This window comes from Stenotrophomonas sp. FR024 (assembly GCF_047500745.2).
In the GTDB taxonomy this organism is placed as follows: Bacteria; Pseudomonadota; Gammaproteobacteria; order Xanthomonadales; family Xanthomonadaceae; genus Stenotrophomonas; species Stenotrophomonas maltophilia_A.
The window spans coordinates 1-55,767 of record NZ_JAXAXM020000013.1; the positions used below are offsets into that span (position 1 = coordinate 1).

54 protein-coding genes (1 of these 54 only partly in view) are annotated in these 55,767 nt (G+C 66.5%); 24 read left to right on the plus strand and 30 right to left on the minus strand.

The window, feature by feature from the left end:
• Window positions 1-109: 109 nt before the first annotated feature.
• Window positions 110-1,537 (minus strand): class II fumarate hydratase, encoded by a 1,428-nt coding sequence (locus tag ACMZ91_RS14605; protein WP_049462122.1) that lies wholly within the window; start codon window positions 1,535-1,537, stop codon window positions 110-112.
• Window positions 1,538-1,831: 294 nt separating this feature from the next.
• Between ACMZ91_RS14605 and purB the strand changes: the two genes are divergently transcribed.
• The 6 genes from purB (at window position 1,832) to lpdA (ending at window position 11,934) form a co-directional block, all read left to right on the plus strand.
• Window positions 1,832-3,199 carry an adenylosuccinate lyase gene (gene purB, locus ACMZ91_RS14610; protein ID WP_049462123.1) on the plus strand — a complete coding sequence of 456 codons (1,368 nt, stop codon included), beginning with the start codon at window positions 1,832-1,834 and terminating at the stop codon, window positions 3,197-3,199.
• A gap of 658 nt (window positions 3,200-3,857) precedes the next feature.
• Window positions 3,858-5,270: a ribosomal protein uL16 3-hydroxylase gene (locus ACMZ91_RS14615; protein WP_414578544.1), complete on the plus strand. Its 1,413-nt coding sequence runs from the start codon at window positions 3,858-3,860 to the stop codon at window positions 5,268-5,270.
• Between the two features lie 9 nt (window positions 5,271-5,279).
• Entirely contained in the window at window positions 5,280-6,176 is an 897-nt protein-coding gene (locus ACMZ91_RS14620; protein WP_049460543.1) for a GNAT family N-acetyltransferase, read from the plus strand.
• A 186-nt stretch (window positions 6,177-6,362) separates the two neighbouring features.
• Entirely contained in the window at window positions 6,363-9,194 is a 2,832-nt protein-coding gene (locus ACMZ91_RS14625; RefSeq protein WP_049460545.1) for a 2-oxoglutarate dehydrogenase E1 component, read from the plus strand.
• A 40-nt stretch (window positions 9,195-9,234) separates the two neighbouring features.
• Entirely contained in the window at window positions 9,235-10,434 is a 1,200-nt protein-coding gene (gene sucB / locus ACMZ91_RS14630) for a dihydrolipoyllysine-residue succinyltransferase (protein ID WP_414578547.1), read from the plus strand.
• A 63-nt stretch (window positions 10,435-10,497) separates the two neighbouring features.
• Window positions 10,498-11,934, plus strand: a complete 1,437-nt coding sequence (lpdA, locus tag ACMZ91_RS14635) for a dihydrolipoyl dehydrogenase (protein ID WP_008264626.1) — start codon at window positions 10,498-10,500, stop codon at window positions 11,932-11,934.
• Window positions 11,935-12,072: 138 nt separating this feature from the next.
• Here the strand turns inward: lpdA and ACMZ91_RS14640 are convergent, their stop codons facing one another.
• Both ACMZ91_RS14640 and ACMZ91_RS14645 read right to left on the minus strand, forming a co-directional pair.
• Complete coding sequence (locus tag ACMZ91_RS14640; RefSeq protein WP_414578549.1) at window positions 12,073-12,843, minus strand: LysR family transcriptional regulator; 771 nt, start codon at window positions 12,841-12,843, stop codon at window positions 12,073-12,075.
• Window positions 12,844-12,969 carry a LysR family transcriptional regulator gene (locus tag ACMZ91_RS14645; protein WP_414578551.1) on the minus strand — a complete coding sequence of 42 codons (126 nt, stop codon included), beginning with the start codon at window positions 12,967-12,969 and terminating at the stop codon, window positions 12,844-12,846.
• 123 nt (window positions 12,970-13,092) lie between these two features.
• Between ACMZ91_RS14645 and gstA the strand changes: the two genes are divergently transcribed.
• A complete protein-coding gene (gene gstA, locus ACMZ91_RS14650) occupies window positions 13,093-13,695 on the plus strand; it encodes a glutathione transferase GstA (protein ID WP_414578553.1) in 603 nt (200 codons plus the stop codon).
• Between the two features lie 25 nt (window positions 13,696-13,720).
• Here the strand turns inward: gstA and ACMZ91_RS14655 are convergent, their stop codons facing one another.
• From ACMZ91_RS14655 to ACMZ91_RS14705, 11 genes are all read right to left on the minus strand, one after another.
• Entirely contained in the window at window positions 13,721-13,969 is a 249-nt protein-coding gene (locus ACMZ91_RS14655; protein ID WP_049460552.1) for a hypothetical protein, read from the minus strand.
• Window positions 13,966-14,178, minus strand: coding sequence for a hypothetical protein (locus tag ACMZ91_RS14660; protein ID WP_010486834.1), 213 nt, complete (start codon window positions 14,176-14,178; stop codon window positions 13,966-13,968). The genes ACMZ91_RS14655 and ACMZ91_RS14660 overlap by 4 nt, the downstream gene beginning before the upstream one ends.
• Window positions 14,179-14,347: 169 nt before the next feature.
• Entirely contained in the window at window positions 14,348-15,937 is a 1,590-nt protein-coding gene (locus ACMZ91_RS14665; RefSeq protein WP_414578195.1) for an alkaline phosphatase D family protein, read from the minus strand.
• Window positions 15,937-18,180, minus strand: a complete 2,244-nt coding sequence (locus ACMZ91_RS14670) for a TonB-dependent receptor family protein (protein ID WP_414578197.1) — start codon at window positions 18,178-18,180, stop codon at window positions 15,937-15,939. Before ACMZ91_RS14670 ends, ACMZ91_RS14665 begins: the two co-directional genes overlap by 1 nt.
• Window positions 18,181-18,353: 173 nt before the next feature.
• A complete protein-coding gene (locus tag ACMZ91_RS14675; RefSeq protein WP_149909202.1) occupies window positions 18,354-19,796 on the minus strand; it encodes a replicative DNA helicase in 1,443 nt (480 codons plus the stop codon).
• Between the two features lie 212 nt (window positions 19,797-20,008).
• Window positions 20,009-20,569, minus strand: a complete 561-nt coding sequence (locus ACMZ91_RS14680; protein WP_149909201.1) for an NADPH-dependent FMN reductase — start codon at window positions 20,567-20,569, stop codon at window positions 20,009-20,011.
• A gap of 66 nt (window positions 20,570-20,635) precedes the next feature.
• Window positions 20,636-22,579, minus strand: coding sequence for an asparagine synthase (glutamine-hydrolyzing) (gene asnB, locus ACMZ91_RS14685; RefSeq protein ID WP_149909200.1), 1,944 nt, complete (start codon window positions 22,577-22,579; stop codon window positions 20,636-20,638).
• Between the two features lie 3 nt (window positions 22,580-22,582).
• Entirely contained in the window at window positions 22,583-24,862 is a 2,280-nt protein-coding gene (locus ACMZ91_RS14690; RefSeq protein ID WP_149909199.1) for a thiamine pyrophosphate-dependent enzyme, read from the minus strand.
• A 78-nt stretch (window positions 24,863-24,940) separates the two neighbouring features.
• A complete protein-coding gene (locus ACMZ91_RS14695; RefSeq protein WP_049460582.1) occupies window positions 24,941-25,597 on the minus strand; it encodes a glutathione S-transferase family protein in 657 nt (218 codons plus the stop codon).
• Between the two features lie 175 nt (window positions 25,598-25,772).
• A complete protein-coding gene (locus ACMZ91_RS14700; RefSeq protein WP_049460564.1) occupies window positions 25,773-26,315 on the minus strand; it encodes a GNAT family N-acetyltransferase in 543 nt (180 codons plus the stop codon).
• A gap of 126 nt (window positions 26,316-26,441) precedes the next feature.
• A complete protein-coding gene (locus tag ACMZ91_RS14705) occupies window positions 26,442-27,287 on the minus strand; it encodes a glycine zipper 2TM domain-containing protein (protein WP_049398785.1) in 846 nt (281 codons plus the stop codon).
• A 163-nt stretch (window positions 27,288-27,450) separates the two neighbouring features.
• Here ACMZ91_RS14705 and ACMZ91_RS14710 point away from each other — a divergent pair, with 163 nt between their 5' ends.
• A complete protein-coding gene (locus ACMZ91_RS14710; protein ID WP_049398753.1) occupies window positions 27,451-27,666 on the plus strand; it encodes a DUF6116 family protein in 216 nt (71 codons plus the stop codon).
• Window positions 27,663-28,442 (plus strand): TatD family hydrolase, encoded by a 780-nt coding sequence (locus tag ACMZ91_RS14715; protein ID WP_049460565.1) that lies wholly within the window; start codon window positions 27,663-27,665, stop codon window positions 28,440-28,442. The genes ACMZ91_RS14710 and ACMZ91_RS14715 overlap by 4 nt, the downstream gene beginning before the upstream one ends.
• Before the next feature lie 72 nt (window positions 28,443-28,514).
• On the opposite strand, the gene ACMZ91_RS14720 is transcribed toward ACMZ91_RS14715, so the two are convergent.
• Window positions 28,515-29,342 (minus strand): tRNA threonylcarbamoyladenosine dehydratase, encoded by an 828-nt coding sequence (locus ACMZ91_RS14720; RefSeq protein ID WP_049460567.1) that lies wholly within the window; start codon window positions 29,340-29,342, stop codon window positions 28,515-28,517.
• 80 nt (window positions 29,343-29,422) lie between these two features.
• On the opposite strand from ACMZ91_RS14720, the gene ACMZ91_RS14725 reads away from it, so the two are divergent.
• The gene (locus ACMZ91_RS14725) at window positions 29,423-29,857 is read left to right on the plus strand and encodes a cytochrome c (RefSeq protein WP_049420899.1); all 435 of its coding nucleotides are present in this window, start codon (window positions 29,423-29,425) and stop codon (window positions 29,855-29,857) included.
• A 136-nt stretch (window positions 29,858-29,993) separates the two neighbouring features.
• Window positions 29,994-30,488 carry a glycine zipper 2TM domain-containing protein gene (locus ACMZ91_RS14730; protein WP_010486804.1) on the plus strand — a complete coding sequence of 165 codons (495 nt, stop codon included), beginning with the start codon at window positions 29,994-29,996 and terminating at the stop codon, window positions 30,486-30,488.
• Window positions 30,489-30,559: 71 nt separating this feature from the next.
• Here ACMZ91_RS14730 and ACMZ91_RS14735 read toward each other — a convergent pair whose 3' ends face one another.
• Complete coding sequence (locus ACMZ91_RS14735) at window positions 30,560-30,769, minus strand: cold-shock protein (RefSeq protein ID WP_005410290.1); 210 nt, start codon at window positions 30,767-30,769, stop codon at window positions 30,560-30,562.
• A 236-nt stretch (window positions 30,770-31,005) separates the two neighbouring features.
• Between ACMZ91_RS14735 and ACMZ91_RS14740 the strand changes: the two genes are divergently transcribed.
• From ACMZ91_RS14740 to arsC, 3 genes are all read left to right on the plus strand, one after another.
• On the plus strand, window positions 31,006-31,491 hold the full coding sequence (locus ACMZ91_RS14740; RefSeq protein ID WP_049398758.1) for a DUF456 domain-containing protein: 486 nt from the start codon (window positions 31,006-31,008) through the stop codon (window positions 31,489-31,491).
• Window positions 31,492-31,610: 119 nt separating this feature from the next.
• Window positions 31,611-32,765 carry a phospholipase A gene (locus ACMZ91_RS14745; RefSeq protein ID WP_019337376.1) on the plus strand — a complete coding sequence of 385 codons (1,155 nt, stop codon included), beginning with the start codon at window positions 31,611-31,613 and terminating at the stop codon, window positions 32,763-32,765.
• On the plus strand, window positions 32,765-33,106 hold the full coding sequence (arsC, locus tag ACMZ91_RS14750) for an arsenate reductase (glutaredoxin) (protein WP_049460569.1): 342 nt from the start codon (window positions 32,765-32,767) through the stop codon (window positions 33,104-33,106). The genes ACMZ91_RS14745 and arsC overlap by 1 nt, the downstream gene beginning before the upstream one ends.
• A 71-nt stretch (window positions 33,107-33,177) precedes the next feature.
• On the opposite strand, the gene ACMZ91_RS14755 is transcribed toward arsC, so the two are convergent.
• The 4 genes from ACMZ91_RS14755 to ACMZ91_RS14770 all read right to left on the minus strand — a co-directional run bounded on the left by ACMZ91_RS14755 (window position 33,178) and on the right by ACMZ91_RS14770 (window position 36,320).
• Window positions 33,178-33,813, minus strand: a complete 636-nt coding sequence (locus tag ACMZ91_RS14755) for a glutathione S-transferase family protein (RefSeq protein WP_049398760.1) — start codon at window positions 33,811-33,813, stop codon at window positions 33,178-33,180.
• 58 nt (window positions 33,814-33,871) lie between these two features.
• The gene (locus tag ACMZ91_RS14760) at window positions 33,872-34,210 is read right to left on the minus strand and encodes a hypothetical protein (protein WP_049460571.1); all 339 of its coding nucleotides are present in this window, start codon (window positions 34,208-34,210) and stop codon (window positions 33,872-33,874) included.
• Window positions 34,211-34,287: 77 nt separating this feature from the next.
• Window positions 34,288-34,683, minus strand: a complete 396-nt coding sequence (locus tag ACMZ91_RS14765; protein WP_049421524.1) for a hypothetical protein — start codon at window positions 34,681-34,683, stop codon at window positions 34,288-34,290.
• A 119-nt stretch (window positions 34,684-34,802) separates the two neighbouring features.
• Window positions 34,803-36,320, minus strand: coding sequence for a fumarate hydratase (locus ACMZ91_RS14770; RefSeq protein ID WP_049460574.1), 1,518 nt, complete (start codon window positions 36,318-36,320; stop codon window positions 34,803-34,805).
• Window positions 36,321-36,467: 147 nt separating this feature from the next.
• On the opposite strand from ACMZ91_RS14770, the gene ACMZ91_RS14775 reads away from it, so the two are divergent.
• The 5 genes from ACMZ91_RS14775 to ACMZ91_RS14795 all read left to right on the plus strand — a co-directional run bounded on the left by ACMZ91_RS14775 (window position 36,468) and on the right by ACMZ91_RS14795 (window position 41,565).
• Window positions 36,468-37,364 carry an RNA polymerase sigma-70 factor gene (locus ACMZ91_RS14775; protein ID WP_049460576.1) on the plus strand — a complete coding sequence of 299 codons (897 nt, stop codon included), beginning with the start codon at window positions 36,468-36,470 and terminating at the stop codon, window positions 37,362-37,364.
• 36 nt (window positions 37,365-37,400) lie between these two features.
• Window positions 37,401-37,850, plus strand: a complete 450-nt coding sequence (locus tag ACMZ91_RS14780) for a carboxymuconolactone decarboxylase family protein (RefSeq protein ID WP_049460578.1) — start codon at window positions 37,401-37,403, stop codon at window positions 37,848-37,850.
• Window positions 37,851-37,916: 66 nt separating this feature from the next.
• A complete protein-coding gene (locus tag ACMZ91_RS14785) occupies window positions 37,917-38,738 on the plus strand; it encodes a hypothetical protein (protein ID WP_049460580.1) in 822 nt (273 codons plus the stop codon).
• 96 nt (window positions 38,739-38,834) lie between these two features.
• A complete protein-coding gene (locus ACMZ91_RS14790) occupies window positions 38,835-40,706 on the plus strand; it encodes an ABC transporter ATP-binding protein (RefSeq protein ID WP_049460581.1) in 1,872 nt (623 codons plus the stop codon).
• Window positions 40,707-40,785: 79 nt separating this feature from the next.
• Window positions 40,786-41,565: a ferredoxin--NADP reductase gene (locus ACMZ91_RS14795; protein WP_046984352.1), complete on the plus strand. Its 780-nt coding sequence runs from the start codon at window positions 40,786-40,788 to the stop codon at window positions 41,563-41,565.
• Window positions 41,566-41,642: 77 nt separating this feature from the next.
• Here ACMZ91_RS14795 and ACMZ91_RS14800 read toward each other — a convergent pair whose 3' ends face one another.
• Window positions 41,643-42,122, minus strand: a complete 480-nt coding sequence (locus ACMZ91_RS14800; protein WP_012511597.1) for a glutathione peroxidase — start codon at window positions 42,120-42,122, stop codon at window positions 41,643-41,645.
• Between the two features lie 130 nt (window positions 42,123-42,252).
• Here ACMZ91_RS14800 and ACMZ91_RS14805 point away from each other — a divergent pair, with 130 nt between their 5' ends.
• Window positions 42,253-44,421, plus strand: coding sequence for a M3 family metallopeptidase (locus ACMZ91_RS14805; RefSeq protein ID WP_414578528.1), 2,169 nt, complete (start codon window positions 42,253-42,255; stop codon window positions 44,419-44,421).
• 198 nt (window positions 44,422-44,619) lie between these two features.
• Here ACMZ91_RS14805 and ACMZ91_RS14810 read toward each other — a convergent pair whose 3' ends face one another.
• The 4 genes from ACMZ91_RS14810 to ACMZ91_RS14825 all read right to left on the minus strand — a co-directional run bounded on the left by ACMZ91_RS14810 (window position 44,620) and on the right by ACMZ91_RS14825 (window position 47,899).
• On the minus strand, window positions 44,620-45,381 hold the full coding sequence (locus tag ACMZ91_RS14810) for a hypothetical protein (protein WP_049462195.1): 762 nt from the start codon (window positions 45,379-45,381) through the stop codon (window positions 44,620-44,622).
• Between the two features lie 161 nt (window positions 45,382-45,542).
• Window positions 45,543-46,658, minus strand: coding sequence for a cyclopropane fatty acyl phospholipid synthase (gene cfa, locus ACMZ91_RS14815; RefSeq protein ID WP_049398775.1), 1,116 nt, complete (start codon window positions 46,656-46,658; stop codon window positions 45,543-45,545).
• A gap of 19 nt (window positions 46,659-46,677) precedes the next feature.
• The gene (locus ACMZ91_RS14820) at window positions 46,678-47,559 is read right to left on the minus strand and encodes a DUF3298 and DUF4163 domain-containing protein (RefSeq protein ID WP_049462196.1); all 882 of its coding nucleotides are present in this window, start codon (window positions 47,557-47,559) and stop codon (window positions 46,678-46,680) included.
• A 37-nt stretch (window positions 47,560-47,596) separates the two neighbouring features.
• Window positions 47,597-47,899 (minus strand): GNAT family N-acetyltransferase, encoded by a 303-nt coding sequence (locus tag ACMZ91_RS14825; protein ID WP_006455911.1) that lies wholly within the window; start codon window positions 47,897-47,899, stop codon window positions 47,597-47,599.
• Window positions 47,900-48,108: 209 nt separating this feature from the next.
• On the opposite strand from ACMZ91_RS14825, the gene ACMZ91_RS14830 reads away from it, so the two are divergent.
• On the plus strand, window positions 48,109-48,270 hold the full coding sequence (locus ACMZ91_RS14830) for a hypothetical protein (RefSeq protein ID WP_165929939.1): 162 nt from the start codon (window positions 48,109-48,111) through the stop codon (window positions 48,268-48,270).
• A gap of 43 nt (window positions 48,271-48,313) precedes the next feature.
• On the opposite strand, the gene ACMZ91_RS14835 is transcribed toward ACMZ91_RS14830, so the two are convergent.
• Both ACMZ91_RS14835 and ACMZ91_RS14840 read right to left on the minus strand, forming a co-directional pair.
• On the minus strand, window positions 48,314-48,940 hold the full coding sequence (locus tag ACMZ91_RS14835) for a rhomboid family intramembrane serine protease (RefSeq protein ID WP_010486760.1): 627 nt from the start codon (window positions 48,938-48,940) through the stop codon (window positions 48,314-48,316).
• Window positions 48,941-48,947: 7 nt separating this feature from the next.
• Window positions 48,948-50,513 (minus strand): POT-type proton-dependent oligopeptide transporter, encoded by a 1,566-nt coding sequence (locus ACMZ91_RS14840; protein WP_032129657.1) that lies wholly within the window; start codon window positions 50,511-50,513, stop codon window positions 48,948-48,950.
• 163 nt (window positions 50,514-50,676) lie between these two features.
• Between ACMZ91_RS14840 and ACMZ91_RS14845 the strand changes: the two genes are divergently transcribed.
• Entirely contained in the window at window positions 50,677-51,525 is an 849-nt protein-coding gene (locus ACMZ91_RS14845; RefSeq protein WP_414578531.1) for an endonuclease/exonuclease/phosphatase family protein, read from the plus strand.
• A 132-nt stretch (window positions 51,526-51,657) separates the two neighbouring features.
• Here the strand turns inward: ACMZ91_RS14845 and ACMZ91_RS14850 are convergent, their stop codons facing one another.
• On the minus strand, window positions 51,658-52,269 hold the full coding sequence (locus ACMZ91_RS14850; RefSeq protein WP_005410310.1) for a superoxide dismutase: 612 nt from the start codon (window positions 52,267-52,269) through the stop codon (window positions 51,658-51,660).
• A 218-nt stretch (window positions 52,270-52,487) separates the two neighbouring features.
• Here ACMZ91_RS14850 and ACMZ91_RS14855 point away from each other — a divergent pair, with 218 nt between their 5' ends.
• Complete coding sequence (locus ACMZ91_RS14855; RefSeq protein ID WP_414578533.1) at window positions 52,488-52,940, plus strand: guanyl-specific ribonuclease; 453 nt, start codon at window positions 52,488-52,490, stop codon at window positions 52,938-52,940.
• Window positions 52,940-53,353, plus strand: a complete 414-nt coding sequence (locus ACMZ91_RS14860) for a barstar family protein (protein WP_032129660.1) — start codon at window positions 52,940-52,942, stop codon at window positions 53,351-53,353. The genes ACMZ91_RS14855 and ACMZ91_RS14860 overlap by 1 nt, the downstream gene beginning before the upstream one ends.
• A gap of 558 nt (window positions 53,354-53,911) precedes the next feature.
• On the opposite strand, the gene ACMZ91_RS14865 is transcribed toward ACMZ91_RS14860, so the two are convergent.
• On the minus strand, window positions 53,912-55,678 hold the full coding sequence (locus tag ACMZ91_RS14865) for a hypothetical protein (RefSeq protein ID WP_414578569.1): 1,767 nt from the start codon (window positions 55,676-55,678) through the stop codon (window positions 53,912-53,914).
• A gap of 10 nt (window positions 55,679-55,688) precedes the next feature.
• Window positions 55,689-55,767 carry the 3' portion of an NfuA family Fe-S biogenesis protein gene (locus ACMZ91_RS14870; protein WP_032129662.1) on the minus strand. It continues 521 nt past the right edge of the window, so only the last 79 of its 600 coding nucleotides appear in the window; the start codon falls outside the window, past its right edge — the gene reads right to left on this strand; the stop codon is at window positions 55,689-55,691.

Sequence of the window (55,767 nt, forward strand, 5' to 3'; positions counted from 1 at the left end):
TGTCTTCAAAAGCGGCCGGGACTTCGATCCGGCCATGCTGAAGGTGGGTCAAGCCTGCTTCCAGCAGGCTTGACCACGAACATAGGATCTCGACTCTACAACCGGCCGATCAACCGCCGGCGCCGCCGCCACCGGCCTGGATGCCACCGGCGGTCAGCGCGGTCGGGTCCAGCAGGCGACGCAGCTCGGCCTCCTCCAGTCCACTGTCCTCCAGCGCCACATCCAGCACCGGGCGCTGTTCCTTGTACGCACGCTTGGCAATCGCCGCAGCCTTCTCGTAGCCGATGATCGGGTTGAGGGCGGTAACCAGGATCGGGTTGCGCGCCAGCGCCTCGGCAACGCGGTCCTCGCGCACCTTCAGCCCGGCAATCGCACTGTCGGCCAGCAGGGTGGACACGTTGGCCAGCAGGCCGATGCCATCGAGCAGGTTCACTGCGATCAGCGGCAGGGTGACGTTGAGCTGGAAGTTGCCGGTCTGCCCGGCCACGGTGATCGCAGTGTGGTGACCGATCACCTGTGCACAGGCCATCACCGTCGCTTCCGGAATCACAGGGTTGACCTTGCCCGGCATGATCGAGCTGCCCGGCTGCAGCGCCGGCAGTTCGATCTCGCCCAGCCCGGCCAGCGGACCAGCGTTCATCCAACGCAGGTCGTTGGCGATCTTGATCAGCGCCACCGCCAGCGCATTGAGCTGACCGGAAAGCTCCACCGCGTCGTCCTGTGCGGCCAGGCCTTCGAACTTGTTCTCGGCACTGTCGAACTTGAAACCGGTCTGCTGCTTCAGTGCCTTGGCCACCTGTGCACCGAAGCGCGGATCGGCATTGATGCCGGTGCCGATGGCGGTGCCACCCAGCGGCAGCCGGCGCACGCGCTTGAGGCTGTCTTCGATACGCTCCTGCGCCGACGCCAGCTGCGCCGACCACGCGCCGAATTCCTGCTCGAAGGTCAGCGGCATCGCATCCATCAGGTGGGTGCGGCCGGTCTTGACCACCTTGCGCAGGCTGCGGCCCTTCTTGTCCAGGGTCTTGCGCAGGTGCACCAGCGCCGGCAGCAGCTGCTCATGCGTCGCCAACACCGCCGACACCCGCAACGCGGTCGGAATCACGTCGTTGGAGCTCTGCCCCTGGTTGACGTGGTCATTGGGGTGCACACTGGTCTTGCCCGCCTTGCCGGCACGGTTGGCCAGGGTGGCGATGACCTCATTGGCATTCATGTTCGACGACGTGCCAGAACCCGTCTGGTAGACATCGATCGGGAACTGCGCGTCCCAGTTGCCGGCGGCCACTTCGGCGGCAGCGGTCTGGATGGCCTTGGCCACGTTCTTCGGCAGGTGGCCCAGTTCTGCGTTGACGCCCGCGGCGGCGCCCTTGACCAGGCCCAGGGCACGGATGAAACCGCGCGGCATGCGCTGGCCCGACACCGGGAAGTTCTGCACGGCACGCTGGGTCTGGGCGCCCCACAGTGCGTCCGCAGGCACCTGCAGCTCGCCCATGCTGTCGTGTTCGATTCTGAAACCCTTGCTTGCAGCTTTGCTCATTGCATCAACTCCGCACTACTTCAGTTGGGGAAAGGGAAGCGGCGGCTGGCAGGGTGTCGCTTCCCGGGCTGGCGGCTGCGCCAACGATACTCCCTTGCCCGCAGCGTGGGATGACGAGGGCGGGCCAGATCGTTTCATCCGCAGGGCCGATCTGCACGCGCAAGGGGTAGTGCCGGCCGCTGGCCAGCAATCCATGGAATCGTGGGCCGGGCGTGGTTGCCGGCCAGCGGCCGGCACTACCTCACCGGCACGTCGTAGAATATGGCCCCCGCCGCTCGCCCCAGCCCTGCCGACATGTCCGATTCCGCCCTGCTCGCCCTGTCCCCGCTCGATGGCCGCTATGCCGGCAAGGTCGACGCCCTGCGCCCGATCTTCTCCGAGTACGGCCTGATCAAGGCCCGCATCACGGTCGAAGTGGAGTGGCTGCTGGCCCTGGCCGCCGAGCCGGGCATCGTCGAACTGGCCCCGTTCTCCGACGCCGCCGTCGCCCGCCTGCGCGCCCTGGCCGCCAGCTTCAGCCCGGTCCAGGCCGCGCGCGTGAAGGAGATCGAACGCACCACCAACCATGACGTCAAGGCGGTGGAGTACTTCATCAAGGAACAGCTGAAGGACGACGCCGAGCTGGCCCCGGCGCTGGAATTCGTGCATTTCGCCTGCACCAGCGAAGACATCAACAACCTCAGCTACGGCCTGATGCTGGAACAGGCGCGCCGCGAGGTGCTGCTGCCGACCCTGGACGGCATCGCCAACAGCCTGCGCAGCCTGGCCCACGCCCAGGCCGGCCAGCCGATGCTGTCGCGCACCCACGGCCAGACCGCCTCGCCGACCACCCTGGGCAAGGAACTGGCCAACGTGGTCGCCCGCCTGGAACGCCAGCGCAGGCAGATTGCCGCGGTCGAACTGACCGGCAAGATCAACGGCGCGGTGGGCAACTACAACGCCCACATCGCCAGCTACCCGGACGTGGACTGGCCGGCCTTCGCCGAGCGCTTCGTGACCGGCCTGGGCCTGGTGTTCAACCCGTACACCACGCAGATCGAGCCGCACGACAACATCGCCGAGATCGGTGATGCCGCACGCCGCGCCAACATCATCCTGATCGACCTGGCCCGTGACATCTGGGGCTACGTTTCGCTTGGCTACTTCAAGCAGCGCCTGAAGGAAGGCGAAGTCGGCTCGTCGACGATGCCGCACAAGGTCAACCCGATCGACTTCGAGAATGCGGAAGGCAACTTCGGCATTGCCAACGCGCTGTTCGAGCACTTCAGCGCGAAGCTGCCGATCAGCCGCTGGCAGCGTGACCTGACCGACTCCACCGTGTTGCGTGCGCTGGGCACCGCGTTCGGCCACAGCCAGGTGGCGCTGGATTCGCTGGCCAAGGGCCTGGGCAAGCTGGAAGTGAACCCGCAGCGCCTGGATGCCGATCTGGACGCGGCCTGGGAAGTGCTGGCGGAAGCCGTGCAGACGGTGATGCGCCGCCACGGCCTGCCGAACCCGTACGAGCAGCTGAAGGCGCTGACCCGCGGCCAGGGCATCACCGCCGAGTCGATGCGGGCGTTCGTGCAGGGGCTGGAGCTGCCGGCGGATGCGAAGCAGCGCCTGCTGGAGATGACCCCGGGTAGCTACACCGGCCTGGCCGAGTCGCTGGCGAAGAAGATTTAAGGGGTTTCCTTTGCGGCGGCGGCCGCGGGCGCTGCCTGCGGCAGGCAACGGCAACATCAACGTCAAGAGCGGCTCTGGATTGCTGCTAGCTGGGCGGTACGGGATGGGCCAGCGGGACACGCCGTAAACCCGTCCATGGGGGCTCGATGGCGCCATCCATGGCGCCAACGGTCCCGCTGGCCCATCCCGTCCCACCTCTGACAGATTCCTGGTGACGGATCGAAGAGCTTTGGGTTGTCGGGACGGAATTTGAAAGAGGGGCGCGGCTTCGCCGCGTCCCTCTTTTGTTTTGGCATGAGCAAGCGCAGCGCGCGACCCGCCGTTGCCTTTGATCTTCTTCTTCCATTCCGTGGCGGGCCGCGCAGGAAACTGTCAGGGGCCGGGCGGGTGGGCTGCGCGGGGGTGTCCGCCGCATGGATGCGGCGGCCAAGCTTACAGGGACGTACTTGCAGCGTCCCCCGCGCAGCCCACCCGCCCGGCCAAGCGCGGCTTTTGCTTTCAGCGACCAACCCAGACCCCGCCACGAGGGGCTCCGCCGTTGGCCGGACACCCCGCGACAAACCCGCGCACGTGCGCAATCCCCACGAACGGCGGACAATGGAGATCTCAGGCGGCCCGCCGCGCCGCCCCTCCCGCTTTCCGCTGCAAGGATTCCCCCATGGCCGCCCGCAAGTCCTCCGCCCCCCTCATCGAAGTCACCGCCCGCCCCGGCCAGCCGCTGGGCATGGCGCCGGCCACCTTCCTGCGCGACTTCTGGCAGAAACGCCCGCTGCTGATCCGCAACGCCTTCCCCAACTTCCAGACCCCGGTGCAGCCGGAAGACCTGGCCGGGCTGGCCTGCGAGGAAGGCGTGCTGGCACGCCTGATCGAGCACGACAAGACCCAGGACGGCTGGCGCGTACGCACCGGTCCATTCCAGGAAGACGTGTTCCCCGCACTGCCCGACCACGACTGGACCCTGCTGGTGCAGGACGTGGACAAGTGGGACCCGGACGTACGCGCCCTGATCGAGCACTTCAGCTTCCTGCCGCGCTGGCGCATGGATGACGTGATGATCAGCTTCGCCGCCACCGGCGGCTCGGTCGGCGCCCATGTCGACCAGTACGACGTGTTCCTGCTGCAGGCCCATGGCCATCGCCGCTGGCAGATCGATGCCAGCGAATCGATCAAGGGCAAGCAGCCGCCGCTGGGCTTCCGCCCCGACGTGGAGCTGAAGCTGCTGAAGGTGTTCAAGCCGACCCACGACTGGGTGCTGGCGCCGGGCGACATGCTGTACCTGCCGCCGAACGTGCCGCACCACGGCGTGGCCGAAGATCCCTGCCTGACATTCTCGTTCGGCATGCGCGCGCCGTCTTCGGCCGAGCTGATCAGCGACTACCTGGACACCCTGATGGCCGATGCCGACGAGAACATCCGCTACCAGGATGCCGACCTGAAGGTGCCGGCCGACCCGAACGAAATCGACACAGTGGCGATGGCGCGGGTGATCACCGCGCTCAACGCCATCCGCATGAACGACCCGGACAAGCTGGGTGACTGGTTTGGCCGCTTCATCACCACCTACCGCGCCGCCGGCGAAGTGATGGCCCACCAGGCCGCACCGGCACAGGAAGAAGTGGTCCAGGCCCTGGCCTCGGGCCTGCTGCTGCAGCGCCACCCGTGGGCACGCCTGGCCTGGCGCCGGGCCAAGCGTGGCGCCAGCCTGTATGTCAGCGGCCAGGACTTCGCGCTGCCGGTGAAGGACGCGCAGCGCCTGGCTGGCACCGAACAGCTGGACGCCGCCGCTTATCGCGGCCTGTCCGACAAGGGCCGTGCCGTGGTCCAGCAGCTGCTGGTCGGCGGGGTGTTCCAGCTGATCGACCCGAATGAGGTATACGAGGCCGAAGACGAGGACGACGGCGAGGATGCCGTGGTGCTCGGCGAGGTCGTCGAAGGCCGCGACCGCGTGGATGCGATCGACGCCGATGCGGTGTCCGACGATGTCCACTCCGTGACCGTGCACGACGACGGCATCGAGGTCATCGTCAACTTCGAGGACGACGAGGAAGACGACAGCGCCGGCCGGGCCTGAGCCATCGCCATGATCCGGGTCCAGCAGGTCAGCCACGCCGATGCCCACGTTGCCATCCACGAGGTGCGCCAACACGTGTTCGTGCAGGAACAGGGCATCGCCGCCGAGCTGGAACGCGATGCGCTGGACCCGGTCAGTGCCCATGTGCTGGCGCTGGACAGTGACAACCAGCCGGTCGGCACGGGCCGGCTGGCCCCGGATGGCCGCATCGGCCGCATGGCGGTGCTGGCCAGCCATCGCAGCCGCGGGGTCGGCGAGGCCCTGCTGGAAGCACTGGTGGAGGCCGGGCGCCGGCTCGGCCTGGCCGAGCTGCATCTGCATGCCCAGCTGCCCGCCCGTGACTTCTATGCCCGCCAGGGCTTTCTGCCCGAAGGCGAGGTGTTCGAGGAGGCCGGCATCGGCCACCAGCAGATGCGCCGCCGGCTGGGCGCGGCCAGCGCCATCGACAGCCGCGCCGAGGCAGTAGCCATCACCACGGCCATCATCCACCGCGCCCGTCGCCAGCTGTGGCTGCACAGCCGCCAGCTGGACCCCAGGCTGCTCGACGCGCCCCCGGTACAGGCCGCCCTGCGCCGCTTCGTCACCGCCCGCCACGACAAGCAGCTGCGGGTGATCGTGCACGACGCCGCCGCGATCGCCTCTAGCGGGGCGCCGCTGCTGGCGCTGGCCCAGCGCCTGCCCAGCGTGATCCAGTTCCGCGAGGTCACCGACCCGGTCGACCGTGCACTGGCCTCGGCCTGTCTGCTCAACGATGCGGGCGACTTCTACTTTCGTCTGATCGGCCATCGCCTCGACGGCGAAGCCGGCATCGCGCTGCCGACACGTTCGCAGCCGTTCGAGCAGCAATTGCAGCGCGTCTGGGACCGTTCGCGTGATTGCAGCGAACTGCGCGCGCTCGGCATCTGAGCGGAGCGGGCTGACTCAACCTGTCTGGAACCGGCACCGGGGGACGCGCGATACCTCTGGTGCTGCCCCTTCGTGTCCGGTTGGGGGTACAATTTGGCTGTTTGAACGCGCCCGCGCAGGGCTATTCATCTTCCTGCCGGGTCCTTCTGAAGCCATACCCCACAAAGCGAATCAACACCCTCCATCGTGGACAATCAACTGAAGCAGTTTGCGCAATCTTCGCAACTCGCCGGCGGCAACGCCTCCTATGTCGAGGACCTGTACGAGCAGTACCTGGTCTCCCCGGATAGTGTCGATCCCAAATGGAAAACCTACTTCGACGGCTTCAAGGGCCGTGAAGCAGGTGACATTCCGCACTCGGCCGTCATCTCCCACATTGCGGACGCGGCCAAGGATGCGCTGAAGGCCGGTACCGGTAACGGTGCAGGCGACGAGCGCGAGCGCAATGTCGGTCGTCTGATCACCGCCTACCGTTCGCGCGGCCACCTGGACGCCCGCCTCGATCCGCTGGGCCTGGCCGCACCGGTCAACACCCCGGACCTGGGCCTGCCGTTCCACAGCCTGTCCGATGGCGACCTCAACAGCGAGTTCAGCACCGGCGGCGTCGGTGGCCAGCCGCGCATGAAGCTGCGCGACCTGCTGGCACGCCTGAAGGCGACCTACACCGGCTCGATCGGTGCGGAGTTCATGCACATCTCCGAGGTCGAGCAGCGCCAGTGGATCTACAAGAAGCTGGAACTGGCCGGTGGCAACTACCAGCTGGACGCTGATACCCAGCGCCGCACCCTGGAGCGCCTGACCGCGGCTGAAGGCCTGGAGCGCTACCTGCACACCAAGTACGTCGGCCAGAAGCGCTTCTCGCTGGAAGGCGGCGACTCGCTGATCCCGATGATGGACACCATCATCCGCAGCGCCGGCAAGGATGGCGTCAAGGACGTGGTGATCGGCATGGCCCACCGCGGCCGCCTGAACGTGCTGGTCAACACCCTGGGCAAGAACCCGCGCAAGCTGTTCGACGAATTCGAAGGCAAGTTCGAGCACGACGAGCACGCCTCGGCCGGTGACGTGAAGTACCACATGGGCTTCTCGGCCGACGTCGCCACCGATGGCGGCCCGGTGCACCTGGCGCTGGCGTTCAACCCGTCGCACCTGGAAATCGCTGACCCGGTCGTGGCCGGTTCCGTGCGTTCGCGCCAGGAGCGCCGCAAGGACACCGCGCGCAAGCAGGTCATGCCCATCCTGATCCACGGCGACGCGGCCTTCTCCGGCCAGGGCGTGGTCATGGAACTGTTCCAGATGTCGCAGGCCCGCGGCTTCGCCGTCGGCGGCACCGTGCACATCGTGGTCAACAACCAGGTCGGCTTCACCACCTCCAACCCGCAGGACACGCGTTCCACGCGCTATGCCACCGACGTGGCGAAGATGATCGCCGCCCCGGTGCTGCACGTGAACGGCGATGATCCGGAAGCCGTTGTGTTCGCCGCGCAGCTGGCCTTCGAGTTCCGCCAGAAGTTCGCCAAGGACGTGGTCATCGACCTGATGTGCTACCGCCGTTGGGGCCACAACGAGGCCGACGAACCGGCGATCACCCAGCCGCTGATGTACCAGGTGATCCGCAAGCACGCCACCACCCGCGAGATGTACGCCGAGCAGCTGGAAAAGGCGGGCGTGATCGCCGCCGGTGCCGGCAAGGCGATGGTCGATGCCTACCGCGAGAAGCTGGATGCCGGTGAAGTGACCACCGAGCTGGCCAAGGTCGAGAAGACCCCGCCGACCAGCCCGCTGTTCGTCGATTGGCCGAAGCTGCTGGAAGGCAAGCTGTCCGACCCGATCTCGACCAAGGTCGAGAAGAACAAGCTGGTCGAGCTGGCCAAGCTGATCAACACCATTCCGGACGAAGTGCAGCTGCACTCGCGCGTGGCCAAGGTCTACGACGACCGCCGCAAGATGGCCGCTGGCGAGATCCCGGGCGACTGGGGCTTTGCCGAGAACCTGGCGTACGCCACCCTGCTCGACGAAGGCAGTGCCCTGCGCCTGGTCGGCCAGGACGTGGGTCGCGGTACGTTCACGCACCGCCACGCGATCCTGCACGACCAGAAGACCGACAACTACTACATGCCGCTGCGGCAGCTGGTGGATTCGCCGGAGAAGGCCACCGTCATCGATTCGCTGCTGAGCGAAGAAGCGGTGATGGCCTACGAGTACGGCTTCTCCACCACCGATCCGAACACGCTGTGCATCTGGGAAGGCCAGTTCGGCGACTTCGCCAACGGTGCCCAGGTCGTCATCGACCAGTTCATCGCCGCCGGTGAAGCCAAGTGGGGCCGCATCTCCGGCCTGACCCTGCTGCTGCCGCATGGTTATGAAGGGCAAGGTCCGGAACACAGCTCGGCGCGCCTGGAGCGCTTCCTGCAGCTGTGCGCACTGGAGAACATGCTGGTGGTGGTGCCGTCGACACCGGCGCAGGCCTTCCACATGCTGCGTCGCCAGCAGCACCTGACCACCCGCAAGCCGCTGGTGGTGATGTCGCCGAAGTCGCTGCTGCGCCACAAGCTGGCCGTATCGACCCTGGACGAACTGGCCAACGGCGAGTTCCAGCACCTGATCGGCGACGCCAACGCGGACGCCAAGAAGGTCAAGCGCGTGGTGCTGTGCTCGGGCAAGGTCTACTACGACCTGCTGGAAGACCAGACCAAGCGTGGCCAGGACGACGTGGCGATCATCCGCGTGGAGCAGCTGTACCCGTTCCCGCGTGCGCTGCTGGCTGCCGAACTGAAGAAGTACGGCAAGGCCACCGACGTGGTGTGGACGCAGGAAGAACCGCAGAACCAGGGTGCGTGGTATCAGATCCGCCACCATCTGCAGTTCTGCCTGGCCGATGGCCAGAACCTGCACTACGCCGGTCGCGCACGTTCGGCTTCGCCGGCTGCCGGTCACATGGCTGACCACGTCCGCGAACAGCAGCAGCTGGTCGCCGATGCACTGGTCAACCCGTTCAACGACACGTTCGCTGAATAATCCTCCCCCTATTTAGAAGACAAACCAGGAAGCTCCCGCAATGGCCACCGAAGTCAAAGCCCCGGTACTGCCCGAATCCGTCGCCGACGGCACCATCGCCACCTGGCACAAGAAGGTGGGGGACGCCGTCAAGCGCGACGAAAACCTGCTTGACCTGGAAACCGACAAGGTCGTCCTGGAAGTGCCGTCGCCGGTCGACGGCGTGCTCAAGGAAATCAAGTACGCCGAAGGCTCGACCGTGACCTCCAGCCAGGTCGTGGCGATCATCGAGGAAGGCGCCGTCGCTGCTGCCCCGGCTCCGGCCGCTGAAGAGAAGAAGGCCGAGGCCGCTCCGGCCGCCGCTGCGCCGGCCGCTGCCGCCGCTCCGGCCCCGGCTGCCAAGTCGGCCGCCGACATCCTGCCGCCGGGCGCCCGCTTCACCGCCATCACCGAAGGCGTGAACCCGGCCGACGTCGACGGCACCGGCCGTCGCGGCGCGGTGACCAAGGAAGACATCGTCAACTTCGCCCGCAACGGCGGCGCCGGCAAGGCCGGTGGCGCACGTCCGGAAGAGCGCGTGCCGATGACCCGCATCCGCAAGCGCATCGCCGAGCGCCTGATGGAGTCGAAGAACTCCACCGCCATGCTGACCACCTTCAACGAAGTCGACCTGTCCAAGGTCTCGGCTGCGCGCAAGGAACTGCAGGACGAGTTCGTCAAGGCACACGGCATCAAGCTGGGCTTCATGAGCTTCTTCGTGAAGGCCGCTGCCAATGCCCTGCAGCGCTTCCCGCTGGTCAACGCCTCGATCGACGGCGACGACATCATCTACCACGGCTACTCGGACATCTCGATCGCCGTCTCGACCGAGAAGGGCCTGGTCACGCCGGTCCTGCGCAACGTCGAGCGCATGTCGTTCGCCGACATCGAGAAGACCATCGCCGACTACGCCAAGAAGGCGCGTGATGGCAAGCTGAGCCTGGAAGAACTGCAGGGCGGCACCTTCACCGTGACCAACGGCGGCACCTTCGGTTCGCTGCTGTCGACTCCGATCATCAACCCGCCGCAGAGCGCCATCCTGGGCATGCATGCCATCAAGGAGCGTCCGATCGCCCAGAACGGCCAGGTCGTGATCGCGCCGATGATGTACCTGGCGCTGTCGTACGACCACCGCATCATCGACGGCAAGGACTCGGTGCAGTTCCTGGTGGACATCAAGAACCAGCTGGAAAACCCGGGCCGCATGCTGTTCGGCCTGTAAGACACCTCCCGCCCCTCCGCGCCCGCGCGGAGGGGTTCTGGTAATGCATCAAGGAATAATTCAATGGCTGAACAATTCGACGTCGTCGTCATCGGTGCCGGCCCGGCCGGTTACCACGCTGCCATCCGCGCGGCCCAGCTGGGCCTGAAGACCGCCTGCATCGACGCAGCGCTGGGCAAGGACGGCAAGCCGGCGCTGGGCGGCACCTGCCTGCGCGTGGGCTGCATCCCGTCCAAGGCGCTGCTGGATTCCTCGCGCCAGTTCTGGAACATGGGCCACATCTTTGGCGACCACGGCATCAGCTTCAAGGATGCCAAGATCGACGTCGAGGCGATGGTTGGCCGCAAGGACAAGATCGTCAAGCAGTTCACCGGCGGCATCGGCATGCTGTTCAAGGCCAACAAGGTCGCTGCCTACTACGGCTTCGGCGAACTGCAGCCGGGCAACGTGGTCAAGGTCACCCAGCATGACGGTTCCATCGTCGAGCTGAAGGGCACCAACGTCATCATCGCCGCCGGTTCGGATTCGATCGAACTGCCGTTCGCCAAGTTCGACGGCGAGACCATCGTCGACAACGTCGGCGGCCTGGACTTCACCGAAGTGCCGAACCGCCTGGCCGTGATCGGCGCCGGCGTGATCGGCCTGGAACTGGGCAGCGTGTGGAAGCGCCTGGGCGCTGAAGTCACCATCCTGGAAGCACTGCCGGAGTTCCTGGCCGTGGCCGACGCCGAAGTGGCCAAGACCGCTGCCAAGGAATTCAAGAAGCAGGGCCTGGATATCCGCCTCGGTGCCAAGGTCTCCAAGACCGAGATCACCGGCAAGGGCAAGAAGAAGGAAGTCGTTGTCACCTACACCGACAGCGAAGGCGAAAAGACCCTGACCGTGGACAAGCTGCTGGTGGCCGTTGGCCGTCGCGCCGCCACCAAGGGCCTGCTGGCCGAAGGCACCGGCGTCAAGATCAACGAGCGCGGCCAGATCGAAGTCGATGCGCACTGCCACACCGGCGTCAACGGCGTGTGGGCGGTCGGCGACTGCGTGCGCGGCCCGATGCTGGCGCACAAGGGCTTCGAGGAAGGCATCGCGGTGGCTGAGCTGATCGCCGGCCTGCCGGGCCACGTCAACTTCGACACCATCCCGTGGGTCATCTACACCGAGCCGGAACTGGCGTGGGTCGGCAAGACCGAAGCCCAGCTGAAGGCCGAAGGCATTCCGTACAAGGCCGGCAGCTTCCCGTTCGCCGCCAACGGCCGTGCCGTGGCGATGATCGAGCCGGCCGGCTTCGTGAAGATCCTGGCCCATGCCGAAACCGATCGCATCCTCGGCATGCACCTGGTCGGCGCCAACGTCTCCGAGCTGGTGCACGAAGGCGTGCTGACCATGGAGTTCAGCGGCTCGGCCGATGACCTGGCCCGCATCTGCCACGCTCACCCGTCGCTGTCGGAAGTGATCCACGACGCAGCAATGGCGGTCAGCAAGCGCGCCATCCACAAGGCGAACTGATCGTTCGCTGGTAGTGCCGGCCGCTGGCCGGCACACTCCAGCAATCAAAAGACCCCGCCTCGGCGGGGTTTTTTGTTGCCCGCAACCCTGCCGGGCAGATTGACGTCCGCACGCTCCGGCTCCCCGTCGGTAGCCGGTTCACGCTGATCCGGACGCACTGCCCGCAACGGCCGTGGCCAGCTCCCGCATGAAGACCTGCGTTGCACGCGATGCGCGACCCGCCGGCGAACAGACCAGGCCAAACAATCGACGGATGGCCGGCTTCACCGGCAGCACGCGCAGGCCATGGAGATCGTCCGGCAACGTCGATTCCGGCACCAGCGAGACGCCCAGTCCCTCGCGCGCCAGCACGCACGCGCTGGCCCAGTCGCGCACGGTCATTCGTACGTCGCTCAGCTGTAGACCAGCGTCCGCCATCAGGCGCTGACCGTTCACCGCACAACCCCCTGTTGCGAGGATGAAGGGTTCGCCCGCCAGCTCGCTCAAGGCCACCCCGCTTTCCGTGGCGCGGCGCCCCAGCGGATGCGCCTGCGCGAGCACCGCCATCCACCCGTCGCTGCCCAGCATCAACGGCGCGCGATCTGCAGCGGGGTTCATCACCACGCCGGCGTCGACCGTGCCCGATTCGAGCCAGCGCTCGACCTCCTCGTCCGTACCCTCCACGATCACCACCTCGATGCCCGGGTGGCGGCGCTGGAAATCCCGCAGCAGCGCTGGCAGCACGCTGGAAACGAGTGACGGGAAGGTCGCCAGGCGGATGCGTGCACCACTGAACCCCTGGCTGTCATCGGCCAACGCACGGATCGCCTGCAGGCCGCCCAGCATGATGCGTGCGTGTTCGATCACCCGCTGCCCGAGCGCAGTGATCTCGACCTGACGCCGCTCGCGCACGAACACCGCAAACCCCAATCAGGACTCCAGCTGGGCCAGGGCCTGGCTGGCACCGGACTGGCTGATGCCAACCCGGTCAGCGCCGCGCGAGATGGTTCCCTCGTCGGCCACCGCAACCAGCAGGCGCCAGTGGGCAAGATTCATCATGACAGGCAGTAGCCCAGCTTATGGGAGAAAAATCAAAGATTGATTTTACCGGATACCGCTCGCACAGCAGACTGCCTCGCACCGGCTGACCCGGCCGTCCTTTCTCCCTCGAGACCCTCCATGAAGCTGTACTACGCGCCCTACACCTGCTCGCTGTCGCCCCATATCGTGCTACGTGAACTTGGCCTCCCCTTCGAGCTGGTCAAGGTCGACAACGCCAGCAAACAGACCGCCGATGGCCGCGATTTCCGCACCATCAACCGCAAAGGCTATGTCGCGGCGCTGGAACTGGATGACGGGCAGGTGCTGACCGAAGGCCCGGCCATCGTCCAGTACCTGGCCGACCTGAAACCCGGATGCGCACTGGCCCCGCCCATCAGTAGCTGGGAGCGGGTACGACTGCAGGAATGGCTGAACTTCGTGACCAGCGAGATCCACGCCGGCTCGGCGCCGCTGTTCAACGCCGATCTGCCGGAAGCGGCCAAGGCCTTCTTCCGGCAGAAGCTGTTCAAGCGTTTCGACCTGCTGCAGGAGACGTTGGCAACGCAGGACTTCCTCATGGGACCAGACTTCAGCATCGCCGATGCCTACCTTTTCACGGTACTGGGCTGGTGCCGCTTCTTCTCCATCGATCTGGCGGCGTGGCCGGCGCTGCCTGCCTATGTCCGCAGGATCAACGCACGACCGGCCGTGCAGGCGGCGCTGCGTGCCGAGGCAGCGTGATGCGGAGCCGAGCACAGGCTCGGCGCTACACCTTTCCAGCCGGCTTCTTTGGTGGATCCTCACAGACCCGGTGCTGCACAACCGTCTCGCCGACCTTCCATTCCTTCGCGACCCTGCAGCGCTCCTTGGCTTTCTGCACAGAGACCGCTGCAGCATTTGCCTCGTCAGCCGCAGCAGTCTGCTGGCGTTCCAGCCACACCGAGGGTGGCGCTGGAGGTGTGGCCAGTGCCGGCCCCGCGAGCAATGCCAGCGCCACCAGCAGCACCGTCCTCATGCAGCCACCGCCCGGCCACCGAGCAGGCGCGCCGGCAGCATGAACAGCGCGCGCAGGAACGCGAACAGGGCCGAGAAGGTGATGCCGACCAGGCGGAACGGCAGGCTCAGCAGCCACACGAACGGCCAGGCGATCAGGGCGAGGATCGCCAGCGGCCAGCACAGCACGAACAGCAGGCACCACACACCGAGCGCGAACAGGGTCTTCATCACGGTCTCCTTGGGGCGGCACCCTGCCGCCTGCGGACACCTTGGCGCCCCGCCCTGGCCGCCCGCAAACGGTTTGCGACGAAACCCGGGCTGGGGGCGATGAAACCGATTGCGGGGAAACCGGAGATTCAGGAGGTTGCCGGCCAGCGGCCGGCACAACCGCAGGGATTTACACCGGGACAGCGCCCGGACGGCCGTGGGTCACCTGGAAACGCGCCGCGGTGCGCACCGCAGCGTCCGCACGCAGCACACTGTCGGCGAAGCGCAGTTCCGCATCCACGGTCTGCCGGTTCAGCTGCAGCTTCCACCAGCCACGGCGGTCACCGTCGAAATAGCGGATATGCGGGTTCTGCGGAATCGACGGCCCGTAGTACGGCCCGTATGGCGTGTCGTCGCCGCCACTGCTGATCGCCGGAGCGATGAATTCGGTGGCTACGACCGGCGCACTGGCCGCGTCGAAATCCAGCTTCAGGTCGTTGACGAAGGTGGAATGCCAGTCGCCGCCCAGCACGATGGCATTGCCCTGCCCGCCTGCCTGCATCGCCTGCAGCAGCCGGTTACGTGCGGCGGGATAGCCATCCCAGGCGTCATTCCAGAAGCGCTCGCGTGGCGTGCCACCGTCCAGCCGCAGCTGCGCCATCAGCAACTGCTGCACCACCACGTTCCAGCGCGTGCCCTGCGCGGCCGCCATCGACTGCGCGAACCACGCCTCCTGGCCCGTGCCGAGCATGCTCATGCGCGGGTCCAGTGCAGCATCACAGCGTGGCGACTCGCCCACGCCACAGGGATTGGCCGGGCGGAACTGGCGGCAATCGAGCAGGGTCAGCTGTGCCAGATCGCCATAACGCAGCCGCCGGTGTACGCGCAGGCCACCATTGCCCGCCGGCGAACTGCGCATCGGCAGGTGTTCGTAGAACGCGCGGTAGGCGGCGGCACGACGCACGATGAAGTCTTCGGCCGATACACCAGCCTTCTCCGGATGGATGCCGGAATAATCGTTCTGCACCTCGTGGTCATCCCAGATCACCGCGAACGCATGCGCGGCGTGCGCAGCCTGCAGATCCGGATCGAGCTTGTACAGCGCATACTGGTCGCGGTAGCGGTCCAGGCTGACGGTCTCGCCGCTGAAGCGCTCGGCATCCAGTGCGCGCCCACGTGCGTTCTGCAGCGGGCTGTACTCGTACAGGTAGTCGCCGGCATGCAGCACCAGGTCGATATCGCTCTGGGCGATATCGCGCAGCACCGGATAGTAGCCGCTGTTCCAGGCCTGGCAGGTGCACAGGGCCAGCCGCAACTGCTGCAATTGCGTGTCCAGCAGCGGCGCGGTGCGGAAGTGGCCGACCACGCTTTCCTCGTCGCCGTCGCAGGCAAAACGATAGTAATAGTCGCGGCCCGGGCGCAGGCCATTGACCTCAACGTGCACCGAATGGGCCAGCTCGGGCACCGCTGCGGCAACGCCCCGCTGCACCAACCGGCGCATGCCCGGGTCTTCGGCCACGAACCAGCGCACCGGCACCGCCCGCGATGGCATGCCACCACCGTTGAGCGGGTCCGGGGCCAGCCGCGTCCAGAGCACCGCGCCCTGCGGATCCGGATCGCCAGCGGCTACGCCGAGGGTGAACGGATCGCGCCCCAGCCGCGGCCGCGGGCCGGCCGTGGCCAGCCCCGGCATCGCCGCCAGCGCGATCGCTGCCCCCGTGCCCTGCCACGCCATGCGCAGCAGGCGACGACGGCTTTCCGGATCGACAGGCCCGCGCATCAGAAATGCACGGTGGCGGTGGCCATCACCTGGCGCGGCGCGCCGACCTGCATGGTCGCCAGGCTGCGGGTCGGGTCAGCGGCGTAGGTGCCATTGGTGTTGATCGAGGACAGGTAGCGCTTGTCGGTCAGGTTGGTCAGGTTCAGCGCTACGGTCAGGTTCTGCGCCGGGCCGAGCTTGCCGAAGTCATAGGCCGCCGAGGCGTTGACCAGCCAGTAGCTCGGCACCGACACATCGTTGGTATAGGTCACGTAGCGCTTGCCGACATGGTTGGCGGCCAGGCGCAGGTCCCACGGGCCCGGGGTCCACGCCAGGGTGCTGGCGAACATCCATTCCGGGGTGTCGACGGTCGTCTTGCCGCGGGTCGGCACCACGCCGTTGTTCACGTAGTCGTTGTCGTAGGTGCTGTCATTCCAGGACAGCGCGTTGGACCAGGTCAGGTCCTGCATCGGCTTCAGCTGCAAGGTTGCCTCGGCGCCACGGCTGGTCACCGAACCGACGTTGGAGAACAGCGCCGGGCAACCGAGGATGCCCACGCACTGCGCGATGGCCAGCAGACGGTTGTCGAACTTGACGTCGTACACCGCCACCGAGGCTTCATAGCCGCGGCCGTAGCCACGCCAACCCAGCTCGATGGTGCGCGACTGTTCCGGCTTCAGGTTCTTCGCGCTGGCATCGAAGGCGGCCTGCGGCACATTGAACGGGCTGCCCACGCCCAGCGCATAGGCGGCGACGTTTTTGGCGAACGAACCGAAGATCTCGTTGCCTTCGTTGAGCTTGAAGTTGAAGCCGGCCTGCGGCAGCAGCCCCTTCTTCGAGGTCAGGCTGCTGTTGTTGGCGTAGCTGCCCAGCGGCGTGCGCACGCTGGTACGGGTGTGCGGCGACTTCGCACCGATGTCGATGGTCAGGCGATCATCGAACAGGCGGAAGCGATCCTGCACGTAGAACTGGCGGGTGATGGTGGTGTAGCGCTGGTGCCACACGCGCTGGTCCGGGTTGCGCAGGAAGAAGTCGTCGGTGATCGGGCCGTCGATATAGTAGAAGTTGCGCTGCACGCTGTGGCCGTTGTCCTCGTACCAGAGGCCGGCTTCCAGTTCGTGGCCACCGACGTTCCAGGTGAACGCCGAGGTCACGCCGGTACGGTCGATCGCGTACTCGGTGGTGCGGATCGAGATCGGAATCTCGCGGCTGGTGCCCGGGTTGGACGGATTGGACGGGCTGAACCAGTGGCCCTGGCCACGGTTGCTGTGGTTGTAGACATTGACCTTCAAGCGCATCGACTCGTTCAGGCCGAAATCACCGGCAATGCTGGACAGGTCATCGTTGCGCAGGCCGTGGCCGGAGTAGTACGCATCCCACGGGCTGTTGACGCCGCCGCTGAATTTGCCGCGTGCGGCGGCGACGGCGCGATCCCAGTCCGGCGCGTAGTTGTCCCAGTCCCAGCCGAGGCGATCGATCATTTCCAGCGACAGATCCTGGTAATCGGCCTCGACGCGGCGCGAGGCGTTGAACAGCGCGGTGATCCTGCTGTCCGTTCCGAAGTTGTAGGTGGCCTTGCCGTTGAACTGCTTCAGCTCCTGCGAGCCCTTGCCCTTCCACTTGTCACCTTCCGAATACACGCCGGACAGGTAGGCGGCAAAGCCCTGGTGCTCGCCGGTATCGAGGCGTGCATAGCTGCGGCGTGCGCTGTCACTACCAAAGCTCTGTGCCAGCACGACCCCATACTCGGTGGACGGATCGATCGAGTAGAACTGGAACACGCCGCCGAGGTTGCTGGTGGACGGTGTTCCCAGTGCGCCAATGCCGGTGGAGACCTCCGCACCGCCCAGGTTCTCGCTGATCACCGCGCGGCTGATGTGCAGGCCGTTGCTGTTGCCATAGGCCATGTTGCCCAACGGGATGCCATCGAGGGTGTAGCCCAGGCGGTTCTGGTTGAAGCCACGCAGGCTGATGGTGGTGGACCATTCGTAGGCGCCGGTGGCATCGGCCGATTCGAAATGCACGCCCGGCTTGGTTGCAAGCAGCTTCAGCGGATTGGCACCCGGCGGCAGCACCTTCATGTCCTCGGCGGTCACGCGCTGCACCTGGCGCGCTTCACCGCGGCCGATCACCGAGATCGAGTCAAGGGTGGTGGCCGACTGCGCGTCGGTGGCGGGGGCGGTTTCAGCGACAGCCAGCGACGGCAGCGAAGCACAGACCAGCAGGGCCAGCAGATTGCGGCGAAGCGGAGCGTGGGACGGCATGGGGGCGGATTCCTTGGGCACGCTGGACGCCGAAGGGCGGCGTCGAAGGGCAGCAGCGGCGGAATCGTAAAAGCGTCGCGTTACATGTCATTTACACGCCACATACGGACGTTCGGCGTTTCGGATGGTTTGCCGGCCGTGGGGTGGTTGCCGACCAGCGGCCGGCACTACGGCTATTCGAATGAACCGACCGAGTCGTGGGCCAGGTTGTCGAAGCGGGTGTACTCGCCGAAGAACTTCAGCTTGCACGACCCGGTCGGGCCACCACGGTGCTTGCCGATGATGATCTCGGCCAGGCCCTTGTCCGGCGAATTTTCCTTGTTGTAGTAATCGTCGCGGTAGATGAAGACGATCATGTCCGCATCCTGCTCGATTGCGCCCGATTCGCGAAGATCGGCCATCACCGGGCGCTTGTCGGTACGCGTTTCCAGCGAGCGGTTGAGCTGCGACAGCGCGATCACCGGCACGTGCAGTTCCTTGGCCAGGCCCTTCAGCGAACGCGAGATCTCCGAGATTTCGGTCGCGCGGTTTTCGCTGTTGCCCGGCACGCTCATCAGCTGCAGGTAGTCGATCACCACCAGGCCCAGATCATGCTCGCGCTTGAGGCGGCGGCACTTGGAACGCAGCACTTCCGGCGACACGCCAGGCGTGTCGTCGATGAAGATCTTGGTTTCCTTCAGCATCTTGATCGCGCTGGTGACGCGGCTCCAGTCCTCGTCTTCCAGCTGGCCGGTACGCAGGCGCTGTGCGTTGATGCGGCCGTTGGAGGAAATCAGGCGCATCGCCAGCTGCGATGCCGACATTTCCATCGAGAACACCGCCACGCCCTTCTTCGACTTGATCGCCGCGTACTCGGCGATGTTCAGTGCGAAGGTGGTCTTGCCCATGGCCGGGCGCGCGGCAAGGATGATCAGGTCGGTCGGCTGCAGGCCGGAGGTCATCGCATCGAAATCGTTGTAGCCGGTCGGCAGGCCGGTGATGTTGCCGCCGTTCTCGAAGCGGCTGCGCAGCTCTTCGAAGGCATCCTTCAATGCACCGGGCATCGCCACGAAATCGGTACGGCCGCGTGCGCCCTGTTCGGCGATGGCGAACACGCTCTTTTCCGCCGAGGCCAGCAGCTCGCTGCTCTCTCGTCCCTCGGGCTGGAAGCCGTCGTTGACGATGTCGGTACCCACCTGGATCAGCTGCCGCAGCACCGCCTTGTCACGCACGATCTCGGCGTAGGCCACGATGTTGGCCGCCGACGGCGTGGTACTGGCCAGTTCGATCAGGTAGGCACCATCGCCCACCAGTTCCATCTTGCCCTGCGATTCGAACCACTCGCCCAGGGTCACCGCATCGAACGGCCGCTCGCGCTCGGACAGCTCACGGATCGCGCGATAGATCATCTGGTGGTCGCGGCGGTAGAAATCGCCTTCGGTCAGCTGGTCATTGACCCGGTCATAGGCCTCCGGGGCCAGCATCAGGCCACCCAGCACCGCCTGCTCGGCTTCCACCGAATGGGGCGGTACCCGCAACTGGTCGATGCGCGACTCGTCGCGATCGCGATCGCGATCGCGATCGAAGCCTTCACCGCGCTCTCTGCGGTTGGAACGGAAGCCGGGGCGAGCGGACATGCTGCGGTGTTTCCTGCGAAAGTGGGCCGGACGAGTGTAGGCATGCGCCGACCCCGGCGGCCATGGACAAGCCTGTGGATAAGCCGTGGAGAAACGGGGGATATCCGCCGGTGCCTGGCCAGACTGGCGTGGGGGCGTCGCACTGCCTGCGACGGGCGCCATTGCGGCACCCGAGCGGACATTATCGCAGATGGGGCTGGCAACCGCTGGCGTCAATCGCCCTTGACGTGAACCGCGATCAGCGCCAGGAACCGGTCCACGTAGCCCTGCAGGAATTTCTGCGTGCCTTCATTGTGGACCGTGCCATCGGCATCGATCAGGCCGTCCTTGAAATGAATGAACGCCTCGGGCTGGCCGAGCACGTGCATGTCCAGGAAGGCCAGGCTGTTGCGCAGGTGCTGCTGGGCCACGGCGGTGCCGATCTGGCCGATGGAGGCGCCGATCAACGCCGCCGGTTTGCCGGCAAACGCGCTGTCACCGTAGGGGCGCGAGCCGATATCGATGGCGTTCTTCAGCACGCCCGGCACCGACCGGTTGTATTCCGGGGTCACGAACAGCACCGCATCGGCGGCACGGACCTGGTCCTTCAGCCGGGTACCCTGCGCCGGATAGTGGCCATCGAAGTCCTGGTCGTACAGCGGCAGATCACCGATCTGCACGTACTGGAAGCGCGCACGGTCGCCTGCAATCTTCTCCAGCGCATGGGCCAGTTTGCGGTTGCAGGAATCCTTGCGCAGGCTGCCGACGAACACGGCGATGGTGGGGACGGACATCGGGACATACTCCTCACGGTGCGGGAGGCCCAGCCTAGTCGCCGGGCCCTTGCAGGCCGGTGAAGATCAGCCGCCGGTCACGCCAGCGCGCACCTGCCGCCAATGCGCCTGCCAGGCCTGGAACATCAGCACATTCCACAGATGGGTATGCCACTTGCGTTGGCCGCCGAGGAACTGCTGCCACAGCGGCTGTACCGCGGCCGCCGACAGCACGCCCTCCTGCTCCAGCCGCGCGGGCTGCAGCAGGTCTTCGGCCCACGGCCGCAGGTCGCCCTTCAGCCAGTCACTGACCGGCGCGCCGAAACCACGCTTGGGCCGGTGCACCATCGACTGCGGTACATAGCGGCCCAGCACGCGCTTGAGCAGCACCTTGCTGGTGGTTTCACTGCGCTTGAAGCCCAGCGGCAGCGACCAGGCGAACTCGGCCACGCGAGAATCCAACAGCGGTGCGCGGGCTTCCAGGCTGACCGCCATCGAGGTGCGGTCGACCTTGCACAGCAGGTCATCCGGCAGGTAGGTCACGTAATCGGCCAGCATCATCGCATCGGCCGGTGTGCCGGCACCGTGCAACGGGTCGGCCAGGTCGTAGAAGCTGCCCGCGGCCTGCGCCCCGGGCACTGCCGCCGCCGGGTCGCGCCAGCGCGAGATGCGGTTGCGGTACACGTCACCGATGCCACGCGCGCCGGATTCTGCCAACAGCGCGGCCAGGCCGCCGGTACGCGAGGCCTCGCCCTGCTGCTGGGAGCGCGCGCCCATCCAGCGCCGCAGCGGCCCCGGCACGCGGCCCAGCATCTGCCAGTTGCGCAGCGCGCGTACATAGCGGGTATAGCCGAAGAACAGCTCGTCGCCACCATCGCCGGACAGCGCCACGGTCACGCCCTGCCGCGCCAGGCGGGCGACCAGCGCGGTCGGCACCTGCGAGGCATCGGCGAAGGGTTCGTCGAACATCGCCGGCAACTGCGGCACCACCGCCAACGCATCGGCACCGCTGACGTAGAGTTCAGTGTGGTCGCAGCCCAGATGCGCGGCCAGTTCCTTGGCCAGCGGCGCCTCGTCGTGGCCCGAACCGGTGAACCCGATACTGAAGCTGTGCACCGGCTGGCCACTTTGTGCCTGCATCAGCGCGGCCACCAGCGACGAATCGGTGCCGCCGGACAGGAACACGCCCACCGGCACGTCGGCCACCATGCGCAGCGCGACCGCGTCACGCAGCAGCCCGTCCAGTTGCTCCTCGGCTTCCTCGATGCGGCCCTGGAACGGCGCAGCCAGCGCCGCCTGCATGCGTGCACGGGCATCCCAGTACGGGCGCTGCGCCTGTTCCGGGCGATGCGCGGCCGCACCCGCCGCTACGGCTTCCGCATCCAGGCGCAGCACGCGGCCCGGCATCAATTTGTAGCAACGCTGGTGGATGCTGTGCGGCGCCGGAATGTAATCCAGCCGCAGCAGCAGGGTCAGGGCGTCACGGTCGATGTCGTTGTCGAAGGCCGGGTGCTGCCACAGCGCCTTCAGTTCCGAACCGAACACCAGCGTGTCGCCGGCCCAGCCGTAGTACAGCGGCTTCTTGCCAACGCGGTCGCGGGCCAGCCACAGGCACTGCTCCTGGCGGTCCCACAGCGCAATGGCGAACATGCCGTTGCAGCGCTGCAGGGTGTCTTCCATGCCCCATTGCAGAATCGCTGCCAGCAGCACCTCGGTGTCGGAGTGCCCACGGAAGGCGTGTCCCAGCGGCTCCAGTTCGGCACGCAGGGCGGCGAAGTTGTAGACCTCGCCGTTGTAAGCCATCACGTAGCGACCATCGGACGAGGCCATCGGCTGGTGGCCCAGCGGCGACAGGTCGAGAATGCTCAGCCGACGGTGCGCCAGCGCGATGCCGGCCCCGGCATCGACCCAGCTGCCGCCATCATCCGGCCCGCGGTGGTGCAGCGCCTCGCCCATGGCCAGGACCTGCGCCTGCAGCACCTCGGCCGACGCCACCCGCGCCGGCAACAACATTCCCGCCAATCCACACATGCATCAAGGTTCCTGCGCCAGTTCAAGGGCGGCGCCAATCACCGCATTGTCGCTTGGAAGCCCGAACATTGCTGCCCCCGCCAACGGGGTATAGGTATCGGCACCGCAGACCCGGCGCAGCGGCAGGTGGCCGAAGCCGGCCTCGACCAGGGCGGTGACCACGCCCTCGCCCACCCCGCCACTGTGGCGGCCCTCGTCCAGCACCAGCACGCGCCGGGCGCTGGCGGCTTGCGCGGCGATGAAACCGGCATCCAGCGGCACCAGCCAGCGCAGGTCGACCACCCGCACCTGCCAGCCCAGCTGCTGCTCGATTGCCCGCGCCGCGCGCAGCGCCATCGGCACGCCATTGCCATAGGTGTAGACCACCAGGTCGCCTGCCTCCGGCGCATAGACCCGCCCTTCGCCCGGCACCAGCGCCTGGCCCTGGGCGGGGTAGTCGAACAGCCACTGGCCATCGCCCGGCGCATGCAGGTCCTTGCTCATGTACAGCGCGATCGGCTCCAGGAACACCGCCACCCGCCCGTCCACCCGCGCCAGCGCGGCCAACGTGCGCAGCATCATCACCGCATCGTCGCCGCGCGACGGGCAACCGACCACCAGGCCGGGAATGTCGCGCAGCGCGGTGATCGAATTGTCGTTGTGGAAGTGGCCACCGAAGCCCTTCTGGTAGCCCAGCCCGGCCACCCGAACCAGCATCGGGTTGCGGTACTGGTCATTGGAGAAGAACTGCAGCGAGCACGCTTCGCCGCGCACCTGGTCGATGGCGTTGTGCAGGTAGGCCAGGTACTGGATCTCCGGGATCGGCAGCATGCCCATGTTGGCCAGGCCCTGCGCCATGCCCAGGATCATGGTCTCGTCCAGCAGGGTGTTGAACACCCGGCGTGGGCCGAAGCGGCGCAGCAGATCCTTGGTGACGGTATAGACACCGCCCTTCTGCGCGACGTCCTCGCCGAACAGCAGGCTCTGCGGATACTTCGCCAGCAGTTCCTGCAGCCCATGGTTGATCTGGATGGCGAGGTGCCGAGGTGCCTGCCGCTCGGGCAGGACCTCCGCACCGCCATACTGCGCTTCGCGCGCATCGGCGGGCACCTCGCGCCGCGCTTCGGCCTGCACCGCCGCCGGCGTGTACGGTGCCAGCGGCGCCATCACCTCCTGTAGCGACTGCAGCGTCGGGCGGCCTTCGGCATCCGCCGCCGCCGCCATGCAGCGCGCGCGCATCGTTTCGTAGGCGACCTCGATGGCGGCCGCATCCATCCAGCCCGACTCCATCGCGATCTGCGCCGAGCGCAGCAGCGGATCCTGCGCCTCGGCCGCGCACAGCTCCGGCAGCGCGCGCCATTCCACCTCGAAGTCGGTGCCGGCGTGGCCCATCAGGCGGGTGGTGCGCAGATGCAGGAAGGTGGGTCGCCGCGTGCGCCGGCAGTGCTCCACCGCCGCCTGCACCTGGGCGTGCCCGGTGGCCAGGTCGAGACCATCAGCGAAGAAATAGTCGAGCCCCGGCTGGCGGCTGAAGCGCTCGGCAATCCAGCCTTCCGGCGTCTTCACTGAAATGCCCAGCCCGTTGTCCTCGCAGACGAACAGGATCGGCGCCGGCAGCTTCTGGTAGGCCGACCACATCGCGGTGTTGAACGCGGTCTGCGCGGTGGCATGGTTGGCCGAGGCGTCGCCGAACGAGCACAGCACGATGCTGTCGGCCGGGATCGGCAACGGCTGCCCCAGGCGCTTGCCGCTCTCGATGGCCAGCGCGGTGCCCAGCGCTTTCGGCAGGTGCGACGCGATGGTCGAGGTCTGCGGCAGCACCCACAACGGTTTGCTGCCCCACACCTTGTGGCGGCCCCCGCTGGCCGGGTCATCGGCGCTGGCGGCGAAAGACAGCGCGGCATCGCGCAGCGGATCGATGCCCGGCACCTGGCGCGAACGCTCGGCCATGAAGGCACCAGAGCGATAGTGCAGGAAGGCTGGATCGGTATGCCGGCAGGCCCGCGCCAACAGCGCGTTGCCTTCGTGGCCGGAGGAACCGATGGTGTAGAAGACCTTGTTCTGAACGCGCAGCACGCGTGCCATCAGGTCCAGCTGGCGGCTGGCCAGCTGCGAATCGAACAGTTCGCCAAACGCTGCGGCAGTGAGCGTGCTGCCCGGCAGGATCGGCGCATCCGGCGCCGGGCGCGGACGCGGGGTTCCACGCCAGCCACGCACCGCATCGAGAAAGTTGACGTCGCACACTTCGGCGCGGTTGAGCACGCGCATGCGTGCGGGAATCGGATCTGGAACCACAGCGAACATCGAACACCCTCCGTGTCGTTGTTGCATTCCGCCCGGCGCTGGCCAGGCGCTACCCTGTGGGGGTCACCCTGGCGAGAGTCACGCAGCCTCGAATCGCGAGCGCACTTCGGCAGTCACGGCCGGCATCGGCAGGAAGCGCGGTTGTTCACGCACGCGCTGCAGCCAGCCACGCACTTCCGGGAATGGCTCCAGACTGATACCGCCCTCTGCCGCCACGTCGGTATAGGCGAACAACGCGATATCGGCGACGCCATATCCGTTGCCGGTGAACCATTGCGCCTGGCGCAGGTGCTGCTCCATCACCGCCAGCGCGGTGGCGGCGCGCTCGTGCAGGCGCGGCAGTTCGGCGCGGCGCGGTGAATCAGCGGGGGTCCAGCCACGGATGAAGCGCGCCACCGCCACGCACGGCTCGTGCGTGTACTGCTCGAAGAACATCCAGCTCAACGCCTGCGCGCGCTCCCAGCCATCGGTGGGCAGGTACGGCGTGCCCTCGGCCAGCCAGAACAGGATCGCGTTGGATTCGGTCAGCACGCGGCCATCGTCGCGGACGATCAGCGGCACCTTGGCATTCGGATTCAACGCCAGGAATTCGGGGGTGTGGGTCTGGCCATGGGCGCTGTCCACCTCCACCCAGCGGTAGCGGCTGCCGAGCTGCTCCAGCAGCAGGCGCACCTTGTGGCAATTGCCCGAGACCGACATGCCATGCACCGTCAACGGGACGCGCTCTTCCACCATCGCCTGCTCCATCGGATCCGGCCGGCGGCCAGCTGCGTGCAGTCTGGCAAGCGCGCCGATGAATGCCAAGCGCGGGTGCAGCATGGCAACCCGGTAGTGCCGGCCGCTGGCCGGCAATCGCGTTGCGGCAGATTCATGCGATTGCCGGCCAGCGGCCGGCACTACCGGGCAACGATCAGCGCGCGCGCTGCCGCCACTGCTCGCGCGACTGGCCCCAGATCTGCATCGGCTTGTCGTTGTACGGCGCTGGCAACTCCCCCATGCGCAGCAGGGTGCTGCCGAGCTTGCGCGCGACCGCCCGCGAGTTGTCGTTGTTCTCGGCAATGGTGTGGATCACTTCGTCCCAACCCAGCGTGTCGAACGCCCAATCGATTGCTGCGACCGCCGCTTCCGGCGCATAGCCCCGGCCCCAGCTGGCATGACGGATGCCCCAGCCGACCTCGGTACCGGGCCAGTCCTGCGGTTGCCAGGGCCCCATCCGCCCGATCCAGTCACCGCTGGATTTCTCGATCACGCTGAACATCGAGAAGCCAAACAGCTGCCAGGCGCCAGCCAGGCTGCAGAAGCCACGCCAGGCCACCGAAGGCGGCTGCACGCCACCAAGGGTGCGCATCGTTTCCTCGTCGGCGCAGAACGCCAGATACGGCTCGTAGTCCTCGCGCAGCAGCGGCCGCAGGATCAGCCGTTCGGTTTCGATGCGCAGGTCGAAGATGCTCATGCCGGCTCCATGTCGAAGGAAGCGTCCATGATGGTGGATTCACGCCCCGCGCGGATGAATTTCGCCGGCTGCAACGAAACGGGCCGGCATAAGCCGGCCCGTCAGGTACTGCATGCGGCATCTGGATTACTGGCGCGTGCTGGCCGCCGTGGCACCGGCAGCAGCGGTCTGCGTGACCAGCTGGCCGTCGACCACCGGCAGGCGATCGCTGGCCGGCTTGTTGTCCATGCGCACGGTCTTCTCGGCGCCGTCGTAGCGGTAGGTCACGTTGTAGCCCTTCACCACGTCATTGGTGCCCATGGCGATGCGGTTGCCCGGCTTGCTGGCCATGCGCATGGTGCCGGTGGTGCCGTCCTCGTTGCGGTAGGTCACGTTGTAGCCGGTAACACGGCTCGACTCGGAGGTGGCGGTCTCGGTGTGGCACTGGCGCTCGGTGCGGTTGACCACGCGGCCACCCACATGGCGCTTGTCGATCTGGTTGCCGATGAAGCCACCGGCCACGGCACCGGCTGCGGTCGCGGCCTTCTTGCCGTTGCCACCGCCGACCTGGTTGCCCAGCAGGCCACCCACCACAGCACCGACCACGGTACCGCCGACGTTGCCGTCACGTTCCGGCAGGCGCTCCTGCACCGTCACGTCCTGGCAGACTTCATGCGGGGTCTGGGTGGTGGAGGTCTCACGCACCGCGTCGGTGCCGATCACGGTGGCGTAGGCCTTCTGCTTCTCGGTGATCGGGTCGACCTTCAGCACATCGGCATATTCCAGCCCACGCGGTGCGGTCGGGTCGAGAGTGTCACCACGCGCGCCATCGTCGGTGGCGTTGCCATCGACCAGGCGCGATTCACCATTGGGGGTTCCGGCGCTGATGGAATCGGGCGATCTGTCGCCACTCTTCATGAAGGCGGCAGTGGCGATGCCACCGACCAGCAGCGCGCCCGCTGCGACCAGGACAGTTGTAGTTGTGCTTTTCATGACCTGCTCCTTGCGGACCATCCGCAACGTTCTCGAACCAGATTGCAGCATGCGCTGCCTGAACGGAATCTCCACATTTCCTGCTCATTCCCGTAACCCATTCAGCATCGGGAAATGCTGGGCCCGTGGTAGCGTTTGCATATTCCCCAGGAGGACCCCCGCCATGGCCAACCCGATGCTGCTGCCGGTACTGCAATGGGCGCGCCGGCTGCGCTACCCCACCCTGTTCAAGCTCACCGCGGGCCTGTTCGCGCTGACCCTGTTCATCCCAGACCCGATTCCGTTCGTCGATGAGCTGGTGCTCGGCTTCGGCACCCTGCTGCTGGCCAACTGGAAGCGCCGCAACACCACCACGCCTCCGCCGCTGGAGCAGCATTGAGCCTGCTGGTCGACAGCCACTGCCATCTGGACGCCAGCGAGTTCGACCGCGACCGCGCCGCGGTGGTCGAGCGTGCGCAGGCCGCTGGCGTGCACCTGCAGGTGGTGCCGGCGGTGACCGCAGCCAGCTGGCCGAAGCTGCGCGAGGTCTGCCAGCAGGCGCCGGGGCTGTACCCAGCCTACGGCCTGCATCCGATGTTCCTGGCCGAGCACCAGCCTGGGCACCTGCCGCTGCTGCGCGAGTGGATCGAACGCGAACGCCCCTGCGCGATCGGCGAATGTGGTCTGGACTTTTTCGTTGAAGGCCTGGATGCCGAGGCGCAACAGGCATATTTCATCGGTCAGCTGGAACTGGCCCGTGAGTTCGAGCTGCCGGTGATCGTGCATGCACGGCGCGCGGTGGATGCGGTGATCGCCGCGATCCGTCGCGTCGGCGGCCTGCGCGGCGTGGTGCACAGCTTTTCCGGCAGTCCGGAACAGGCAGCGCAACTGCACAGGCAGGGCTTCCTGCTCGGGCTCGGCGGCCCGTTGACCTACGAACGCGCGCAACGCCTGCAGCGGCTGGTGCGCGAGATGCCGCTGGAACAGCTGCTGTTGGAGACCGACGCCCCGGACCAGCCTGACGCCGGCATCCGCGGCCAGCGCAACGAACCGGCACGGCTGGCGATCATCGCCCGCCACGTGGCGGCGCTACGCGGGATGGAGCTGGACGCGGTGGCCCAGGCCACGACGGAGAACGCGCGGCGGCTGTTCGCGCTGCCCGCAATGCAACGGTAGGTGCCGGCCGCTGGCCGGCGTCTGCGCTGATTCAATCATTCCGGAGTTGCCGGCCAGCGGCCGGCACTACCATCACGCGTCAGCGTGATCCTCGACCACTTCGGCCTTCACCTTCTTCGGCTCCAGCAGCATTTCAAGCGCCTTGCCGACCGCCGCGAACGCGAACGCACCGGTGATGTGGGTCGCCGCACCCAGGCCCGCGCCGCAGTCCAGCTTCAATGCCGCATCAGCGCCCAGGTTCGGGCGGATGCCACAGACGCTGCCATCGGCCTGCGGGTACTTCACATTCTCCAGCGAATACACCGCCGGCACGCCGAAGTAGCGCTTGGCATTCTTCGGAAAGTTGAACTCGCTGCGCAGCTTCTTGCGGATCAACGCCAGCATGGCGTCGTGCTCGGTGCGCGAGACATCGCGGATGCGCACCAGGGTGGGATCGGTGCGACCACCGGCAGCCCCCACGGTCAGCAGCGGCAGCTTGCGGCGGCGGCACCAGGCAATCGTCTCGACCTTGACCCGGAAGCTGTCGCAGGCATCGATCACCAGATCAAAGCCACGGTCCAGCAGTTCGGCCATGTTCGACACCGTCAGGAACGCCTGTACGGCATCGACCGCGATGTCCGGGTTGATCGCGCGGCAGCGTTCGGCCATCGCCTCGGCTTTGTTGCGGCCGTAGTTGCCTTCCATCGCCGGCAGTTGCCGGTTGGTGTTGGACACGCAGATGTCATCGGCATCGATCAGGGTCAGGTGACCGACCGCCGAACGGGCCAATGCCTCCACCACCCACGAGCCAACGCCCCCCATGCCCACCACCGCCACGCGGCTGCTCTGCAGGCGCTCGAGTGCGCCCACGCCATACAGCCGTTCGATGCCGGCGAAGCGTTGTTTGACCTGTTCGTTCATCCGGCTATTTTAACGTGCAGGCGCCAGCGCCTGCAGCGCGCCGGCATCGAACCCACCGTTGCACGTCCGGAGAGCCCGCCATGAACGCCAGCCCGCCCCGCCGCCCGTCCACCGCCTACCGCTATCTGTTCGTGCTCGGCCTGGGCCTGTTGATCGGCCTGATCGCCACGGTGATGGTCGGCCGCGCCCTGCAGGCCCGCCGCGATCCGTTCCCGGACAGCCTGATGCAGGTGATGCAACGGCAATCGCAGCTGCTGCAGCAGGCCCAGCAGCAGAACCGCTGCAGCCTGGCCGACAGCGTGCCGCGGTTGCAGGCGATGCGCCTGCTGTCCAACGATCTGGACCTGGCCTTTCCCGGGCTGAAGGACAGCGCGCAGTTCCAGCAGCATGCCAGTCAGCTGCGCGGCAACCTCAACGCCGCTCTGGCTGCGCCGCCCAGCGACTGCACGGCCCTGGCCCAGGTGGTGGAAACGGTGCAGGCCGACTGCCGCGCCTGCCACCAGGACTTCCGCTGAGCCGCATTCATCCTGCAGCCGGACAAGGCCTGCGCGGTTGGCGCCTTGTTCACGTTCAAAAGGGGACGATTCGTCCACCCTGCTGCATGACGCAGTACCACCCCAGACACCCGCCTTCACGGCCAGGAGACGCCCCATGAAGATCCAGCTCATCGCCGCCAGCGCCATCGCTACCCTTGCCCTGGCTGGCTGTGCCACCTCGCCCGGCTACGGCGGTGGTGGTTACAACAACGGCTACAACAATGGCGGCTACGGCAACAATGGTGGCTACAACCAGGGCCGCTGCGCCGACTGCGGCATCGTGACCCGCATCAACACCGTGCAGTCCGGCCGTACCGCGCCCAGCGCGACCGGCGCGATCCTGGGCGGCATCGTCGGCGCCGTGGCCGGCCACGAGATCTCCGACCACACCGGCGGCAGCCGTGGCAACAAGAACATCGCCGCCGCTGCGGGCGCGGTCGGTGGCGCACTGGCCGGCAACCAGATCCAGAAGAACGTGACCAGCGACACCTACGACATCAGCGTGCGCATGGACGATGGCCGCACCATCGTGGTCAACCAGCGCGACCTCGGCGGCATCCGCGAGAACACCTACGTGCGCGTGGTCAACGGCAAGGTCATCCTGCGCTGACCTGCATCGGGCCGATGGCAAAGAAAAGGCCCGCTTGCGCGGGCCTTTTCATTTGACGGTATGCAGCGCGATCAGGTCGGCTGAACGGCGTCGGCCTGCAGGCCCTTCTGGCCCTGCACGACGGTGAAGGTGACCTTCTGGCCTTCCTTCAGGCTCTTGAAGCCCTGGGTCTGGATGGCACGGAAGTGCACGAACACGTCTTCGCCGTTTTCACGGCTGATGAAGCCGAAGCCCTTTGCATCGTTGAACCACTTGACGGTACCGGTCTCGCGATCAGACATCTCACTAACTCCCTGGTGACTCTCTCTTGTTGTAGGAAACGCCTGGTGGGCGGCTGACAAGCAAGGGGGAAGCGAGGTGCATCGATGCAGCGGATCGGGAAGATCTTGCTTCATCAGGCCACGATCCACGGTGACCTTGCCAAGCTCAGCGACTGCAACTTAACCCGCCCAAAACGAAAAAGCAACTGGCAAAATCTTTCACTGTCAACCCCAAAACGACCACCGTACGGGACAGCATGGGACTCTCATTCATCTTATATCTGCTAGCGGTCATTTTTGTCCTCGTCGGCATCGCCGGAATCATCCTTCCGGCCCTCCCCGGCATCCCGCTGGTGTTCATCGGACTGCTGCTGGCGGCGTGGGCCGACGGCTTCGCCCACGTCGGCTGGCCGACCCTGGTCGCGCTGGGCGTACTGACCCTTCTCTCGCTGCTGGTGGACGTACTGGCCACAGTGGTGGGTGCGCAGCGGGTCGGTGCCAGCCGCAAGGCGCTGTGGGGCACGTTCGTCGGCAGCATCGTCGGGCTGTTCTTCATGCCGATCGGCCTCTTTGCCGGGCCCCTGATCGGCGCCCTGGCCGGCGAGTACTGGCACACCCGTGAACTGGGCCGCTCGACCAAGGTGGGTCTGGCCACCTGGCTCGGCATCCTGCTCGGCCTGGCGTTGAAGCTGGCGGTGGTGATCGCGATGCTGGGCCTGTTCGCCTTCGCCTGGTTCCTGTAAGCCGCACGGTCTTCACGCCGCGCGCACGCGGTGGCCGTGCATAAACCGTGGGGGCTGGCCGCGATGCGGTACAGCCGCCACACTGTGCGATTCCCGTATTCACCGAAGGGCCTGCTGGAATGACCCTCCCCCCGCTGCTTCCCCGCCTTGCGCCGCTGGCGCTGGCCCTGGCCAGTGCCCCATTGGCCGCGCAGGAATTCGTGCCCAGCACCGATACCTCGCCCGCGGCGTGTGCCGCCATCACCACTGACGCGGCGCGCCTGGCCTGCTATGACCGCCTGTTCGCGCATACGCCGCAGGCCACGGCCGCCGCCGATGCCGCTGCCGAGGCGGCCGCGCAGGCCCGTCGCGAAGAACGCCAGACCGCACGCGTGAGCCAGGGCGAAGAGAAACTGCGCGAGCGGGTCAGCGACCTGTTCCGCCCCGCTGCGCCGGACAGCGCGCTGGCCAATGCCGGCCGCGGTTCGCTGTTGGACAGCCGCTGGGAACTGGCCGAGGACTCCAAGCTCGGCCCATTCCAGCTGCGTGCCTACAAGCCGGTGTACCTGCTGCCGGCGTTCTGGACCAGCGACCGCAACACCACGCCGCATTCGCCGAATCCGGCCAACACGGTCACCACGCCGCAGGTGCTGGACAGCGCCGAACTGAAGTTCCAGATCAGCTTCAAGACCAAGATCGCCGAGAACCTGTTCGGCGACAACGGCGACATCTGGGCCGGCTACACCCAGAGCTCGCGCTGGCAGGCCTACAACGGCGAGGATTCGCGCCCGTTCCGCGAAACTAACTACGAGCCGGAAGTGATGATGGTGTTCCGCAACGGCTACTCGATCGGTGGCTGGCGTGGACGCATGACCGGCATCGCGCTGAACCACCAGTCCAACGGCCGTGCCGACCCACTGTCGCGCAGCTGGAACCGGGTGATGCTCAACATCGGCCTGGACCGCGAGAACTGGGCGCTGGTGCTGCGGCCGTGGTACCGCATTCCCGAGACCCGCAGCGACGACAACAATCCGGACATCGAGGACTACATGGGCCGCGGTGATGCGACCCTGACCTGGAACCGCAACGGCCACGAAGTCTCGCTGATGGCACGCCATTCGCTGCGTACCGGCAGCCGCTCACACGGTGCCCTGCAGCTGGATTACGGCTTCCCGATCAGCAACCTGCTGCGCGGCCACGTGCAGATCTTCGACGGCTACGGCGAAAGCCTGATCGACTACAACCACAAGGCCACCTACGTGGGCGTGGGCGTGTCGCTGCTGGAGTGGTTCTGATGGACGTGACGATCTGGCACAACCCGGCCTGCAGCAACTCGCGTGGCGCATTGAAGCTGATCCGCGATGCGGGCTTCGATCCGGAGGTGATCGAGTACCTGGGCAATCCACCCGATGTGGCCACACTGCGCCAGGTGCTGGCCGAATCCGGATTGAGCGCACGTGATCTGGTGCGCAGCAAGGAAGCACAGTTCACCGAACTGGGACTGGAAGAGACCGACGATGCCACGCTGCTCGCCGCGATGGCCGCACACCCGCGCCTGATCAACCGCCCCGTGGTGCGCACGCCCAAGGGCACCCGGCTGTGCCGTCCACCGGAAACGGTGCTGGAGATCCTGTAACGGAAAAGGGGACGGAGGGGATCAAGTCGCTTGTGCACAAACGACTTGATCCCCTCCGTCCCCTTTTCTGGTTACCGCCAGTCGGTGATGCCTTCGCGGCGGTATACCTCGGCGAACGCCGGGCGCGCCTTCATCGACGTGGCATGTGCCTTGAGCACAGGCCAGGTGTCGCTGGGCTTCGGCATGTTGCGCGACCAGCGCATCAGCATCACCAGCATGTAGTCGACCACGCAGGGCGTGGTGCCCAGCAGGTAGGGGCCATGCGCCTGCAGGTGCGTGGCGACCTGCTGCCAGGCCGCCTCAAGGCGCTGACGGGCCATCTCGCGGCTCGCTTCGATATTTGCCTCGCCCGCCATTTCATGCGGATAGAACCAGGCACGATAGGCCGGCTGCAGCGTATTGGCACACCAGAACATCCAGCGGTAGGCATCGGCGCGCTGCGGCGTGCCCAGTGCGGGCAGCAGGTTGGCCTCCGGATGGCGGTCAGCCAGATACAGTGCGATCGCCGCCGCTTCGGTCAGTACCAAGCCATCGATCAGCAGCGTCGGCACCACACCGGCCGGATTCAGCGCCAGGTACTCCGCCGACTTGTGCTCGCGCGCGTCGAAATCCAGCAGCACCAGTTCGTGCTCGATGCCCAGCTCGATCAGCAGCCAGTGCACCACCAGCGCGGCGGTACTGGTTGAACCATACAGCGTGGTGCTCATGCGGCGGATCCTGTGCGGGTGGATCCGCCGATTATGCACCCGCGCGCGCGGTCGCTGCTCAGCCGCAGATGCTCATGCAGGAATCCCGGCGTTCGCCACAGGACATCATCGGCGCGCGCATCGTGCAGTCATGCGCCTTCAGTTCGCAGGCACGGCGCAGGTCCGGGTTGTCCACATCCTTGCAGCGCTTGTCCGGCGCCGGCACCACCTGCTGCTCGCAATTGCTCTGGCGACTGCCGAGGGAGTCATTCTGCGCCATGCAGCTGCGATAGTCGGCCTGGCACTGCATGCGGCACTGCGAGGAGGCGGAGAAATCCGCACCTTCATAGGATGACGTTGTGCTGCAGCCGGCCAGGACCAGCAGGAACACAGCCGCGACGGATCGATGCAGGCGCATGGGCACATCCGGTGCAGGGGTGTTCCGACCTTAGCAGACTACGGTTACTCGTGCAGGCAGCGACGCGCGCCCCCGAATCAGTACACGGGAATGCCGGTGTCGGTGCGGACTTCATTCACGGTGCCGCCGCAGGAGAGCAGGCACTGGGCGTACGGAGCACTGCATGAAGGAAGCGCCGGGGAACCGCAGTAGGTGCCGGCGCCGTTGCCCCCTTCACAGTTGTGCCGCTGCTTGTCGTCGGCGATACCACTGCAACGGCTGATGATCCGGCTCTTCTCGCTTTCGCAGCTGCGCTGATCCGACTCCGCGCGGGCGCGGTTGTGGAAGTCGCACGTCGCCTTCTGGCTCTCGCAGACCGACGCGCAGATCCTCCCCGCTTCGTGGGTTGGCGGTTCGACGAAATAACGTGGCCCGCAGGCACTGCATGCCAGCGCAGCGACCAGCAACACGAAAACACGCGACCACTGCAGCACGATGGACTCCCTTCCAATACGTCAGACAGCGCACGTTAGCAGAGCACACCATCCACGGGCAGGCTGCATGCAACAACGGCGCCACACGGGCGCCGTTGTCTGGACCGGAACGGGAGGAATTACTCCACCACCACCGGAATCTTGCCGATGCGGGCCTGCCATTCGCGCGGGCCGGTCTTGTGCACCGATTCGCCAGTGGAGTCGACCGCCACGGTCACCGGCATGTCCTGCACGGTGAACTCGTAGATCGCTTCCATGCCGAGGTCGGCGAAACCAACCACCTTCGCCGCCTTGATCGCCTTGGACACCAGGTAGGCCGAACCACCGACGGCCATCAGGTAGGCCGACTTGTTGTCACGGATCGCCTCGATGGCCGCCGGGCCGCGCTCGGCCTTGCCGACCATGCCCAGCAGGCCGGTCTGTTCAAGCACTTGACGGGTGAACTTGTCCATGCGGGTGGCCGTGGTCGGGCCGGCCGGGCCCACTACTTCGTCACGCACCGGATCGACCGGGCCGACGTAGTAGATGAAGCGACCCTTCAGATCGACCGGCAGTTCCTCGCCCTTGTTGAGCATGTCGACCATGCGCTTGTGCGCGGCGTCGCGACCGGTCAGCAGCTTGCCGTTGAGCAGCAGGGTCTGGCCCGGCTTCCAGCTGGCCACGTCCTCCGGGGTGATCGTGTCCAGGTCCACGCGGGTGCCCTTGGACGAATCGTAGGTCAGCTTCGGCCAGTCCTCCAGCGACGGCGGGTCCAGCATCACCGGGCCGCTGCCATCCAGGGTGAAGTGCGCATGGCGGGTGGCCGCGCAGTTCGGGATCATCGCCACCGGCAGGTTGGCCGCGTGGGTCGGGTAATCGTTGATCTTGATGTCGAGCACGGTGGTCAGGCCACCCAGGCCCTGCGCGCCAATACCCAGCGCGTTGACCTTCTCGTACAGCTCCAGGCGCAGCTCTTCAATGCGGTTGGACGCACCACGGGCCTGCAGCTCGGTGATGTCGATCGGCTCCATCAGCGCTTCCTTGGCCAGCAGCATCGCCTTCTCGGCGGTGCCGCCGATGCCGATGCCGAGCATGCCCGGCGGGCACCAGCCGGCGCCCATGGTCGGCACGGTCTTCAGCACCCAGTCGACGATGGAATCGGACGGGTTGAGCATGGCGAACTTGGTCTTGGCTTCCGAACCACCACCCTTGGCGGCGACGATGACTTCGACGGTGTTGCCCGGCACCACCTTGACGTTGACCACGCCCGGGGTATTGTCCTTGGTGTTGGTGCGCTTGCCGGCCGGGTCGGCCAGCACCGAGGCGCGCAGCTTGTTGTCCGGGTGCATGTAGGCGCGGCGCACGCCTTCGTTGGCCATGTCTTCCACGCCCATGGTGGCGTCGTCCCAACGCACGTCCATGCCGATTTCCAGGAACACGGTGACGATGCCGGTGTCCTGGCAGATCGGACGGTGGCCTTCGGCGCACATGCGCGAATTGATCAGGATCTGCGCCATCGCTTCCTTCGCGGCCGGCGACTCCTCGCGCTCGTAGGCGGCGGCAAGGTTCTTGATGTAGTCGACCGGGTGGTAGTACGAGATGTACTGCAGCGCGTCGGCGATGGACTGGATGAGGTCTTCCTGCTTGATCGATGTCACGACTTGCTCGCTTGCTGGAGGCTGGCGGGGGTAATCCCCCCATTTTACCCCCTCCCCCGGCCGCAGGGTGGTAGTGCCGGCCGCTGGCCTGCACTATCCACGCACACCCTCTGTCACGCCACGCGCCACTGCGGCGTCCTTGCCCACATGAACGCTGAAACCGCTTTCCAGACCCACCGTCCGCGCCTGATGGCGCTGGCCTACCGCCTGCTCGGCAGTCGCGCCGACGCCGAAGACGTGGTCCAGGATGCCTGGTTGCGCTGGTCCGGCGCCGACCCGGCGGCCGTCCGCGACCCCGAAGCCTGGCTGGTCACCACCACCACCCGGCTCGGCCTGGACCGGTTGCGCGCAGCCAAGCGCGAGCGCGTGCACTACGTCGGCCCGTGGCTGGCCGAGCCACTGGCGGTCACCCTGGAGCCCGACCCGGCGCCCGGCCCGGCGCAGCTGCATGCGTTTGCCGACGATGTCTCGGTGGCTTTCCTGACCCTGCTTGAACAGCTCGGCCCCGAGGAACGCGCCGCCTTCCTGCTGAAGGAAGCCTTCGACCACGATTACCGTGAGATCGCCGACCTGATCGGCCACAGCGAGGCCAACTGCCGGCAGCTGGTGCATCGTGCCCGGCAGCGCCTGCAGGCCGGGCGGCAACGCTTCAACGCCGACGCCAGCCAGCACCGGCAACTGCTCACGCGCTTCATGGACGCTTCCCAGCGCGGCGACAGCGAAGCGATCCAGGCCCTGCTGCACGCCAACGCGCTGCTGGTCTCCGACGGCGGTGGCGTGGTTACCGCGGCGATCCGCCCGCTGCTGGGCGCCGAGCGCATCGGCCGCCTGTTCTGGGCCATCGCCCGCCGCGGCGCGGCGCATCCGGCGCAGTTGGGCTACGTCAACGGCGAGCCGGCGATCCTGCGCTTCCAAGGCGATCGCCTGCACTCGATCACCACCATCGAAGTGGTCGATGGCCGCATCGCCAACGTGTACAGCGTGTTGAATCCGGAAAAGTTGCCGGACGTTGTCACGCGCGGTGACGGCACGGCGTCCTTGTAATGAAAGGCGGCCATCGTGGCCGCCGTGGAGCCGAAAATGTCCGACCACGCATCTCCCCGCGTCCCTTACACCCGCTTGGCCGCCGAAGCCTTCAAGGGCCTGCTTGCCACCAGCCAGGCGGTGCATGACAGCTCGATCGATCCGACCCTGATGGAACTGCTGTTCCTGCGGGTGTCCCAGCTCAACGGCTGCGGCTACTGCATGGACATGCACGGCACGGCGCTGCGCAAGGGCGGCATCGAGCCGCGCAAGCTGGATACGCTGCCCGCGTGGCACGAAAGCCGTTTCTTCGATGCCCGCGAGCGTGCGGCGCTGGGCTGGGCCGAAGCGCTGACCCGGCTGACCGACGGTGCACCGTCACAGGCGGCGTTCGATGCACTGGCACCGCACTTCGATGAGAAGGGCATCAGTGACCTGAGCATGGGCATTGCGGTGATCAACGCCTGGAACCGGCTGGGCGCCGGGCTGCTGCCGCCGCTGCCCTGAGCGCTTCGTTGACAGTGCCTGGACCGCCGGGCACTGTACCTGCCCCGCAGGAAGCATCCGAACGTCATGGCCGACGAAGCCCCCGACACGCCCAGCAAGGAGGCGCTGAAGGCGCTGACCCAGTACCGGGAGCGGGACACCGCGCCGCCCGAACTCCTGTCGACGCTTGAACGGCATGGACTGTTGTGGCCCGTCGAACATCCGGGCCATGAGGCCCTCCAGGTGCGGATGTTCGCCGCCTATGCCCGCGCCGACCGCCAGCATGTGGCAGACAACTTCATCCTCGGCGTGCAGGAGAACCGCAGCGACCTGCGCGCCGGGCTGTCGGCGTATGCGTTCATGGTGAACTTCCCCAGGCATCAGGAGCAGCCACACCCCAGCCTGGCCTGTGCGGTCTGCGGCCAGGTCCGCGAAGGCAGATTCGACCCGACCAGCTGGGCGCGCGTCCGCCACAACATCGGGGTCGTGCTCGGCGGAAGCGTAAACGCCATCACCTTCCTGTTGGAACAACACAATCTGACGCCCAGACGGGCGCCCGGCGACATGAGCACACTGGTGGCACTGCTGCGGCTGCTGCACCACGAGAGCGACGCCAAGGACACCCCGTCGACCATCGTCAAACGCGTGCGCGCGCTGCCGGGCCTGAAACTGTCCGTCGAGCAGGCGCGTCACCTGCTGGATGCCCTGGGCCATGCCGGGCTGCTGCAGACCCCCGAGCATCCCGGCCTGGCGCAACGCTTCACCCGGGTCGGCCTGGCACCGCGCACGTCGCGCTCTTCGGACTGGAGCTATCCCGTCGATTTCTGGAAAGGCGCCTACGGCATCGACAGCGGGGCCCTGCGCTTCTGGTTCGCTCACCATCCTGCGCTGCTGGCTGCGCTGGACTGAGCGCGCAGGCGGCGCCGACGCGCTGCCCTGCCGGCGCATGGCAGGCATGCGCCCCGTTCATGCCTCCGCCACGCGCAGGGCGCGCACAATACGCACATGCCTGCTACCCCCACCGCTGGCGCTGCCGCCGCGAAGAAACCCAGCCTGCGCCAGCGCTTCAGGGCGATGCGCAACCTGCCACCGTTCCTGCGCATGGTCTGGAAGACCAGCCCCGCGCTCACCCTGGCCAGCCTTGGCCTGCGCCTGATCCGTGCGCTGCTGCCGGTGGCGATGCTCTACGTCGGCAAGCTGATCATCGACAGCGCCCTGCACCTGAGCCAGCACGACGCTGGCTTCCCGCCGCTGGGCGAAGCACTGTCCAGCGGCATACTGAATCCGCTGCTGGGCCTGCTGGCGCTGGAATTCGGCCTGGCCATCGCCTCGGATCTGCTCGGCCGGCTGGTCAGCTACGCCGATGCCCTGCTCTCGGAACTGTTCGCCAACGTCACCAGCATCCGGTTGATGGAACACGCGGCAACGCTGGATCTGGAGGACTTCGAGGACCCGGACCTGCAGGACAAGCTGGACCGTGCGCGACGCCAGACCATGGGCCGGATGAACCTGATGAGCCAGCTGTTCGGCCAGGTGCAGGACGCGATCACCGTGGCCAGCCTCGCCGTCGGCCTGCTGGTCTACGCGCCATGGCTGATCCTCCTGCTGGCGCTGGCACTGGTGCCGGCCTTCATCGGCGAATCGCACTTCAACGCGGCCGGCTACAGCCTCAACTTCCAGTGGACGCCCGAGCGCCGCCAGCTCGACTACCTGCGCCAGCTCGGTGCCAGCGTGGAAACGGCCAAGGAAGTGAAGATCTACAACCTGCACCGCTTCCTGGTGGAGCGCTACCGGCGCCTGTCGGTGGCGCTGTTCCAGGCCAACCGCGCCCTGGCCCGGCGCCGCGCGTTCTGGGGCACGCTGCTGGCCGCACTGGGCACACTGGGCTACTACACCGCCTACGCCTACATCGCCTGGCGCACGGTGCGCGGCGACTTTTCGATCGGCGACCTGACCTTCCTCGCCGGCAGCTTCCTGCGCCTGCGCCAGCTGCTGGAAGGCCTGCTGATCGGGTTCTCGCAGGTGGCCAGCCAGGCGCTGTACCTGGATGACCTGTTCTCGTTCTTCCAGATCCAGCCGGAAATCCACTCGCGCGAAGGTGCAGTGCGCGTGCCGCAGCCGATCCGCCAGGGCTTCGTGTTCGAGAACGTCGGCTTCCGCTACCCGGATGCCGAGCAATGGGCGGTGCGCCACCTTGATTTCCAGCTGCAGGCCGGCGAAGTACTGGCGCTGGTCGGTGAGAACGGCGCTGGCAAGACCACACTGGTGAAGCTGCTGGCGCGGCTGTACGAACCGGACGAGGGCCGCATCCTGCTCGATGGGCGCGACCTGCGCGACTACGACCTGGACGACCTGCGCGCCAATCTAGGGGTGATCTTCCAGGACTTCGTGCGCTACAACCTCAGCGCCGGCGAGAACATCGGCGTCGGCCAGGTCGAGGCGATGGACGACCAGGCGCGCATCGCCGACGCCGCACGGCGCGGAATGGCCGAGGAAGTGATCGACGACCTGCCCGGCGGCTACGACCAGCTGATCGGCCGCCGCTTCAAGCAGGGCGTGGACCTGTCCGGCGGCCAATGGCAGAAGATCGCCATCGCCCGCGCATGGATGCGCAATGCGCAGGTGATGATCCTGGATGAGCCAACGGCAGCGCTGGATGCGCGAAGTGAGTTCGAGGTGTTCCAGCGGTTCAGGGAACTGGCGGATAATCGCACCGCAGTGCTGATTTCCCACCGTTTCTCCTCGGTACGCATGGCCGATCGCATCCTGGTGCTGGCCGATGGCCGGATCGAGGCCAGCGGCACTCATGAGCAGCTGATGGCCCAGGGCGGCCGCTACGCCGAGCTGTTCGAGCTGCAGGCGGCCGGTTACCGCTGAGAACGCCTCTCGTTCCGCCTAATGAGAACCTGTCTCATTTGAGATAGAATCACCCCGACGACTTCCGATAGATACGCCCATGTCCTCCGCTTTTGGCGCCGAAACGGTGCTTGAGGTCCGTCATTGGACCGATGCCTACTTCAGTTTCACCCTCACCCGCGACAGCGGTTTCCGCTTCGAGAACGGCCAGTTCGTGATGATCGGCCTGGAAACCGAGGCGCGGCCGCTGCTGCGCGCGTATTCCATCGCCAGCGCCAACTGGGAAGAGCATCTGGAGTTCTTCAGCATCAAGGTGCAGGACGGCCCGCTGACCTCGCGCCTGCAGCACATCAAGCCGGGTGACAAGGTGCTGGTCGGCAAGAAGCCCACCGGCACCCTGCTGATCAGCGATCTGCACCCCGGCAAGAACCTGTACCTGCTGGGCACCGGCACCGGCATGGCGCCGTGGCTGTCGGTCATCAAGGACCCGGAAACCTACGAGCGCTTCGAGAAGGTGATCCTCTGCCACGGCGTGCGCTACGAGAAGGACCTGGCCTACCGCGATTACTTCGAGAAGGAACTGCGTGAGCACGAATTCCTGGGCGAGATGATCGGTGACAAGCTGCTGTACTACCCGGCCGTCACCCGCGAGCCGTTCGCCAACCAGGGCCGCCTGACCCAGCTGATGGAAAGCGGCGAGATGCAGCGCACCCTCGGCCTGCCCGAGCTGAGCCCGGAGAACGACCGCGCGATGATCTGCGGCAGCCCGCAGATGCTGGCCGACCTGCGCAGCGTGCTCGATGCCCGTGGCTTCCAGGTCTCGCCGCGTATCGGCCAGCCGGGCCACTACGTGTTCGAACGCGCCTTCGTCGAGAAATAAGCAAAAAGGGGACGGAGGGGATTAAGTCGTTTGTGCACAAACGACTTAATCCCCTCCGTCCCCTTTTCGGGTTCATCTCACAGCAGCGCTTCGATCTCGCCGCGCAGCTGCTCCGGCCTGGTGGTAGGCGCATGCCGCGACACCACCTGCCCCTGGCGGTCGACCAGGAACTTGCTGAAATTCCACTTGATGCGGGCGCTACCCAGCAGGCCGCGCTTCTCGCGTGACAGCCATGCCCACAACGGATCAGCCCCCTCGCCGTTGACCTCGATCTTCTCCGACAGCGGGAAGCTGACCGGGTAGTCCAGCGAACAGAACTGGCGGATCTGCGCGGCGTCGCCGGGCTCCTGTGCACCGAACTGGTTGCATGGGAACCCGATCACCACCAGGCCACGCTCGCGATACTCCTGCCACAGCTGTTCCAGCCCGGTGTACTGCGGGGTGAAGCCACAACGGCTGGCGACATTGACCAGCAGCAACGGGTGCCCCTGGTACCGGGCCAGGGCCTGCGGCTGGCCGTCGAGGTCGCGGAAGCTGAAGTCGTAGGCAGTGGTCATGGCAGCGGCCCGTGGGCGGTGAATGCATGTTACCCGCGCCCAGCCCCGGCAACATGCCTTTTGACACAAGTGCGGGCGCCGCCGGCCGGGTTACCCTCGGGCCCTTGTTTGCCTTACCGGAGTTCCTACCTTGACCACTCGCCTTGCCCTTGCCGTGGCCATGTCCCTCGGCCTTGCCCTGCCCGCCTTCTCGGCCGGCGCCGCCACCCCGGCTGCCAGCACCCATGCCCAGCAGGCCAATCCGTTCTTCGCCGAAAGCCCGCTGCCGCTGCATTTCCCGCAGTTCGACAAGATCAAGGACAGCGACTTCGCCCCGGCCTTCGACGCCGGCATGGCGCAGCAGCTGAAGGAAGTGGAGGCGATCGCCAACAACAAGGCCAAGCCGACCTTCGACAACACCATCATCGCCCTGGAAAAGAGCGGTGACATCCTCGACCGTGCGACCACCGTGTTCTTCAGCCTGGTCGGCGCCGATACCAACGACACCCGCAAGAAGCTGCAGGCCGACTACTCGGCGAAGTTCGCCGCGCACAGCGATGCGATCGCGCTGAACGGCAAGCTGTTCGCCCGCATCCAGGCGCTGTATGACTCCCGCAGCCAGCTGGGCCTGGACGCCGAAGGCGTGCGCCTGGTCGAGAAGTACTACGACAACTACGTGCGCGCCGGCGCCAAGCTGTCCGAGGCTGACAAGGCCACGCTGAAGGCGATGAACGCCGAGCTGGCCAACCTGGGCACCAAGTTCAGCCAGAACGTGCAGTCGGAAGTGAACGCTTCGGCGATCACCGTCGACGACGTCAAGGAGCTGGACGGCCTGTCCAAGGAGCAGATCGCTGCCGCCGCCGAAGCCGCCAAGGCCCGTGGCCTGGAAGGCAAGTACGTGATCACCCTGCTCAACACCACCGGCCAGCCGCCGCTGACCAACCTGGCCAACCGCGCCCTGCGCCAGAAGATCTACGAAGCCTCGACCACCCGCGGCAGCCGCGGCGGTGAGTTCGACAACACCGCGCTGGTCTCGCGCATCATGCAGCTGCGTGCCGACAAGGCCAAGCTGATGGGCTTCCCGAACTTCGCCGCCTACAACCTGACCAACCAGACCGCCAAGACCCCGGAAGCGGTCAACGCAATGCTGGGCAAGCTGGCTCCGGCCGCCGTGGCCAACGCCAAGCGCGAAGCCGCCGATCTGCAGGCGATGATCGACAAGGAACAGAAGGCCGCGCGCAAGCCGACCTTCCAGCTGGAACCGTGGGACTGGGCCTTCTACAGCGAGAAGGTGCGCCAGGCCAAGTACAACTTCGACGAGTCGCAGCTGAAGCCGTACTTCGAGATGAAGAACGTGCTGGAGAACGGCGTGTTCTACGCCGCCGGCCAGGAATTCGGCCTGACCTTCAAGCAGCGCACCGACCTGCCGGTCTACCACGATGACGTCACCGTCTACGACGTGTTCGACGCTGACGGCAGCCAGCTGGCGATCTTCATCTTCGACCCGTATGCACGCGCCTCCAAGCGTGGCGGTGCGTGGATGAACTCCTACGTCTCGCAGTCCAAGCTGACCGGCTTCAAGCCGGTGGTCGCCAACCACCTGAACATCCCGAAGCCGCCGGCCGGCCAGCCGACCCTGCTGACCTGGGATGAGGTGAACACCACCTTCCACGAGTTCGGCCACGCCCTGCACGGCATGTTCTCCAACGTGAAGTACCCGTACTTCTCGGGCACTTCGGTGCCGCGTGACTTCGTCGAGTTCCCCTCGCAGGTCAACGAAATGTGGTCGGATAATCCGGTCATCCTGAAGAACTACGCCAAGCACTACCAGAATGGTTCGGCGATGCCGCAGGCACTGCTGGACAAGGTGCTGGCAGCGGCCAAGTTCAACCAGGGCTTCGCCACCACCGAGTACCTGGGCGCGGCCATGCTTGATCAGCGCTGGCACCAGATCGGCGCCGACCAGGTGCCGGCCGCCAAGGACGTGATGGCCTTCGAGCGCGCCGCGCTGGAGAAGGACGGCATCTACTACGCGCCGGTTCCGCCGCGCTACAAGACCCCGTACTTCAGCCACATCATGGGCGGCTACTCGGCCGGCTACTACGCCTACATCTGGTCGGAAGTGCTCGACGCCAACACCCAGAAGTGGTTCAAGGACAACGGCGGCCTGAGCCGCAAGAACGGCGACCACTTCCGCGCCACCCTGCTGTCCAAGGGCGGCAGCGTGGATGCCATGCAGCTGTTCCGCGATTTCGCCGGCCACGAGCCGCAGATCGAACCGCTGCTGGAAAAGCGTGGCCTGACCGGCGCCGGCAACTGATCGCCCGCGCGGTAGCCTGAAACGAAAACCGCCCGGGAGACCGGGCGGTTTTTTGTTGGGGCATCCACGCATGGCGTGGATCTACTGGAGTGCGTCATGTGTGGATCGATGATGCCGGGGTTCGTGGCGCGGATGGATCGTGCCGACCAACGGTCGGCACCCACCAGTAGATCCACGCCATGCGTGGATGCTCTCCGGTCACCGCCGAAACAGTCGCTCCCACCACCGTCCTTTCGGCGTACCGGGCGTGGCAGCGGCAGTCGATGCGATATCCGGGTGCGCTGCCACGAACTCCGCCAGCTGTGCCGCCGCGGCCTCCGCATACAGCATCGCGCCATCCGGCGCGCAGTTCAGCAGATTGCTCAAGCTGGTCGATGCATTGAGATCCATCGGGTTCGGCTCGACCACCTCGCTGGCCTCCAGCAATCCGCATCCGCTGGCGATCGCGTAATCGACAACACGCCAGAAAACGACCAGGCGTCCATCGGAGAACAGCTCCTCCAGGCGCGCAGCCAGTGCGCTGTCCACTGCATGATCAGCGCGTAACTGCTTCAGCCGGGCATGCGTGATGAACACGCCACCACCATAGTTTTCACGTAGATGGTTGCCGGCGGCAGCATCCGCCCACTGCAACGGCACCAGTTGCCGCCAGTCCGCGAAATAGCGGGCGACCACCGGATCGTCGATGAAAAACGAAAGGGCGCTCCCGCGGAGATAGTGATACCGCCGAAGGTGGCCAGCCACGATCGCCAGGTACAAAGCGTGCCCCTTCTCGAAAGGCACTTCTGCGCTGATCGAGCGAGCCTCCTCGATGCGCTCCTGCAGCTGCTCCATGTAGAACGGCTCGATCTGGAACCGCTGCTGCAGCTCGGCGACCAGCGCGCCATCCTCCAGCGCACGGAAATAGATGTCACGGATCTCGGATTCCGCAATCGGATGATAGGTGATGTCCCAACCCATGCTGCGATGCCTTCAGTGAAGCGGTGATGCCGCTGGTCGACAAGTCTAGCGCCCACGTCACCCCAGCCAGGCACAGCGCCGACAACGCTCGCGCATGACGTCAAGCGATGTCGCTTCTTCCACGACCCGCACCATCGGTCGCGCAGGGCAGAAGTGCAGCCTCAACGTGGCGCCACGTACCCACCCGGCACGCCTTCCGGCGACAGCACCAGCTGCCACAGCTGCGCGTGCCGGCAACGGAAGGTGGCCATCGACCCGGCCAGGTAAAAGCGCCACATGCGCCGGAAGTGTTCGTCGTAGCGCGCATCCAGCCGCGGCCACGCCGCTTCCACGTTGCGCCGCCAGGCCTGCAGGGTCAGGTCGTAATCGGTGCCGAAGTTGTGCCAGTCCTCCAGCACGAAGCGGCCCTCGAACGCCTTGGTGATCTGCACCGCCGATGGCAGCATCGAGTTGGGAAAGATGTAGCGCGCGATCCACGGGTCGGTACGATGCCGCGAGATGTTGGTGCCGATGCTGTGCAGCAGCAGCAGGCCGCGCGGTGACAGGCAACGCCTGGCCACCTCGAAGAAGCTGGCGTAGTTTTTGTCGCCGACGTGCTCGAACATGCCGATCGAGAAGATCGCATCGAACGGCTCGTGCAGTTCGCGGTAGTCCTGCAGGCGGATCTCGATCGGCAGGCCGGCGCACAGTTCGCGGGCGAACTCGGCCTGCTCCTGCGAAATGGTCACGCCGACGCCACTGACACCGTAGCGCTCGGCGGCGAACTTCAGGGCTTCGCCCCAGCCACAGCCGATGTCCAGCACACGCTGCCCCGGGCGCAAGCCCAGCTTGCGGCAGACCAGGTCAAGCTTGGCTTCCTGCGCGGCGTCGAGATCGCCGGCATTGCGCCAGTAGCCACAGCTATAGACCAGGCGCTGGCCCAGCATGGCCTGGTAGAGATCATTGCCGAGGTCGTAGTGGCGGCGGCCCACCTCGTAGCTGCCCTGTCCCACCTGCAGGTTGAACAGGCGCGCCTTCAGTGCATCGGCCACTTCGCGCCAACCGTGCACCCGTTCGTCCAGGTGCGCCTGCATCAGGTGGACAAGGAATTCATCCAGGACGTTGGCATCCCACCAACCGTCCATGTAGCTCTCGCCGAGGCCAAGCGAGCCGTGCGCCATGACCCGCGCGAAGAAGCGCGGGTCATGAACCTGGATATCCTGTGGCTGGGAACCGCCGATGCGGACCCCGGCTTCCTGCAGCAGGCCGGCGACCCGCTCCTGCAACCCTGTATCCACGCCACCTCCTCGACTGCGGTCAACCGCGTGCGAACAGCTCCACGTAGTCCTTGGCCACGTGCGGCAACAGCACCGCCGCCGGTACATCGGCGGTCTGGGTGCCGTCCGAGTATGGACCCACCTGGTACGGCGGGAAAACAAAGCGCAGCGCGGTGATCTGCCCCTTGTCGTCGGTCAGCGGCTGGAACTGGCTGAAATTGTCGGCCTGCGGGCCGGTGCCGTCGGCAATCATGCGCGATGCGTTGCGCAGCGATTCCTGCAGCTGGGCCGGATCCATGTCCTCACCGCTGAGGCGGGTGGCCACGCGTTCACGCAGCTGGTCAGCGACGAAATTGCTGATCGCCTTCCAGCCCTTGGCATCGGCCACCAGCTTTTCGGCGCTGAGCATCTGCTGATGCTGCGGCAGCCACACGAATCGGGCCACCAGCGGTTCGCCATGGGCGCCACCGGTGTAGCGGCTGCCATCGGCACTGACCACCACCAGCTGCGGGGTTTCCAGCAGCTTCTCGAAGCTCAGCGACAGCTCGTACGGCATGGTCGGCTTGTCATTGCCCAGCCCGTCCAGCGCCTGTTGCAGGTCGCTGCGCGCACTCGTCGCATAGCTCTGCAGCGCGCGGGCCAGGCCCGGGTAGCGGTCGATGCCGGCCGGGTAGCTGATACCCACCACTTCGCGTTCGTTGTTCTCGATCACGTCGCGCAGGTCCAGCGGCGCTTCCGTGACCGGCGTTTCGCCTGCGGCGGTGGCCTCGGCGGCAGGCGCCGCGTCGGTCGCCGGTGCCGGCTCGCTCTCACGCTGGCAACCGGCCAGCAACAGCACGCTTACCACGCCGGCCAGCACGCTGCCGTGCAGTGGCCGGTTGTTTCCAATCTTCATCGGGATCCCCTGTTCATGTTTGTACATCATCGCCTGCCATGGCTGAAGCGTGACCCGCTGGCATTCAGCCAACGAGCAGGTCGTGGTACTCCTCATGTCGCTGCAGGAAGGCCTCGGCGTAGGAACACGCCGGCACCACCTTGTACTTCTGCTCACGGGCAAAACGCAGCGCCACACGGGTCAGCTCACCGGCGATGCCTCGGCCGGCAATCGGCTCGGGCACCTCGGTATGCGTGATGACCATGCGCCTGCGTTTGATCTGGTAGTCCAGCACCGCCAGCTGTCCGCGCACACGGGCGGTGAAGCGATGGTTGGCCAGGTCGTGTTCGACCTCGTAGGCCAGACCGGGGGGCGTGACCGAAGCCATGGAACTGTCTCCTGCGGCGACTGCGTGGATGGTGAGCAGCCGGGCGCCATGATCGCGTGAAGCCTGAACAGGGGCAAGTCCGTTCCATTCACGTCAGTTTGCGACCCTCAAGCTGGAGCGCTGGCGGCCGCTATCGCCTGTGAAGGGGTACGGCCAGGCTGGCACGGCCCTTGCGACCGTTGATCATGCGCACCACCGCGGAGGCTCCGATGCACCCCAGCGATTCCCATTCAGATACCGACCGCGCCCTGCTGGAGGGCCTGCTGCAACTGGCCGTGGAGGGGCAGACCCAGGACCAGGATTTCCAGCGCATCGGCGAAGAAGTGTTCGCCCGCCTGCTGGATACCTACGGTCAGCAGCCCACGCTCTGAAACAGCGGGGGCGGATCGCTGCCGATCCGCCCCGCTCCCGTCATCAACCGCCGCCGAGGCGGAAGGTCGGGTTGGAGAGTTCGCGCAGGAAGTGAGTGAAGATGCTCGGCTGCATGGCCAGCATGAAGATCACGCCGAACGCCGCGCCTGCCAGGTGCGCGCTGTGGTTGATGCGGTCACCGCCGCGCTTGTCCATCCAGATGCTGTAGCCGACGTAGAACGCGGCGTAGACGATGGCCGGCGCCGGGATGAAGAACACCAGGATGATCGACCACGGCTTGATCAGGATGAAGGCGAACAGCACCGCCGACACCGCACCGGACGCACCCAGGCTGAGGTAGTTCGGGTTCTTCTGGTTCTTCAGGTAGCTGGGCAGGATCGAGACCAGCAGCGCACCGATGTAGAACGCCGGGTAGGTCAGGTAGCTGCCGGTCAGCTGCACCATCACGCTCTCGATGAATCCCCCGAAGAAAAACAGGGTGATCATGTTGAAGATCAGGTGCGACCAGTCGGCGTGGATGAAGCCATAGGTCACCAGCCGGTCGTACTGGCGGTGACGGTCGATGGCCGGCGGCCACAGGATCAGGCGGTCGGCCAGCTTGCGGTTGTTGAACGCCATCCACGACAGGATGGCGGTGATGGCGATCAACAGCAGATTGACGGGGGTCATGTCAGGCTCAGGCGCTACGGTAGTTGTCGACCATACGATAGCGTTTCGCGTACCAACCGAAGGCCAACGCCGCGACGAAGGCGAAACCGGCGAAGAAGAACATCAGGAACGCCGCCTCGCTCAGGCCCGTACTGGCGATCTTGTGGGTCACCGCATCGTTGCGCACCGCCGCGTTGGACAGCAGCACCCACAGGTTGCCGATGGTGGTGGTCAGGTTCCAGAAGCTCATCACCACGCCCTTCATCGCCTGCGGCGCCTGGCTGTAGGCGAACTCCAGGCCGGTGGCCGAGACCAGCACCTCACCGAAGGTCAGCAGCGCATACGGCAGCATCTGCCAGAAGATCGACATGGCGTTGCCCCCGTCCATCACCACCTGGATGCCGCCGACCACGATCCAGGCCAGACCGCTGAAGGCGATGCCGGCGGTCATGCGGCGCAGCGCGGTCGGCTCGAAGCCGAAGCGGCGCAGGGCCGGGTACAGCACCAGGTTGTTGAACGGAATCAGGATCATCACCAGCAGCGGGTTCAGTGCCTGCATCTGCGAGGCGGTGAACCAGCTCGGCATCTGCATCTGCTGGCCCTGCAGGACCCAGGTCGAGGCCTTCTGGTCGAACAGCGAGAAAAACGGCGTGGTCAGCGCGAAGATCACCAGCACCCGCAGCACCGAGCGCACGCCTTCGACGGCTTCGGCCGGATGCTGGCCACGGGCGCGATCGAGCTGCAGCCAGGTGCCACCGCCGATACCGGCCAGGATCGATACCAGCGCCAGGCACAGGCAGATGACAATGCCCAACGAGCCAACCAGGCCGAACGAGGCCACTGCCAGCACCAGGCCGAGCACGGCGATCACCAGGCCCGGACGGCCCTGGCCGGCCACGCGCGTGGTCAGTGCGGTACGCACCACGTTGGCGAACGAATGCGGATCCTTCGGCGGCAGCGGCACCAGCACGTAGCGCTTGCGGCCCAGCCAGAACACGAAGGTGGCGATGAACATCAGGATGCCCGGGATGCCGAACGCCCACTGCGGGCCCCAGTTCTTCAGCACCAGCGGGATCAGCAGCGAGGCGAACAGCGAGCCGAAGTTGATGATCCAGTAGAAGGCGTCGAAGACGATCTTGGCCAGGTGCTTGTTGCTCTGGTCGAACTGGTCGCCCATGAACGAGGCCACCAGCGGCTTGATGCCACCGGCACCGAGCGCGATCAGGCCCAGGCCGAGGAAGAAGCCCTCGCGGCTGTTCTCGAACAGCGCCAGGCACAGGTGGCCGGCACAGTAGACCAGGCTGAACCAGAGAATGGTGTGGTACTTGCCGAAGAACCTGTCGGCCAGCCAGCCTCCGAGCAGCGGGAAGAAATACACGCCGATCATGAAGCTGTGCATGATGTCCTTGGCTTCACCGGCACGGCCTTCCGCAGTGATTTCCTGCAGCAGCAGCGAGGTGATCAGGAACTGCACCAGGATGTTGCGCATCCCGTAGAAACTGAACCGCTCGCAGGCCTCATTGCCGATGATGTACGGGATCTGGCGCGGCATCTTTCCCTGGCCGGCGATGGGGGCAACTGCGTCGTGGCTCATCCTGTAAGGCAATCCTGCAAAGCGAAAGGCGCAAGATTACCGGAAGCAGGGCTTGCGAAGCACGCTGCAGGGCTGCATGACAACGGTGCCAATCCATGGCAGGCAGCGACACTCCGTGTCGGAAGTCACGGCACCTGCACGACAAAAGCGTAAACTTATCGTTATGTGCCCCCTCGCCCCCGCCCGTCTCCTGCTCAGTTGCCTGGTGCTGCTGATGGCGTTGCAGGCACAGGCGCGGCCGCAGGCAACGGCCGCCACTGCCAGTGACAACGAGCCCCGGCAACTGACCGTGGCCGCGCTGGAACTGCCCAGCCGCGATGACGCGCAATGGAAGTTGCGCCGTGAGCAGGTCGCACAGTTGCTGACCGACCTGCAGCCGGACGTGATCTCGGTGCAGCAGGTGCTGCAGCAGCGGGGCCGCAATCCGGCCTGCTGGCTGGCCAGCCGGCTGCGCTACAGCTGCGACTTCGTTACCGCCGATCCGCCCAGCCAGCCGTTGCGGCATGGCAACGCGATGCTGACCCGGCTGCCGGTCAGCGAGGATGGCGTGACCCTGCTGCACCCACCCGGCACCTTCAGCGCCGCCGGCATGATGCGGCTGAAGCTGGGCGAGGCACTGGTCAACATCTATGTGGCACGGCTGCGCCCGGACCCGGACGAGGCCACCGCCCGCCAGCATCAGACCAGCGACCTGATGACCTGGGTCGGCGCCACCGCCGAGGGCATGCCCAGCCTGATTGCTGGCGATTTCTCGGCCAACACGGTGGAACTGGTGCGCAGCACGCCGGGTTTCCAGCCGGCCCGGCGCAATCCCGGCGGCCGCGCCGAAGCGCCGGCGGCCAGTGGCGGTGGCAGCAGCGGCCACGGCCTGGATGTGCTGTTCCAGGTCAAGCACTTCGGCGGCATCCGCCAGCAGCCGATCCTGCTGCCAGCCGACGGCGACCTGCCCGGCCTGCGCCTGGGCGTGATGGCGACCCTGCGCCTGCAGGGTGATACGGCCACGGCCGAATAGGTAGTGCCGGCCGCTGGCCGGCTCCTCGGGTACCACACGATTGCCGGCCAGCGGCCGGCACTACCGAATGACTCCTGCAACAGAAAAGGCCGGGGTCTCCCCCGGCCTTCTCAGTTCATCCCGTTACCGCGATCAGGCGATCGCTTCCTGGTAACGGCGCTCGACTTCGTTCCAGTCGATGACGTTGAAGAACGCGCCGATGTACTCCGGACGACGGTTCTGGTACTTCAGGTAGTACGCGTGTTCCCACACGTCCAGGCCGAGGATGGGGGTGTTGCCTTCCATCAGCGGGCTGTCCTGGTTGCCGGTGCTCTCGACCACAACCTTCTTGTCCGGGGTCACGCTCAGCCACGCCCAGCCACTGCCGAAACGGGTCAGCGCCGCCTTGGTGAAGGCGTCCTTGAACTTGTCGAAGCCGCCCAGGTCCTTGTCGATGGCCTTGGCCACGTCGCCCACCGGGTTGCCGCCAGCATTCGGAGCCATCACGGTCCAGAACAGCGAGTGGTTGGCATGGCCGCCACCATTGTTGCGCACCGGACCCTGCAGGTTCTCCGGCAGCGACTTGAGCTTCTTCACCAGTTCTTCGACCGGCAGGTCAGCGTACTCGGTGCCTTCCAGCGCCGCGTTGACGTTGTTGATGTAGGTCTGGTGATGCTTGGTGTGATGGATTTCCATCGTCGCCGCATCGATATGCGGTTCCAGCGCGTCGTAGGCGTAGGACAGCTTGGGCAGGGTATAGGCCATGATGCATCTCCTGATTGCGAGGGCACCCGACGGTGTCGGGCGTTGCGCGGTGAATGATGGGGACAGACCGCCAGATTACCAAGGGGGATGTAAAGGAAATTGCGTCCTGCCAGTGAGCATGACGGCAATTGTTACGCAGCAGTGACGCGACGGCGTCCTCATGCACCGTGCAGCGCACAGGCGCTACAGTGCCCGCACCACCCTCGCCCGCCCTGCCCATGCGCAACCCCCGGCTGCTGATCACCGCCATCGCCCTGCTGCTGCTCGGCCTGGTCGCCAACCATTTCATGCAGCGCCCGCCGACGCCGCAGTTCGCGCCGGACCTGCAGGGTGCGCCTGCCGCGCGCGCGCCGGCCACGGCCGCAATCGGTAACGACAACGGCCTGCCCGCGTTCCTACCCGCCGAAGCCCGGCAGACCATCGCCCTGATCCAGCGTGGCGGCCCGTTCCCGCACCGCCAGGACGGCAGCACCTTCGGCAACCGCGAACAGCAGCTGCCGCAGCGCCCGCGCGGCTACTACCGCGAATACACCGTCGACACCCCCGGTGCGCGTACCCGCGGCACGCGCCGCATCGTCACCGGTGGCGATCCGCCGGAGGCGTGGTACTACACCGACGACCACTACGCATCGTTCCGCAGCTTCACCGTACCGGCCCAGGGAGCGCAGTGATGAGCCACGATGATTTCGGCCTCGGCCTGCATGACATCAACAATGCCGGCGTTTACGCCATCGACAGCGACGACATCGGCGCACTGGCCGCGGCGATGCGCGATGCCGGGCTGAAGGTGATCCGCATCGACCTGGAAGGCGTGGCCGACAAGCGCACCCTGCTGGCCCGGCTGGCCGCGCAACTGGATTTCCCTGCCGGTTTCGGCGGCAACTGGGATGCACTGTCGGACAACCTGCGCGACCTGCAGTGGCTGCCGGCCAACGGCTACGCGCTGTTCCTGGCCGACGTGGATACGTTGCGCGCCTCCACGCAGAAGGATTTCGATACTCTGCTGGACGTGATGGACGAAGCCAGCCGCGACTGGGTCGGCCGTGACGTACCGTTCTGGGTGTTCCTGTCGCAGAGCGCGTGAGGTCGATGCCCTGGTAGATGCCGACCTTGGTCGGCGCACGTGCTCCGGTAGATGCCGACCTTGGTCGGCGCACGTGCTCCGGTAGATGCCGACCTTGGTCGGCGCTTCTGTGCCAACCAAGGTTGGCACCTACCAAAGCGCGGGCCGGCCAGCAGGTCGGCCGAGACGTGCCGTTCTGGGTGTTTCTGTCGCAGAGCGCGTGAGGTCGATGCCCTGGTAGATGCCGACCTTGGTCGGCGCTTCTGTGCCAACCAAGGTTGGCACCTACCAAAGTGCGAGCCGGCCAGTGGGTTGGCGGAGACGTGCCGTTCTGGGTGTTTCTGTCGCAGAGCGCGTGAGGTCACCACCCAGGTAGAGGCCGCCCCTGGTCGGCGCACGTGCATCCGGTAGATGCCGACCTTGGTCGGCGCTTCTGTGCCAACCAAGGTTGGCACCTACCCAAGCGCGCCAGCATGGCCGTCACATCCCGCGATGGGTCCATCGAAAAGCCCCCTTGTTGTTCAAGGGGGCGCGCCAACGGCGCGGGGACAAGGAAACATGTGTGGACAACGGGAGCCGTTAGCGGCTCCCGTTATCTTCCTGCAGCTCTTTCTTGAACGGGATGTCCGGCGGCGGTCGTGCCACCGCCGGCTGGTCCTGCATGTTGGGGTTGGTCAGGCCACAGCCACCACCGGCCTGCAGGATCGAGATCACGCAGGAGATCTTCGTGCTGGTACCCGGCAATGGAATCTCCATCGCCTTGACGCCCTTGCGCACCCATTCGGCCAGCAGCGATTCCTGCGGCACCCAGTACTTGTCGAACGACGTGGGCGTGTAGTCGTACGGCGGTCGCTTCAGCCAGGTGCCCGATTGCGCGATGCGTTCCTTGCTCCAGCCGTCGTTGGCGCCACCTGGCGCACCGCGCTCGGCACGCCCCTCGCCTTCCTGGCCCGGCACGCGGACGCTGCCATCGGCATTGAACAGGCCACTGCCCTTGCCGCTGGTACTGGCCTGGCGGGCGCCCTTGTCGGCGCCGTCCTGGTTGCGGCTCGATGCCCCCCAGTCATCGCCCTTGGCGGGCGTGGCCCAGTTGCCCGGATTGGGGGCCGGGCGCGCTCCGGCCTGGGCCGGGGTCGTGCTGGATGCAGCAGGCCGCGCGGCGCTGCTGCTCGCCTGCGTCGCGCTGCCATTGGCCGCCGGCGCGGGCGTTGCCACGGGTGCATTGCCACTGGAAGACGAAGGGGCTGCCACCGGTGCCGAGGCTACTTCGCGCTCGCGCACCTGTACGTCACGACCCGCCGGCGCATGCACTGCCGGTTCGCGACCGGCGACGGTCGCCATCCGCACCTGCGGATCGACCACCGCCTGCACTTCACGCTCGCGCACCTGTACGTCGCGCTGCGGCACGCGCACCTGCACATCGGCCGTGCGCAGTGGCTGCGACACCGCCGGTGCATCGACCGTACTGACTTCGCGCTCCTGCACCGGGATGTCACGCAGCTGCGGCGTCCGCACCGCGATCTGCGGCGCACGCATCGCGGTTGGGGTTGGCGGCGCCTGCACCGGCTGCACGCTGCGCTCGCGCACCGTGGGCGTGGTGTCACGCGGCACGATGCTGACCTCGGTGCGCGGCACGCTGACCGGCGGCACCACGAAATCCGTGCTGGCCTGCGCCACTTCGGTGGCCTGCACCGGCGACGGTGGCGGGGCCGCAAGCGGGGCCGGCTCGGCTTCGGCCGGCGGCGACGGCGCGCTGGCTGCCGGTGCTGGAGCCGGTGCAGGCGCAGGCGCCGACGCGGCCACAGGACGCGGCTCAGGTGCAGTCGCGGCCCCTGCTGCCTGGCCGGCGGCAACCTGGCCGGCCGGTGCAGCCGCAGCCGCCTCGGCACCCGGCTGATCGCCTCCGCCCTCCTGCGAGGCGCGGCCGACGAATTCCACCTGCATGCGCTCGCCTTCGGCGCCCTCTGCTTCCGGTGCCGTGGTGCGGATCACCGCAACCCACAGCAGCAGCATGAAGAACAGCAGGTGCAGCAGCGCGCTGGCCAACGCCGAGGTCCAGCGCATCCAGCGCTGATCGCGCGGCGCAGCGTCCCAGTCCTGCCAGAACAACCGGCGCAGCGCCTGCCACGGCGACAGCCGGGGTGATTGGCCCGGCGGTCCAGGCAGCGGGCGCGGCAGCAATACCGCAATCACTTCGCGGGCGTGGAACGGCCGCGGCAGCGGGCCCAGCGAGCGCAGCCACAGCGCCCAGCCATAGGGCAGGCGCGTGGACTTCTCGAGGACGGCGCGTGGCTGCTGGCGGGCCAGCAGCAGTTCGATGAGTTGCTCGGCCCGGGTCAGAGGCACGCGTCAGCGGTCAGGCGACGTTGCCGCGCGGGATATACGGCGCGTGGCCGCTGTCATGGTCGGTCGCGTCGCGCACGGCGGTCACGCCC

Coding starts and splice junctions, on each gene's coding strand:
- asnB (WP_149909200.1), bottom strand. CDS start 22,579: ATGTGTGGATTGGCGGGAATGTTGTTGCCGGCGCGGGTGGCGTCGGCC.
- ACMZ91_RS14855 (WP_414578533.1), top strand. CDS start 52,488: ATGCGCAACCCCCGGCTGCTGATCACCGCCATCGCCCTGCTGCTGCTC.
- gstA (WP_414578553.1), top strand. CDS start 13,093: ATGAAGCTGTACTACGCGCCCTACACCTGCTCGCTGTCGCCCCATATC.
- ACMZ91_RS14775 (WP_049460576.1), top strand. CDS start 36,468: ATGAACGCTGAAACCGCTTTCCAGACCCACCGTCCGCGCCTGATGGCG.
- ACMZ91_RS14850 (WP_005410310.1), bottom strand. CDS start 52,269: ATGGCCTATACCCTGCCCAAGCTGTCCTACGCCTACGACGCGCTGGAA.
- ACMZ91_RS14795 (WP_046984352.1), top strand. CDS start 40,786: ATGTCCTCCGCTTTTGGCGCCGAAACGGTGCTTGAGGTCCGTCATTGG.
- sucB (WP_414578547.1), top strand. CDS start 9,235: ATGGCCACCGAAGTCAAAGCCCCGGTACTGCCCGAATCCGTCGCCGAC.
- ACMZ91_RS14745 (WP_019337376.1), top strand. CDS start 31,611: ATGACCCTCCCCCCGCTGCTTCCCCGCCTTGCGCCGCTGGCGCTGGCC.
- ACMZ91_RS14780 (WP_049460578.1), top strand. CDS start 37,401: ATGTCCGACCACGCATCTCCCCGCGTCCCTTACACCCGCTTGGCCGCC.
- ACMZ91_RS14605 (WP_049462122.1), bottom strand. CDS start 1,537: ATGAGCAAAGCTGCAAGCAAGGGTTTCAGAATCGAACACGACAGCATG.
- ACMZ91_RS14755 (WP_049398760.1), bottom strand. CDS start 33,813: ATGAGCACCACGCTGTATGGTTCAACCAGTACCGCCGCGCTGGTGGTG.
- ACMZ91_RS14810 (WP_049462195.1), bottom strand. CDS start 45,381: ATGGGTTGGGACATCACCTATCATCCGATTGCGGAATCCGAGATCCGT.
- ACMZ91_RS14690 (WP_149909199.1), bottom strand. CDS start 24,862: ATGTTCGCTGTGGTTCCAGATCCGATTCCCGCACGCATGCGCGTGCTC.
- ACMZ91_RS14670 (WP_414578197.1), bottom strand. CDS start 18,180: ATGCCGTCCCACGCTCCGCTTCGCCGCAATCTGCTGGCCCTGCTGGTC.
- ACMZ91_RS14785 (WP_049460580.1), top strand. CDS start 37,917: ATGGCCGACGAAGCCCCCGACACGCCCAGCAAGGAGGCGCTGAAGGCG.
- ACMZ91_RS14845 (WP_414578531.1), top strand. CDS start 50,677: ATGTGCCCCCTCGCCCCCGCCCGTCTCCTGCTCAGTTGCCTGGTGCTG.
- ACMZ91_RS14740 (WP_049398758.1), top strand. CDS start 31,006: ATGGGACTCTCATTCATCTTATATCTGCTAGCGGTCATTTTTGTCCTC.
- ACMZ91_RS14720 (WP_049460567.1), bottom strand. CDS start 29,342: ATGAACGAACAGGTCAAACAACGCTTCGCCGGCATCGAACGGCTGTAT.
- ACMZ91_RS14705 (WP_049398785.1), bottom strand. CDS start 27,287: ATGAAAAGCACAACTACAACTGTCCTGGTCGCAGCGGGCGCGCTGCTG.
- ACMZ91_RS14660 (WP_010486834.1), bottom strand. CDS start 14,178: ATGAAGACCCTGTTCGCGCTCGGTGTGTGGTGCCTGCTGTTCGTGCTG.
- ACMZ91_RS14800 (WP_012511597.1), bottom strand. CDS start 42,122: ATGACCACTGCCTACGACTTCAGCTTCCGCGACCTCGACGGCCAGCCG.
- ACMZ91_RS14860 (WP_032129660.1), top strand. CDS start 52,940: ATGAGCCACGATGATTTCGGCCTCGGCCTGCATGACATCAACAATGCC.
- ACMZ91_RS14665 (WP_414578195.1), bottom strand. CDS start 15,937: ATGCGCGGGCCTGTCGATCCGGAAAGCCGTCGTCGCCTGCTGCGCATG.
- ACMZ91_RS14725 (WP_049420899.1), top strand. CDS start 29,423: ATGAACGCCAGCCCGCCCCGCCGCCCGTCCACCGCCTACCGCTATCTG.
- ACMZ91_RS14700 (WP_049460564.1), bottom strand. CDS start 26,315: ATGAGCATCTTCGACCTGCGCATCGAAACCGAACGGCTGATCCTGCGG.
- ACMZ91_RS14615 (WP_414578544.1), top strand. CDS start 3,858: ATGGCCGCCCGCAAGTCCTCCGCCCCCCTCATCGAAGTCACCGCCCGC.
- ACMZ91_RS14790 (WP_049460581.1), top strand. CDS start 38,835: ATGCCTGCTACCCCCACCGCTGGCGCTGCCGCCGCGAAGAAACCCAGC.
- ACMZ91_RS14835 (WP_010486760.1), bottom strand. CDS start 48,940: ATGACCCCCGTCAATCTGCTGTTGATCGCCATCACCGCCATCCTGTCG.
- arsC (WP_049460569.1), top strand. CDS start 32,765: ATGGACGTGACGATCTGGCACAACCCGGCCTGCAGCAACTCGCGTGGC.
- ACMZ91_RS14710 (WP_049398753.1), top strand. CDS start 27,451: ATGGCCAACCCGATGCTGCTGCCGGTACTGCAATGGGCGCGCCGGCTG.
- ACMZ91_RS14695 (WP_049460582.1), bottom strand. CDS start 25,597: ATGGTGGAAGAGCGCGTCCCGTTGACGGTGCATGGCATGTCGGTCTCG.
- purB (WP_049462123.1), top strand. CDS start 1,832: ATGTCCGATTCCGCCCTGCTCGCCCTGTCCCCGCTCGATGGCCGCTAT.
- ACMZ91_RS14645 (WP_414578551.1), bottom strand. CDS start 12,969: ATGAATCTTGCCCACTGGCGCCTGCTGGTTGCGGTGGCCGACGAGGGA.
- lpdA (WP_008264626.1), top strand. CDS start 10,498: ATGGCTGAACAATTCGACGTCGTCGTCATCGGTGCCGGCCCGGCCGGT.
- ACMZ91_RS14675 (WP_149909202.1), bottom strand. CDS start 19,796: ATGTCCGCTCGCCCCGGCTTCCGTTCCAACCGCAGAGAGCGCGGTGAA.
- ACMZ91_RS14830 (WP_165929939.1), top strand. CDS start 48,109: ATGCACCCCAGCGATTCCCATTCAGATACCGACCGCGCCCTGCTGGAG.
- ACMZ91_RS14825 (WP_006455911.1), bottom strand. CDS start 47,899: ATGGCTTCGGTCACGCCCCCCGGTCTGGCCTACGAGGTCGAACACGAC.
- ACMZ91_RS14620 (WP_049460543.1), top strand. CDS start 5,280: ATGATCCGGGTCCAGCAGGTCAGCCACGCCGATGCCCACGTTGCCATC.
- ACMZ91_RS14820 (WP_049462196.1), bottom strand. CDS start 47,559: ATGTACAAACATGAACAGGGGATCCCGATGAAGATTGGAAACAACCGG.
- ACMZ91_RS14760 (WP_049460571.1), bottom strand. CDS start 34,210: ATGCGCCTGCATCGATCCGTCGCGGCTGTGTTCCTGCTGGTCCTGGCC.
- ACMZ91_RS14735 (WP_005410290.1), bottom strand. CDS start 30,769: ATGTCTGATCGCGAGACCGGTACCGTCAAGTGGTTCAACGATGCAAAG.
- ACMZ91_RS14655 (WP_049460552.1), bottom strand. CDS start 13,969: ATGAGGACGGTGCTGCTGGTGGCGCTGGCATTGCTCGCGGGGCCGGCA.
- ACMZ91_RS14730 (WP_010486804.1), top strand. CDS start 29,994: ATGAAGATCCAGCTCATCGCCGCCAGCGCCATCGCTACCCTTGCCCTG.
- ACMZ91_RS14840 (WP_032129657.1), bottom strand. CDS start 50,513: ATGAGCCACGACGCAGTTGCCCCCATCGCCGGCCAGGGAAAGATGCCG.
- ACMZ91_RS14680 (WP_149909201.1), bottom strand. CDS start 20,569: ATGTCCGTCCCCACCATCGCCGTGTTCGTCGGCAGCCTGCGCAAGGAT.